This is a genomic window from Calditrichia bacterium, from assembly GCA_020634975.1.
GTDB lineage: Bacteria > Calditrichota > Calditrichia > RBG-13-44-9 > J075 > JACKAQ01.
Genome location: JACKAQ010000005.1, coordinates 115,343 through 166,422 on the forward strand (window position 1 = coordinate 115,343; position 51,080 = coordinate 166,422).

Here is a 51,080-nt window from a genome sequence, read left to right on the forward strand (position 1 = left end):
TCAACTTGCGCACCAAACTCGCCGGCGGTCCGCTGCAGGGTGATGAAGATTTTATCAAAAATGATTTCACGCTGGAATGGTATGTGCCCATGAAATACGGGCTGGTATTTTTCCTCGAAAACCGCATGGCATCAATTGCTGGTCTCACCAAAGGCTATTACATCAACCCGAACGAACTCTTTTTTATGGGTGGCTCCGGGCTTGGTTTTTCCGAATCGTTGCGCGGATATGACGACGGGCGGGTTGGACCCACTTCCGGTGGTACCGCAATGGCGCGTTTCACAGCGGAAGTGCGCTTTCCCATCGCACCAAATCCCACTATTTTTGGTCTGATGTTTATGGAAGCCGGAAATGTTTGGGATAATTTTTCAGAAGCCGATTTTTCCACCCTGAAACGGTCAATCGGTTTTGGCGCGCGTTTGTTTATGCCGTTACTTGGCATCATCGGTGTTGACTTCGGCTATGGATACGACTATTACGACAATTTAGGAAATCGAAAAGGTGACTGGAAAGTCCACTTCAAATTCGGACAATTTTAAATAATTTTTCTCAACTAAACCCCTGTAAATCATGTTATTAGGAGGATTTTATCAGTGAAAACAAATAGGCTTTTGATCGCAACATTTATGATGAGTATTGTTTTTATGTTGGGTATGGGAAGCGTAAATGCCCAAACCAAAATCCGGTATATCGATTCGCAAAAAGTGCTCGAAAATTATCCGGCATGGCAAAATGTCCAAAAACAATTGGACGATCTGAAAACCAAATATGAAACAGAATTCAGCCAGAAACAACAATCCGGACAGCAACTGCTGGAAGAAGTGCAAAGCCAGAGCCTGCTGTTGAGCCCTGAGAAAAAAGCTGAAAAAGAAGCCCAGCTTCAACAATTGCAGATTGAACTGGAACGCTTTTATTACGAAAAATTGGGTCCGCAAGGTGAACTTTACAGCAAACAAGAGCAAATGACCAAGCCGATTATCGACGATATTAATGCGGTTATCAAACGCATTGGCGAAGAAGAAGGCTACGACCTGATTCTCGATTCCGTCCAGGGCTTGCTTTATGCCAAACCTGATCTGGATATTACCCAGCGTTTGTTGGACGAACTCAGCAAAAAATAGGTAAAATTCTACGTAAAACAGTTGTTAAAAAGCTGAGATGCACCCATTGCATTTCAGCTTTTTTTTTAGCGAATGAGCATTATTTTAGAACGGGTTAAAAGGATTGGGCGTTTGGGTCAATATTAACTCTTTGCACAATTGGGCGAAAATTCGTAATTTTATCCTTTTGTATGCTTTATTTTTCCATAATTGTTATAAGTTTGTTGGCAAAATGTATTCAAAAATAATTCTGATTGTTTTTAATTTTATGTTTTTTTAAGATTTACGCTTTGTCTGTATATCTGTTGAGAGAAAAAATGCCTTCGTACACATTAAAATATATTGCCGAAAAAATCGGCGGTAAACTGGTTGGAAATCCTGCGCTGCAAATCCACAACACCGCAGAAATTGATAAAGCGGGTGACGGCGAAATCACATTTTTGGCTAATCCCAAATATCGCTCACGGCTGGAGCAATCCAATGCATCCGCTGTTATCATTGATAAACGGGTTGATGAACCGCCCAGCCTGCCGTATATTATCGCGCCGGATGCCTATTTCGGGTTTTTGCAGGCGTTGTTATTGTTTAACGAACCCAAACAAATGCTCGAAACCGGTATTCACGAAACGGCTGTGGTTCATAGCGGTGCCAACATCGGAAAAAATGTCAAAATTGGCGCGCATGTTTACATCGGTGCGGATGTTTCCATTGGAGATGAGACCGAAATTTTCCCGAATTGTGTGATTTTGGATGGCAGTAAAATCGGCTCGAGTTGCCGGTTGTATCCGCTCGCCAGTGTCCGGGAGGATTGTGTGATCGGCAACCGCGTTATTATTCACAATGGTGCGGTTATCGGTAGCGACGGATTTGGCTTTGCCCCGCACGAAGGCGTATTTCACAAAATACCGCAGGTTGGCAAAGTAGTAATCGAAGATGACGTGGAAATTGGTGCAAACTGCACAATCGATCGCGCGACGCTCGGTGAAACCCGTATTTGCAATGGTGTAAAACTGGATAATTTGGTGCATATTGCGCATAATGTGGTTGTTGGTTCGCATACGGTAATTGCCGGACAAGCCGGTATTTCCGGCAGCACAAAAATCGGCTCACACAATATGATCGGTGGGCAAGTGGGAATAATCGGGCATATTACCATCGGCAATGGCGTGCAAATCGCCGCACAATCCGGTGTTTCCAAAAAAGTTGAAGATGGCGAGGTGCTGTTCGGTTCACCGGCGCGCCCGATCATGAAAATGAAACGCATCGAGGCATCGCTGGATCACCTGCCGGAAATCCGAAAACACATTCGTGATCTGGAAAAACGGTTGGCGTTGCTGGAAAAAAAATGACAGGCAGTTGCCGGTTTTTCTAATTTGAGAAAATGATCTAAGTATATATTTATCAGGAGCTTGCAGAGATGGCTAAAAAGCAACAGACCATCAAAACGCCGGCGTCTTTTACCGGAATTGGGTTACACACCGGGGAGCGGTCAACCATAACTTTTAAACCGGCGCCGGAAAATTATGGCATTGTTTTTCACCGGACGGATCAGGAAAATTCAGTCGAAGTGCCTGCGTTGGTCGATTACGTTGTGCAGGATAATTCGATCGACAGTTTGCGTGGCACAAATCTTGAAAAAGACGGATCGAGAATATACACCGTAGAACATGTTTTGGCGGCAGTTGCCGGATTGGAAATTGATAACCTGTTGATTGAGCTTTCTGCAGGCGAGCCACCGGTTGGCGATGGCAGCGCAATGCCTTATGTGAATGTGTTGCTGGAAGCCGGAATTATTGAACAGGATGCTCCCAAAAATTATCTTGTTGTTGAAGAAACACTCCACTTTCAGAATGACAAACGCGGCATTGACATGGTTGCGCTGCCGCTGGACGATTTGCGGATGACCGTGATGGTTGATTACCAAAATCCGGCGTTGGGCAGCCAACATTCCGGTTTATTTTCGTTGGAGAATGAATTTGTGACGGAATTTGCCCCGGCACGAACCTTCTGTTTTTTGCACGAAGTGGAAATGTTGCTGGATCAGGGCTTGATCAAAGGTGGCAGCCAGAACTGCGCTGTTGTCATATGCGATAAAGAATTGGGCGACATCAACGAGCCTAAAATCAAAAAAGCGCTGAATATGGAAGGCGATGTGTTCGTTGGTGAAAACGGCTTACTCAACAACCGCAAAATGCGTTTTCCGAATGAACCGGCGCGACACAAACTGCTGGATCTGCTCGGCGATTTATTTTTGGTGGGCGCACCCATCAAAGGGCAAATTTTAGCCGCCAGACCCGGGCATCAAAGTAACATCGAGCTTGCGCGGCGATTGCGGGAAGTTTATAAAAAACAAAGGCTTACAAAAAAATATCAGGAAGTTTCCACCAAAGGCGTCATCTTTGATACCAAAGCGATACAAAAGATTTTACCGCATCGCTACCCGTTTTTGCTGGTCGATAAAATAGTTGAATTCGAGCCCGGAAAACGGATTGTCGGCGTCAAAGGTGTTACTGTCAACGAAGAATTCTTTCAGGGGCATTTCCCCGGTCACCCGATAATGCCCGGCGTTTTGCTGGTTGAAGCCATGGCACAAACCGGCGGCATCATGATGCTGGATGGCGCAGAAAATACGTCGGACAAAGTGGTCTATTTTATGGCGATGGACAAAGTGCGTTTCCGTAAACCGGTGTTTCCCGGAAACCAGGTTGTGATCGAATGTGAACTGCTTCGGCGGCGCTCAACATCCTGTAAATTGTATTGCAAAGCCTTTGTTGATGGCGAACTGGTCGCCGAAGGCGAGTTGATGGCTGCGATCATGGATCGCTGATGTGAATTAAAAATGTATGTGAAAAGAGGTTTTCAATGGCAATTATCCATCCCACTGCTATTGTGCATCCGGACGCAAAATTGGGACAGGATGTAGAAGTTGGGGCGTTTTCCATTATCGAAGCAGATGTGGAAATCGGAGAGGGATGCCGGATTAAATCACATGTTTACATCGATTCCGGAACCCGTTTGGGACAAAATGTCCAGATTTTTAGCGGCGCTGTTTTGGGCACCGCTCCGCAGGACCTGAAATATAATGGCGAAAAAACCTTCCTCGAAGTTGGCGACAACACCACCATTCGTGAATACGCTACGCTCAATCGCGCAACCGATTACAGTTGGAAAACCATCGTCGGCAAAAATTGTTTGTTGATGGCATACGTCCACATAGCGCACGACTGCATCATTGGCGATAACGTGATTATTTCCAACGCCGTAAATATGGCCGGTCACGTGCTGATTGATAAATTTGCGATAATCGGTGGCATAACAGCGATTCACCAATTCGTGCACATCGGGCAACACTGCATGATTGGCGGCGGTTTGCGTGTGCCGAAAGACGTGCCGCCCTATATTCTGGCAATGGGCGAACCGCTGCAATACGGTGGTTTAAATTCGGTGGGTTTGACCCGTCGCGGTTTTTCGGCAGAAACTTTGAGCAATCTGAAAAAAGCTTACAAATCGGTTTTTCGCAGCAGCCTCACGAAAAAAGAAGCCGTTGCGCAACTCCGTGCTGATTTTCCCGGCTGTTCCGAGGTGCAAATTGTTGCGGATTTTCTGGAAAACAGCGAACGCGGCGTCATTCGAGGATAGCACACATCGTTAGTGAACCACACCGGCGAGCAAAATTTCCCTGCTCGACCGGCTGCGCAGATGGAATTCCGCCCATCGCGGCGCTGCTTTGCCATCGCGCCACACCTGCACCAACACCCGCAAATAGCCGTTGGCTTTCTGGATTTCTGCCGGATTTACCGGTACTGTAATATGCTGATCTCCCGATTCTTCCACCCAAAAATCGCTGCCCATTGGTTTTCCGCTATCGCTGAGCCGGCGAATGCGGTAGCGTGATTCGGCAAAACCGGTGCCGAAAACTTTGCCCAAATCCACCAAATGCAACGTGTCACCATCCAGTTTGGCAAATTCAACCGGCGAAACTGTGCCGAAATGTGCGTCAATAATTTTCTGTCGGCGTTTCAGCAGCGTTTCCAAAACGTAATCTGCCGCTTCCGGTTCTGGATAATTGGCGGCGTTTACCAACGCCGAAAGCTGTTCGCGCGTCAATTCCGCCACAATTTTTGCTGCCCAGTAACAATCATCCGGGCGTGCTTTGCGGATCGGTTCGAACGGATACGCCTCTTTCCATTTCAGCGGATCGAACAAATCCGCCTCAAATGTGCCAACCGACGGCCACGGTGTGTAGCCGATGTGTTCCCATTTGTTCACCCGCAAACCCAGCGTGGCAATATTGCCGAACATCTCCCGAAAGCTGAACACATGCGCAAAGCCGTCCCACAGGCGTCCGCGTTCTGTGCCGTGTGCGCCCAGCGATTCACCGAAATCGAGCAAATAATGGCGCACAAACCCTTTTCCGTCAGTTTCTTCGTACACATCCAGCGAATTATCGATGCGAATATCGGTTTGATTGGTGAACGCGCCAAACACCTTCAACGCGCGCATCACCCGACGATCCTGATGGGGAATCCGGTCATTCGGGTCGTCATCGCGGGTGCCTTTATCATCTATCGGACCGAGATAAATCCCGTCAATTAAAAGACTTGCGGTGGCGCGATACAGCCCGTCCTGCGGCGGAGCAACCGAGCCGAGCACCAGTTGCACTTCCTCTTCGGTAATGTCTGCAGTGGAATCGATCGGCACTTCTGCGCTGTTAAAATAAAAGGTGTAATCCTCCGGAACGTTGTAGCCGAATGCCCAAAACAGCCGATTCACGATGAACGCGGTGGTCGTTTCCACACCCGGAAAATTGGGCGGATCGAATTTGACCAGATACAGCCGGTCACGGCTATCCGCGATAACAAATCCCGGATTTCTACCGCGATGTTTTGCCCGAACCACCCGAACCGGCGGTTTCGGCGGACCGATTTGCGCCGGTCCGCTGACCATTTCCTGCGGAGAAATTTCCCGGAAACCGAGGCGTGGATTAAACCAGCTCGATTTCGGCACCTGATCGACGGCGTTCACATCCTGCGCCGGTAATCCCGGCACAAAATTGAACGCGCTGACCGCCGGACGCCGCACCAGCACGCTGAAATAATAATCTGCGCGAATATATTTGGTCGTTTCCGGCAGCGGAATCGGGTGCCGGTCCTGCAAATCCCAAACCGGAGGCGCATCTGCAAAACGGAAGCTGCGGGAAGCGCAACCGCTAAACAGTGTTCCGAACATCAATAAAATCAGTAGTTTGCGATTCATGAACTTATCCCGCCTCATTTCCAGTCCGAGCGATCTTTGTTGAGTGACGACAGCCCGACATCCAGTTTGAAGAACAATCCTTCCGAACCGTAGCTAAAAAACAGCCGGGCAACTTCGCTGTAAGCGGTGTGAAAATCGATGCCGAAACCGGCTGCCCACGGCGGTTTTCCGGTGAAAAACTCGCCCGGTTTGGGCGCGACAGTCAAATAATCGTAAAAAAGATGTCCGTTGAGATAGTAGGCGAGCGGCCATTGATATTCCAGCGATGCGGTCATTTTGTATTTATCGCTGCGCAACAGCGATTTGCTGCTGGCGCCGCGAAATTCCTGATGCCGGGGATATTCCACGAATGCGATATCGTTGCGATCGTTGAGATTTTCAACCATATCGAACACGATTCTGGGAACCAGCAGCCGGTTTTGCCGGAAAACCGGCAAGAACACCATCGCATCAAGTCCCGCGCGGAACAGCCGGTCTTTGTCATTTTTCAGCCCGAAAGCCAGTCCGCCGTAGCCTTCAATTCTGGCGCCGGGTTCGATAATTTTCAGACTTTCGCGATTATCGAAACGGAAGGAAAGCTCGTTGTAAATTTTTTTGCTTTTGTAAAAGGAGCCCGGCAAACTGTCTGTATCAAATACTTTGGAAAAATTGTCTGCGGCAGTGCCGGCAGGATTGCGAACAGTGCGTTTTTGATAAAAAATCGAATAGAAATATTCCAGATTCGACGATGTGCGCACACCGATATTCGCATGCAAATGCAGCCGCCGCTGGGCGTAAATTCCCCGTTCTGCATCTGTGTCGGGTAAAAAATAGCTGCGCGGATCGTTTTGCGGATCCGGCCCGATGCCATAAAACCGGAAATTGTCATCGGTTTCCAGCCGGGTTTCAACATCAAACTGCCAGAAATAATTGTGCCGGAAAAAAATGTAGCTCAGTGCGCCTTTCAATCCCCAAATATCATTATTATTGTAAACCCCTTTTGCCTGCGATGTAAAATAATGACTGTGATACGTTAAATTGACGCCCAAACCGCGCGGCGAGCCGGACACAATATTGAGCACCGGAAACCAGGCTAACTTGTCTTCGTACAGATAAAAAAAATCTTCGAATTTTTTGAAAATGCGTTTTTCATCGATAAAAACAGCGCTGAACGCGGTGGATCGCAACATTGCGTCAATCGTAAATCGCGGCAGCCAAAAAATGGCGTGGAGCACTTTTCGGGGCGTATAAAACGCTGGTGTCGCGGCGCGTTCGATACCGCGAATCTCTTTGTAATTAAGGCTTTGGGTGAGTGAGTCGGCGGCGCTGCGAGCGGAGATGGAATCCGGCTGCGGCGATTGCGCAATCACAGAAATCGGTAAAAATCCCAATATCGCAATCAAAATAAAGCGCCGGAAATTGAAATAGCTAATCAATGTCATTCGTGGATTCTCGCAGCAAAAGCAGACATTTTTGCAGAATAGTTAACTTTTTGGACTTCGCGAATCTACCGAAAAACCCGGTTTTTATCAACAAAAATCCGAATCGTCGGAATAGAATTTGCATAATTCCAAACCGCTTAAAAAATAATTTTGAAAATATCAAAAACATCTGCAACATTTTGGTAACTCATCTGTCCATTGATATAGAACGAAGAGGAATGAATGCAGGACGAACGGTTACAGATACAGCAGATTTTGAACGGCGACAGAGCCGCGCTGAAACAATTGATCGAAGATCATCAGCGGCTGGTATTTGTACTGATCGCGCGGATGGTTCACAACCCGGAAGACCAGCGGGAGCTTGCGCAGGAAGTATTTGTAAAAGTGTATCAAAAGCTGGCGTCTTTTCGGTTTGAATGTAAACTGTCTACCTGGATTGCCAAAATTGCGGTTAATCTGGCGACCAATTATTGCCGGAAAAACAAGCTGCAACTGTTCAGCGATATGGGCAACGATGCAGCATTCGAAATGTCAGAAGTTGTTGAAAATAATGAGTTTGAGAAACCGGCAGATCAGTCCGAACAAATGGAAGTTACTGAGCGCGATGCACTGATCAAAAAAGAAGTTGAGGCATTGCCGGATGCCTACCGGATGGTTTTAGCGATGTATCATTGGCAACAATTCTCGTACACAGAAATTGCCGAATCGCTGAAAATGCCGGAAGGAACGGTCAAAAACTATCTTTTTCGCGCACGAAAATTGCTCAAAGAGCGATTGATAAAACACAATTTTATCGAGGAGTATTTGTCATGAGGGCGCATTTAACCGACGAACAACTGCAGGAAATTGTGGATAACGATTTGCAGAACGTCGAACCGGAAATCAATCAACATTTGCAAAGCTGTTGGCACTGCACTCAGCAAGTTCAGCAATACCGTATGATTTCCAAAATACTGGCGGATGATCCGGCGCCGGAAATCCCCGCAGGTTTTGCAGATGCAGTTGTTCAGCACATTGTCATTCGCGAAGAGAAGCACGAAAAATGGGTTGAATCATCTATTTTTGGCGGCATTTTCGCAATCATTTTGGCTAACATCCTGTTCGTGCTGTTTTGGCGAAAGGATTTTTCCGGCGATATGCTGGAATCGACACTCGAAGTCTTGCATAAGTTCAGCTTTTTCGGCGACTGGGTGAACACTTTGGCGAAATCCATGAGCATTTTTACTGAATTATTCAGTGGTTACGGTTTGATATTTTTAAGCGCAGCGGCGATTTTCGCCATCATCTTTTTTTTGGAAAAAGTCCTGATTCCTGAACACAAATAATTATTGAAATTAACAGCACAATTAAAGGAGAAAACAATGGTACAATTTGCAGAAGTTTTAATTCCGATGACCATTTTCACGGCATTTTATTTCATCATCAAAGTGTTTACGGATTACCGGTTGAAACGCATGTTGATCGACCGCGGACTGGTTTCCGAAGGCAAACAAATGTTCGCCGACAAACCGCTGTCGGAAAACCCGCTCACCTCGTTCAAATGGGGATTGATTTTGGTGGGTATCGGCGCTGCAATTTTATTGCGGGAACTGTTTCCGTTCACCATCACCGAGCAGGCGATGGTTGCGCTGATGTTCCTGTTTGCCGGCATCTCATTCCTGATTTATTACACCCGGATTAAAGATGTCGCTGGCGAAAGCATGTCGTAATTTGATCCGAAACGGACGTAAAAAAAGCCCCGCACACACAGAGCGGGGCTTTTTTGTTAGTGGGAGAGATGTTTACGTAAAACAATTCTATTTGATAAACGATACAATCGCCTGATTTACAGCTTCCGGCTGTTCGAATTGGGCGAAGTGCCCGCAATTTTCAATCATCACCAGTTTGCTATTGGGGATTTTTTCTTCGGCAATTTTGCCGATCGATGCTGATTTTCCGCCGTGCAAATAAGGATTGGGAATCAGGTTGTCATTCTCACCAAAAATGACCAGCGTTGGCTGGGAAATTTCGCCGAGATAATCGAAAACCGGCTCGTCAACCATTCCGGCAACAGACTGTTCGATTGCCAAACAGTATTTGTCGAAATCTGTTGCGCCGCGCAAACGGATGCGATCGACCACCATAAATTCCGCGTCTTTTGGCATATTGTTAAAATTTGCAACGATATTCGCCCGGATTTGCTGCGGCGTTGTCAGTGCCACACCGGCTTTGGTGACAACTTGTTTGAACCAATCTTTTTCGCCCGGCGTGAATGTTTCGATACCGGCAGGATCGACCAGAATCAGTTTGTTGACCGCTTCCGGCTTTTGAATTGCCAGCGTCATCACAATCTGTCCGCCCATCGAGTGCCCGGCGAAGGTGGCGCTCGGGAGATCCAGTTTCACCAGAAATTGTGCCAGCACATCCGCATAAAACGCCATCCCGATGGGATAGGGACCTTTGCTCGATTTACCGTAGCCGGGCAAATCCACCGCAATGCAGCGGTAATTGTTGCGTAGCTCAGCGATATTTTTTTGCCACGCCGGCAAATAGCTGCCCAGCCCGTGAACAAAAATAATGGTTTCGCTGCCGCTGCCTTCATCCACATACGCGACGGTCACGCTATCGTTGATCTGGGCTTTTTTGACCGGATACTGATATGCCAAATCCTCAAATTCGATCGGCGATAAGTCATCGTAGGGACAGGCAGTTAGCACTACACCTGCGAGGATGATCAGCGCGAAAATCCGAAATACTTTCATATTTTATTTCCTGTATTTGATGCCAATTTACCATTCTTTTTGAATCCGGTAGATTCCTGCATGTGCGCTAAAGGCGCTCCTCTGGAGCAGAAATGACCGGCGCGATTAAAACATCAGCCATTTGAACACCAGAAAAACCGTCCAGGGATTGTTCGGTTTTTCCGATTTGGCTGCCGGATCGGTGGTGCGGGCGCGCGAGCCGTTTACCGTGTTACTTTCGTAAAAATCGCCGAGCGAGAGGTGTGCCGCGTGCAATTCCAGATTCATGAAAACATGCGGCTGAAAGCTTATTCGTCCGTTGATTTCCCGCCCGATATTTTTCCCGCCGAACGGCGGCGCTTGCTGGCTGATGGCAGCAGCGTATCCGATTTTTGCGGCTAACTTGTTGGGAATAATAGATTTCTGCACTGCGACGGAACCGCCGTAAAATCCCAACCCGATGTTGGAAATATCATTCATCGCGCCAACAAAGCGGTTGACCACATTGCCGTGCGGCATCAGCAAATACGATCCGTGGCTGATGTAAATCGCACCCGGCGCAGCCCATGTGTTGCCTGTGAGCACGCCGCTATATTTGCCATCGCTGAGCGTATCGCCATCGCCGGAGGTGATCATCAGGTCTGCCAAAATGGCGTCATCGGCGGTTTGCCCGTATTTGTAACCCAGTCGCAAATTGGCGGCGTAACCTTCGATGTCCGCTTTTTTCATCCAGCCGTCGGTTTCTTTCAAATCGATGCTGCCGCGATTGGTGACGGCAAAACCGGAAATTGCAGCGCGCCCGAGCGTAAATTCCGGATTGCGATTCCAGAATGTGCCGAGCCAATACACATCCGCTTTATACGGTTTGGCGACCGTGTTGCCCAGTGGCAGCCTGATAGTGCCGTTGTATTCATTGAGCAGGCTGTTCAAACCCTGTCCCAAAATGGAAACGCCACCGGCGCCGTTGGCACGATCCATCACATACCACAGCGAAAGCCCCTGCTGCCAGGTTGGCGTGATGTCCCGTTCCGCCATCAGTTCCCACAGCACAACGTCGTCTTTCAACTGAATATTATTTTCGTAGAGCTGGTAATATCCCAATTTGTACCGTGAAAAATCGCCGTCGTATCGCAAGTTGATGCCAACGGCGTCGGTTCCCCAAAATGCCAGCCGGTAACCGGTGTTGGTCATCGTGTTGAACACGGTCCGATAGGGATTATATGGCGTATCGAACAGCCGTTGCAGCCCCAGATTGATGGCAAATCGCGGTGCGGGAATCAGTTCCAGTTCCACATTCTGGGTTTGGATGTTTACCTGATCCGCAGAAATTGCCGCGCCGGAGTTGCCGCCTGTGCCGTAGGATTGATCGCCCCACGTCCAGTCGATTTCGAACGATGCGCGCAAAATCGCCCTGCCGTTCAGCAACTTTGGCTGATAGATGAAAAACGGCAAAATGCGCTGCTCAAAATAAAATGTTTCCGCATCGCTGGTGGTGGTGGTGTTCGCGCCGAACAGCCGACCGATGGTTTGTCCGGTCAAAAACGGGTTGCGGGCGTACACATTATTCATCACCGCCTGACTGAAAAAATACGCGATAAACTGGAATTCGCGCGGTGTTTCTTTTTGAACGGATTTGGGTTTCAGTTTGGAAATCTGTTGGGGAAACACATTTGTCGATGCAACTAAAATCAATAAAAACAAAAAGATGAAGCGTGATATTCGCTTCGCGGATGGGCGCGAAATAATTTCGCGATAAGTTTTCATTGGCGCCTCGTGAACGGTGGTTGATCACCTGAAAAAATTACCCGGCGAACCGGCAGCTGCGATTCACCGGATAATTTTTGTCGTTGAAATGAATTATCTAACGAGCATCATTTTACGGGTCGAAATGTAGTTTCCGGCCTGAATTCTGTAAAAATAGATGCCGCTCGGCAGATTGCCGGCTTCAAATGTAATTTCGTGGCGACCGGCGTTGCGCTGTTCGTTGACCAGTTTGGCAACTTCCTGACCGGCCAAATTGAAAACAGTCAGTTTGACGGTTGCCGCCGTGGGCAATTCAAACGCAATTCGCGTGGACGGGTTGAACGGGTTCGGGTAATTTTTCCAGCGAAAATTCGACCGGCAATTGCCCGTCATCGTCGATACCTGTTGCGTAATTGGTAATTTCAAAAATACCTTCGCTGGTGAGCGTGGTGGGTGCCAACTGGTTCAGCACGATGGTGTTGATGTTGCCAACGCCGCTGGCTGCGGTTGTGTAAGTGCCGGCAAACGCGGTTTCCGTTCCGTTAACATCGATCGATAACACAGCGTAAGTACTATTATCTACGAAAGTTGCGTAAATGGAATCAATGCCAAACTGGCGGAGCAGCGGTGCAACGTCGTTGCCTGCGGAAAGCCAGAGGCCGACAATATTTTCTGATCCCAGATTGAGCGGGTCCAACCGAACATAACGCTGAACGTTGGTGCAGCCCAAAACACCACCGCTGGTGCTGCAAAAGCCATCGTTTGCGGTGGGCGGGGTGCCCAACGGCGGATTGGTTTGCACAACTTCATACACTAACGAATCGACCTGCGCAACGGTCAATCCGGTGAGCAGCAGAACTGCCAGCAAAATTCGTGAAATGGTAGCTTTGTTCATAAAATCCTCCGAATTGTTAAAATTTAAGTGTTGAATTTGATTGGGATAAAATTCCCGTTAATCGATGTTTTTCAATTGTTTACGGTCAATTTTTCCGGTATCGCCTTTGGGCAGTTCCGGCAAAAAACTGATGTATTTGGGAATCTTGAATTTCGCCAGATTCCCTTTGCAGAACGCTAAAATATCCGCTGCGGTAAGCTGCGATCCGGCTGCCCGGACGACAAACGCTTTGCCGGATTCGCCCCATTTTTCATCCGGTACACCGATGATGGCCACATCCGCGATTTCCGGGTGGGTTCGCAAAAATTTTTCCACTTCGGTGGGATACACATTTTCGCCGCCGGAGATATACATATTTTTTTTGCGATCGACCACGTAAATGTAGCCGTCCGCATCCTGCCGGACGTAATCGCCGGTGAAAAACCAGCCATCTTTTATCGCCGCTGCGGTGGCTTCCGGGTTGTTCCAATAACCCGGTGTGCAGGTTGGCCCTTTCAGACAGAACTCGCCGATTTCGTTTGCCGCAACGGGATTTTCGTTGTCGTCAACAATCTTTATGTCTATGTAAAAATTGGGTTTACCGATGGAGCCCATTTTGCGGACTGCGTCATCCTGATGCAAGCTGGTCACGTTCGGACCAAACTCCGTCAGCCCGTAACCCTGCCGGATGGGCACGCCTTTGTTGTGCCATTTTTCGATGAGCGGCAGCGGCATGGCTTCGCCGCCAACGATAAAATAGCGCAGCGCGGAAAGGTTCACCGATTCGAAACGGGCGGCATCCGCCATCATTTTGAGCATGGTTGGCACACCCATAAAAATGGTGATTTGCTCAGATTCGAGCAGATCCAGCACCAATTCCGCGTCAAATTTGGGGAGCATTGCCACGGTTGCGCCGCGATGTAAAAACGGGGTTTGCAGCACGTTCCAGCCGCCGGTGTGGAAAAACGGCATCACATTTATGGTGCGATCCCCGTCTGTGAGTCCCAACCGCAGTGCGGTATTTTCGCTGTTCCAGAACATCATTTTGTGGGTGTAAATTGCCCCTTTCGGGAAGCCGGTTGTGCCGGATGTGTAAAGAATCAGCACCGGGTCATCTTCAGTAATTTCAACAGGTTGCGGTGTTTCGTTGAATGTGTCGCGCATTTCGTACGACAGCGCGCCGGAACTCTCCAGCGGAACGTGCACCGGGATTTTCCGGAAATTCGGGCAATCCATGATCGATTCGAGATATTTTTCCTGATAGAGAACGACTGTCGGTTCGGCATCGCCCAACAGATAATCAAGCTCGCGGGACGACAGCCGGTAATTCAACGGTACGAGAATCGCGCCGGTTTTTTGAGCGGCGCTGAGCAACATCATGTATTCGAGGCAGGTTTCTGCGATAATGGCGATCCGGTCACCCTTTTTGACGTGCCATTGATTCTTAAAATAATTGGCGTATGAATTGCCTAAGTTATTGATTTGCCGATAGGTTAGCGATCTGCCGCTGCCGATTTCTTTCAGCGCAATTTTGTTTGGCAGATACATCGCCCATTTTGCTGCCCAGTCGAAATGTCCATTCATCATTGAACCTCACCATCTTCGAAACGGGAAAATTTCTCAAATTTTGATGACAGCCTCGCCCTCGATAACCGTCTCGCCATCCTGATTTTTGCAAATGGTTTTTAGCGTTACGATGGGTTTATCAGCGCGGATGCGGATGATTTCCACCGAAGCCGTAACCGCATCGCCGATAAAAACCGGAGCGCGGAAACTAAGGGATTGCCCGAGATACACCGAGCCTTCGCCGGGCAATTGCTGCCCGAGTAACCCGGAAAACAAGCTGGCGACGAGCATGCCGTGCACCACGCATTTTCCGAACATATGGTTTTTCGCATAATTTTCATCGACGTGAATCGGGTTGGTGTCGCCGGATATTTCCGCGAAACGCAGCACGTCTTCCCGAGTGAATGTTTTTGTCACGTTCGCTGTATCGCCAACGGAAAAGTTGTGTTTGAGTGCTGACTTCGTATTCATAACTATCTGTATCTTTTAGAGATACGTTTTGAAAATGCCAACATCTGAATCGATTTAATACCGGAACGCTGCGCTGGCAAACGCCAAACCGCCGCCGGAACCGACAAAAAACAGCAGATCGCCGCGTTTAATTTTGCCGGATTCTATCGCATCGCAAAACGCCATCGGGATGCAGGCGGAGCCGGTGTAGCCGTAGCGATCCATTACCGTGTGCGCCCGTTCACGGGGAATATCCAGCAAATCCAGCGTTTCGAAAATGCTGTTGATGTTGATTTGGGTGATAAAAAAATGATCCACATTTGCCGGTGAAATGTGCAGCCGCGTTGCCATATCGCGGATCATCGTGCTCCACATTTCCGGGTTCAATTCTTTGGGAAATTTTTTGACGAATTTGAGCAGGTGATCTTTGTGCGCCAACCGGTCAGCGGTGAGCGGGAATTTTGTGCCGCCACCGTAAACGCCCATCCAGTCGTGATATTGGCCTTTTGATTTCAGATCGGATGTCAAAAACCCGCGTTCGGGATTTTCAGTTGCGCCGAGCAGGAATGCACCCGCGCCATCTGCAAAAATGGTGACGGTTTTTTTATCTGTCAGATCGAGGTATTTGCTCATGGCGTAACCGCCGATGACCAGCACGTGATTGTATTTATCATCTGCAATAATGTATTTTGCGGCGATATCCAGCGCCGTGACGAATCCCGCGCATGCAGAATTGAGGTCGAATGTACCGGCATTTTTTGCGCCCAACCGGTCCTGCACAACGGCTGCTGTCGATGGCGAAATATACTCCGGTGTGTCCGTCGCGATGATCAGCAGATCCAACTGTTCTGCGGAAATTCCGGCGGCTGCCAGCGCTTTTCGTGCGGCATTTTCGCACAAATCGGCGGTCGATTCGTTTTCCGCCGACCAAAACCGCTGCCGGATGGTCAGGTTCTCTTCCAGCCAGGTACTTACGTCTTCACCGAGTAATTTATCAAAATACGCATTTGGCAGTCGCTGTTCGGGCACGTACATCCCGCATGATAGAATAGCTGCGTTTCGCATGAATCAAATCTTTCTCATTTGTCGCGTTTTATTGGTGAACAAAAATCTACCCGCTGTTTTAGGCGGGAGATTCCTGCATTCGCAGAGCCTGTGCCGAAAATCGGGATCTGAAAAAAATACTCAACGTCCGACTACTTTTCTTGGGAATGCAGGTGTCATAATGTTCAATTTTCGAGTTCAATTTTCTGATCTATAAACATAAAATAAACAATAGGTTACAATGTGATTCCGCCATCCACGCTCAGCGTTGCGCCGTTGATAAAACCGGCTTCGTCGCTGGCGAGGAACAGATAGGCATTGGCGATATCTTCCGGTTTGCCCATTCGCCGCAGCGGGGTTTTTTCCTCAATCATGCTGATCACTTTTTCCGGGATGGTTTTGACCATTTCCGTGGCGATAAATCCCGGCGCAACCGCGTTCACGGTAATCCCTTTGGGACCGAGTTCCCGCGACCAAACTTTGGTCATCCCGATGACGCCGGATTTGGTGGCAACATAATTACTTTGCCCGAAATTGCCATAAAGCCCAACCACGGATGATGCGTTGAGAATCCGTCCGCTGCCGTTTGCGATCATGTATTCCGATACCGCTTTGGTGCAATTGAACACCCCGGTGAGGTTCACATCGATCACCTGTTTCCACTCCTCGGGCGTCATTTTTACCAGTCGTGCATCGCGGGTGATGCCGGCGTTATTTACCAAAATATCGATGGTGCCGTGCGCATCATGCACCGCTTTTGCTGCGCCCGCCACATCGTCAAAATCGGTCACATTTACTTTGCGGAATTCAACAGTGTATCCAGTTTCAGCAAATGATTTCACCATTTTTTCGCCGCTGTCGCTGTTTACATCCCAAACAACTACCGTTGCGCCTTCGCGTGCGAATGTTTGCGCAGTTGTGTAACCGATGCCCTGCGCACCGCCGGTAATAACGGCAACTTTTCCCGCAAGCCTTTTCATGTTGATGTCCTCTTTGTTTTTGAAAATTTGAAAATTACCAAACGTTACAGGTCGCAAATAAAACCACTCCGTCGGAATTGAAGCGCGCAGAGCTAATCAAAGAATTGCTTTTGCCAGTATTTCCAAAAATTTGAAATTAGTGTAAAAGCCTCGCAATAAATAAACTATTGATTTTGATAGATTTCGGAGCGTTTTTCGACCCACTCATCCAGAAAATTTTGAAAATGTTTTTCCATCAATTGATAGAAATTTTCCATTTCGACCAGCCGGTTTTTCAGCACATTCAACGATTCATCGTTGGTTTGCTCGACTTTTTCACGAAGCTGCCGGGCAATTTTGGTGTTGTTCTGAATCAATGAAAAATTGTTTTTGAACGCATTTTCGAACAGCTCTGCGGTCATTTCATAATAATCTTTCCGGTCGCCGGGCACCCAGATTTTGCGAATCAGGTTTCTGTCGCTGAGGCGGCGGGTGATCTGGCTGATGGGGCCTTTGCTCATTTCAAGATTTTGTGCAATATCGTCCAGCGACAACGGTTGGTGCGAATAAATCAGCAGGGCAACCACTCTGCCCATCAATTTGCTTAACCCGAAAGAACGATAGGCTTCCGCAAAATCCTGCAACATTTCTTCTTTAACTTTTTCTGGAGTACTCATGCATTTTCCTGTGCCTGTTTGATCAATTTGAATCAATTCAAAATTAACGAACGCGGCACCGTTTTGCAATCCATTTTAATCAACAGCAACGGGTTTCGGTTGCTGGTTGCGGGATAAAACGCCGGAAATAACGATTCCCGGCAATACACAAAATATCAGCGCCAGCGAAGCGGTAACGCCGGGATTTGCGAATGCTAAATTGACGCCCGGAAACCATTGTTTGCCAAAAAAATACAGCAAAAAATGCAGTGCCAATCCGGCGATGGAAGCCAGCCACATCACCGAGCGTGCGGGGTTGCGAAAGAGCACGCCGCTAACCAGTGGCGGCACGGCTGCAACCGCCATTCCGTACACACCAACTTGTCCAAAAATGCCCAATAATTTCGGCGGATTCAAACAAATCAGGAAAGCCACGATCGCGATGACCACCAAAATGATATGGCTCAAGCGATAGGCATTTGCCATCAGGGAATCTTCCGATGCGTTGTTTTTATTGAATTTACCGATTAGCGGCAACAGCAAGTCGTTCGCGGTGATGGTGGAGAGCGATACCAAAATACCATCCAAAGTGGACATTCCCGCAGCCAGCAACACCACGCTGATAAACGTGAACAGCCAGTCGGGAAATGCAGTTTTCACATACATGGTCATCACCAAATCCTGCCGGAATGCGCCGGTCGTGGCGTCGACAATTTGTTCCGCCGGAATGGTGATGGCGGCGTAAAATCCGGCAAAAGGGAGCAGAAAAAACAGCGCTATCGCAATAATGCCGTAAATGAGGTATTGCCGGACCGCTTTATCGCTTTTCACATACAACGCTTTCGTGAGAATGTGCGGTTGACACACCAGCGCAGCGCCGATCAAAAATCCGCTGACATAAATTGAAAATACATCGTTGAACAGATTGCTCGCGGGGTTGATAAATTTGACGAGATTGGCGTCTTTCGCAGCCAGTTGGCTGAAAAATCCGGCTTCACTGAAAAACAGGTGTACGCCGGAGCCGATGATGAGCACGGTAACGATGAGCATCAGCGAGCCCTGCAGCGTGTTGGTGAAAACGTGGGCGTAAGTGCCGCCCAAAAATACATATCCGGTAACAAAAGTGAGGATGAGAATCAGCGCTGCCACGTTCGATAAACCGAGCAATTGCTGCATCACGATGGACAAACCGCCAACGATGAGCACCACAAACGCCAGCGCAAACAGATTCACCAGCGCAAAAAACATCCCGAAATTTTTGGAATTATAATGATTGGCAATCCAGTGCGGCATGGTCAGCGCTTTGCTGGCTGCGCCGAGTTGGCGAAAGCGAAAGGAAAGCACCACCAGCATCAGGCAAAAACCGAGTCCAACGGACACGCCAAGGTGCATAAATCCAGCTAAACCATGCACATAGACAAATCCGGGATTGATGATAAACGTTGCCGCGCTGGCAACGCTGGACGCCAGCGTAATGCCCACAACAAACGGGTGCAGGTCGCCGGTACCGATCGCGAAGCTGCCAAAATTTTTGGTTTTCCGGAAACCCATCCAGCCGAGCCAGGTGGTTCCGGCCATGTAAATCAGAAATAATATCCAGGCGAGCGTCATGGTTACATCCGTTTTTTTTATCAAAATAAACAGGGAATGATACGGTAATCATTCCCTGTTTGAAAGCAAAATTGCGGATTAAAAGGATACTTTCATTTCCAGCGATAACAGCCGACCGATTGCCGGGGAAGCCACAAATTCACGAACTTCGGAATTGAAAACGTTGACAACCTGACCGGATAAGGTCAAAATCGGGCTGGCGCGGAAACCGGCGGTGACATCGAAGGTCACAAATCCGCCGAGCGGTCCTTCGTTGAAATCGCGACCGACGCGTTGCCCTTCGATCACCGGGCTGCCGCCGTAAATCAGATCTTCGTTGGTTTTCGCAGCGACGTTGATGCCTGAGAAAAAGTCGTATTCGGCAACATAACGGGCGAAAACGGAGCCGAAAATTTTATCTTTGCTGTAACTGAGACCCAAATTGGCTTTGTGTTCCGGCGTGTTGATCGGCAGGTCGTTTTCGTCCACTTTGCCGTCGCGGTTGCCGTCATTTTTGGCATCGGTTTCATCGAGATCGAAATTGAAATAGGAGTAGTTGAATGTCAGCGTTGTGTGATTATCGAGGAAATAATTCAATCCGAAATCGAAACCGTAGGTGTTCACGTTCCCAAAATTCAGGTAAGTCAGCAAAAATGTGGATTCATCAACACCGGGTAAAACCTCACTCATATTCGCAGCGCCGCGTTTCACAACCGGATTAGCTGCAGTTGCAATGTTGATCAGCGGGCTGAGAAAATCTTCGGACATGTTGTAATATCCGTTCATATCGAGATATAATTTTTTGTTAAGGACACCTTTGTAACCGGCTTCGATGGTTTGGATGGTTTCCACTTTCAACTCATCGATTACCGTGCCGTCTTTGAGCGTAAAGCCTTCGCCGTTGCCCAAAACGAGTCCGCCAAAAAGGTTGCCGCTCAGGTTCAGAATCGTGGGTGCTGCAATGCCTTTTCCGTAAGTAACGCGGTAAGTGCCGCTGCCGGCGGTATACAACAGCGCGGCTTTCGGGATAAAGTTGGTGCCGTATAATTCGTGATCGTCATATCGTGCAGCCAAAACAGTTTTGAATCCGGTGCTGCCAAACGGCACCTCAACAGAGCCGTACAGCCCGACCTGATCCAGTTCGATGGCGCCGCCGCTATCCAGCAAATAGGTGTTTTTGCTGTCCGCAAAATCGCGCTGAACCTGGGTGCCGACAATCACGTTTGCGCCGCCGAAATTGTTATTGTACTGCAGCTCGCCGTTAATCCGGCGGGATTTATCCACAAACACAGCGCCGCGCGGCAAATGCAATCCGCTGGTTTCAGATAATGGAAAATATTGTGTTTTGAAAGAGCGTTCTTTCGCCTCAGCTACACTGAAACCGTTGCGAATATAGCTTTGATAATTTTGGGTGCGCTGGTTGATCGCGTATGTCGAATCGGTGCTGCTCCAGGTATGATACACCTGTGCAAATAAGCGCGGCGACACATATTTACCCTGCAAATAGTGAATTTGCCAATCTTTAATCTGGTTACGTCCGGCGTTGGTTTGGGCCAGATTGTTGCTGTTGCTGCCGCCGTAAGTCAATATAATATCGTTATTTGGCGCTGGTGTAAAATACAGCGATGCCTCACCTTTCAGGCTGTTGAAATCGCGATCGAGATCTAATTCGTCAAACGCAACAGTACCGATATAAACGGAATCAACGTAATCAAATTCTTCTCCCTGGGTGTATTCGCCGGTGACTTTGAATGCCACTTTATTGTTTAACACCTGCGCATGGCGGAAGCGTCCGGTTTTTACATCCTGATTTCCGCCGCCGAGGGCAACGGTTGTTCCGGGATACGTCCGGGGATCTTTGGTAATGGTGTTCACCAAACCGTTGTGTGCGTTCGGACCATACAGCGCTGCGGAGGGTCCGAGCACCACTTCGATGCGCTCGATATCTTCTTTAATGACCGGCGTAAAATTGCCCATCGGCAATCCGGTTGCGATGAGTGTGGATAACCGCGCGTCGTTCATCTGCAAATTTTTTGGGTTGAATGCGCTGTTAAATCCGCGCACGTTGATGCCCGTTCCCAAAACGCCGGAGCGAACAAAATCAACACCTTTTTGGTGCGCCAGCAGTTCACCGGGATTGAACGAAGGGTGATCGGCAATTTCCCGCGCCGAAATGACACTGATGGTTGATGGCGCATCGGTAATTTTTTCGACCTTCCGGGATGCGCTGACCACAACCGCTTCGCCGGCTAAACCGGTTTGCACAATCGAAAACGAAATCATCGCTGTTTGCCCGCTGGCAACGTTGATGGATTGTTTGCTTTCGCTATAGCCGATAAACAGCACGGTAACGGTGTAATTTCCCGCCGGAACGTTTTCGATGGTAAACTCGCCAGCCATATTTGTGGCTGCGCCCATGCTTGTTCCGTCTAAAACAATGTTGGCGCCGGTTAGCGGTTCGCCGGTTGCCGCATCCGTTACGGTGCCTTTAATCATCCCTTTTTCTTGCGCCGTAGCAATGCCGAAAAACATCAGCAACAGCAGAAAAACCGAACAAAATTTGTTGAGATACATGCCAGACCTCCAATGCATCTGAAAATGTTGAGTAATTTCCACACACGTTTAATTGTGCAGGGTGAACTATGGTTTTTTTAGAAAATCTATGATATCGCGATTAAACTGTGCAGCATTTTCAACAACAAACTGATGTGCAAATCCATTATAAATAATAAGTTGACTGTTCGGAATCCGTTCGGATATCAGGCGAAGATTTTCAGCCAGAATTACCCTGTCGCCGGTTGCGCCAACTGCGAGTGTCGGTGCGGTAATCTGGTGAATATCTGCAGAGCGGTCGAAATCGCCACCGGCAGTTGCCTGCGCCATAAAAGCAAATGGCGGTTGCGGCGTTTCCAGCCGCAGTCGAATGAGGTGATTCAAATGCGCATCGAGATAAGCATCGGTAAACGCCAGCCGGAATTTTTCCCGCATCATTTCCACATTGCCTTCGCTGGGTGTGATGAGCAATTGCAGCACTTCCGGTGCCATCGGCACGGCAATGGAGCGTCCGGCGGTAGTGGCAACCAGCACCAGCCGGTCAACCATTTCCGGGTGGTTCAGGGTAAATTCCTGCGCGATATATCCGCCCATGGAAACGCCCAAAATATGGGTTTTGGTGATGTTCAGGTGGGAGAGCAGCCCGGATAAATCGTCGGACATTTGCGAGATTGAATACGGTCCCTCCGGCATTTCGCTGAGTCCGGCACCTCTATTGTCAAATGCCAGCACGGTGAAATAGCGGCTAAGCGCCGCAATATTGTTTTCCCAGAGCCAGGTTGCGGTGCCTAACCCGCCAATTAACGTAAGGTGCGGGCCGCTGCCGTGTAATTCGTAAAACATACGAATGCCGTTGATGGTTGCCGTGTCGCGTTTCATATTCTCTTTGTTGAATCAGTGAAAACAATTGGATCGAAAAACAGATAGTTTTAAATCTTTAGAAAAAATCACTCGTATTAAACATTTGAATTTTTCCAAACATACGAAAACTTGAAATTCTTGTCAATAGCATTGCCGTTAAAACTTTTTTTCACAAAAATGCTGTCACATTTTTTTAACGGTTGAAAGGTAGATGTTAGATTTATAAAGGCATTACCGGAATTATTGTGAGAACATCAAAACTTCTTTTTAATGCTCATGTGTGGCAATGGTCACCCCGCATGTTTTAAGCGGGAATCCATTCTTGCGGAAGATGGAATCCCGTTTTCGAGGGGATGACAAAGTGGTGATTACAACATTTTTTTCTTCAAAAGAAATTCGGTGAGCTTAAAAAAATTGATCTGTTTTGGTGAAAACGGAGAAATTTCAACGTATCGAAAATAGCATCCTTTTGATACAACCATTTCAATTTTTTGCCCATTTTCAGGAATCCAACGCGCTTTTGAATGTCGATAAACAGCGCTCCCGGGCAAATTTGTGCTCGACCATCGGTTTGGGATAATCCGGGGAATTCACCTCCGGCACCCATTTTTTGATGTATTCCCAATCGGGATCAAATTTTTCGATTTGGGTGGTGGGATTGAAAATCCGGAAATACGGCGCTGCATCGCAACCGCAGCCGGCAGCCCACTGCCAGTTGCCGTTGTTAGCGGACAAATCGTAATCGAGCAGCTTTTTTGCAAAATATCGCTCGCCCCACAGCCAGTGAATCAACAAATGTTTGGTCAAAAAACTGGCGACGAGCATCCGCACGCGGTTGTGCATAAATCCGGTTTGGTTCAACTCACGCATGCCTGCATCTACCAATGGATAGCCGGTTTTACCGTTGCACCATTTTTCAAATTCTGCAACATCGTTTTGCCATTGGATGGCAGCGTATTTTTCCTTAAACGGTTGATCGACCACTTTTGGGAAATGCCATAAAATCTGCATAAAAAATTCGCGCCATATCAGCTCGTCCAGCCAGGTTTCGTTTGCAGCCAACGCTTTGCGTACCAATGCGCGCGGACTGACGGTGCCAAACCGCAAATGCACGCTCAGCCGGGAAGTGCCGTTTTGGGCGGGGAAATCGCGTGTTTCGTGATAATTGTTGATGATGTTGTCCCGCATTTCTTTTCCCGGAAAATCGACGCCGCTTTCATAAAAACCAATGTCAGACAACGTTGGAAAAGGGAGTGGCTCAGTTTTCAAACATCGGTTGAGCAGGTTTTCCGATTGCCGTGGGGCAATTTCTGTGCTGTCCAATTGTTTTTTCCAGGTTTTGCTGTACGGGGTGAAAACGGTGTAAGGTTTTTCCTGTGCGGTGAGCACTTCGCTTTTTTCGAAGACGACCTGATCTTTGAAGCTATGGAACGGAATGCCGTTTTCGCGGAGCAATTCGGCAACTTCGGCGTCGCGCTGGCGGGCGTATGGCTCGTAATCGTGGTTGGTAAAAACAGCTGCGATGTTCATTTCGTGGACAAGCTCACCAAATATTTCCGATGGAATACCGTGTTTTATCAACAGCGAGCTGCCATGCTCCGCCAAATTATCCCGTATTTTCGACAGTGATTTGTGGATAAATTCTACCCGGGCGTCATTTTTTTCGTCCAATTTGTCCAAAATATTTGTATCAAAAATGAACAGGGGGAGAACCGGAAAACCACTCTGCAATGCCTGATGGAATCCGGTGTTGTCGGACAAGCGTAAATCTCTGCGGAACCAGAATATGGCAACCGGTGAGCTGGGAAAGGGCATAAAAAAATCTCCTGAAATAAAATTACCGCCGAAACCGCACCATATTTTTGTGCGAAATTACGTGTAAAATTACGTCAGGAGATCAAGTTCAATCAAACCATTTCTGTTTTAAGCCATTACATAATATTTCCGGCTTTCCGGGATTCCAGCATTTCTTTTCTTTCGATATAATATTCATCGGGTTCGGCTTCCTGGCTGAAAATCAGTTTTCCGTTTTCGTCGATAATCACATTCGAACGGATGCCGCGCAAATTCCAGAAGCATCGGCTACGGATATCGCCTTTAAAAATTCCGCGCCCGAAATCATAGTCAATATCGCTCCAGTCATATAAAGCTGCTGGCAAACCCATAAATGAAACAAGTTCCAGAATTCTTTTTTCGTTAAACGGCTCGCATTTTTTGACCACCAGTTCATCTGCTTTTGTTTCTTCTTCAACTTCCTCTTCCATTTCGCCATCTTTGCTAAAACCGGGAATCCATTCGAGGATCTCCAATCCCGGCACCCAACCTCTCAACACCGCAGGGGAGCGTTTTGTGTTTTTTTTGCGTTTAAATTCTTTTTCGAGCCAAACTGCCACCGGTTGTACCGTTTCCGGTGAAAGTTCGATAATTTTCCGGGCACGCCATTCCATTGCCAAAAGCCGGGCAACTTCTTCGTTGCGTGCGCCATTTCCGAAATAGAATTTTTTGTCTTTCGGTTTGCCCGCGTCGTTCCAGGTGGCTGCCCAGTACGATACTTTCTTACCGTGATTTACAGTTTCGCACCGGTGAATACCTACCACGCCGGTTTTATTACCGCGACCCGGTTTTCGGCGATATAACGGTTGATTTTGACGCGGAATATAATCTTTATATTTTTCGTCAATTTCTTTTGTCAGGTCCTCCAAATGAGCGATGGCCAGCATGCGGCTTTTTTCCTTGCCACCATATTTCCGATCACTAAAGTATTTAGAGAATGTTTTCCCCCCGCCATAAACCCTGACTAGCCACCCATACATCTTCTTGCCGTCATGGTCAACTCGCGTTAGTCCTTTCATAATAACAGACCTTTCTGAATAAATTACAGATAAATCAAACAGCATTACATTTCGCTTAATGAATTATGAAATGCCAAAACATTGTCCAGCTTTTGCTGGGAGAATCGTGATTATTAGTAATGATACGATTGCATAAATAGATTTGAGAAGGAACGAATATCGTTGAAAAATAACACTTCGGAATACCTTAGTTGAGATTTTTCGTACAGAAACAATTTTTTTATTTTTAAACAATTATTTGTCGGGAAAAACGGAGAAAAAACAATCCTTCAATGTGACAGCGATATTTCACATTTTAGAACATCTATTTTTTTTATATCCCAATTTTGTTGAAGAAATAACCGATTCTCAGCTTATGTTTATCGGCAATTATAGCAGAAGGGTTAGGTTTTTTTTATTATTTTGTATTTTTTTAACATTTCAAACTCTTCTTCGAAGTTTGGGGTAAATATGGATTTACCCAAATTGGCTTCAATTTCGGAAATTTTCCAGAAACGTGCATCGCTGATTTCATCGGGATTGGGGATAAAGGGGCCGTCATCTTTTAGAATGAATGCATTCACCAATTCGCTCTCTTGCGAATTGCGCATGATGTAATTAAATGCAAAATCGAATTGATTACTGACGATACCCAACTCCTCAAATGCCTCGCGGTGAAGTGCGGCCTGAATTGTTTCGCCGCTGTTTACGTGGCCGCCAACGGCTGTATCCCAATAATCAGGAAACATATCTTTGTTCGATGCCCGTTTTTGCACAAACAAATCGCCGTGTTGATTGATGATATGCACATGAACCACTGCATGCAACAAATCGGGATTTCCGTGAACTTCGTCGCGGGTAGCTTTGCCAACTACTTTGCCTTCAGGTGATAAAATGTCAAACCATTCTTTTGCACTACTCATTTTTTTCCCAACTAAAAAATCAGAAATATAACAATTTGAAAATCAAATTTTTGAAGGATGATGCAACTTAGTTTAAAATTAAAATATAGTCGATGCCCGGGTTAGGATTTGGTTATTTGTCACATTTCTTTACATAAATGCGAATAATTTGCACTGTTTTTGTAGGTTTTTGGTCTGAACTCGATATTATACTGGTTCAAAAATGGTTGATCCGACCAACCAAATCCGGTTTTTGTGCCCGTTTCGACAGCCCAAATTCCGGTTTTTTGTTGTTTGTTTTCGGAAGTTTACTATATTTCAGGATGCAAAAAAATGCGATGATTTTCAGCGATTTTCCATCACAACGCAATAACTTTCAGGAGAATGCTTTTTGAAAAACAGTGCGATTCCCGGGTTGCCGGGTAAAACCAAGCCATACGTTTTGGCGCATCGCGGTAACAAAACGATGTGCCCGGAAAATACGCTGGCTGCGTTTCGCAAGGCGTTGTCCGATGGCGCGGATATCATCGAAACTGATTTGCATTTATCTGCTGACGGCGTTTTTATGTGTATTCATGACGATACGGTAGATCGCACAACCGGCGGGCAGGGCAAAGTTGAACAGATGACGGTTGATGAGCTAAAAAAATTGTGTGCTTCCAACGGAAACCCGGCGTTTGCCGGCGAGCAAATCCCGACACTTCAGGAGTTGATCGAAATTATCCCTGATGATGTTGCGTTGGCGCTGGAACTCAAATCCAATCGATTTTTAGAAGAAGCCGTTGCCCGGCAATTGATAGATGAGCTAAAAGCTGCGGGAATTATGGAGCGCACGCTGTTGCTTTCGTTTTCGCTGGAACGGATACAATCTGTAAAAGCCGTTGACCCGGAAATTCATATTGGCTGGATAACCCTGAAAAACTGGAAACCGATAAAAGGTGTGGAGATGTTGGGGCCGTTTTGGCCCATTTTGCTACTTAATCCGTTTTACGTTAAAATTGCCCATTCCCGAAATCAGGCTGTTGCGCCGTTGGATCCTAACCCGGATTCCCGGTTGTGGCTGTATAAATTGATGGGCGTGGATGCGGTGCTCACCGACAACCCTCGAACCACTTGCCAAAAACTGGGTCGCAGAAAATAAAATATCAGCCCGCATTTTATCATATCTGAAAAAGCCGAATATTTTGTCAACTCTCCGGCGAAATCAATATGGGCTAGTGCTGACAATGCCATTTGAAAACCTTTCTCCCAAAGCTTATTCAAATATAAAAGATCGTGACCCAAAGCCCGGTAGTATCCCGGACACAAAATGTAACGATACTATTTTCTGTACCCAAATGAGGCACTGTTTATCCCATAGATGCGGAATGTGATTGCGAATTCCTCGCAAATTGCGCAAGACGAGTAGTTTTTGTTCCCGCTATTTTCGATGATTGAACCGTATATAAGTTTCAAAAAGGTTTTTTAGTGAGAAACCCCTGAATACCAAGTGGTTGTATTTTATCAATTTACGCCCAGCTTAATCAATTTGGGCTTGGGATCTTCAAAATCCGGATCAACAGCCAACGATTTTTTGAAATAGCGAATCGCATTCAATGTATCGCCCTCAGCCAATAACGCATCTCCAAAACTGTCGTAAACGTTCGGTGATTCCGGAAATTCATCAATGTTGAATTGAAATACTTCTTTTGCAAGTTCAAATTTGTCCGCCTCGATCAGGCTATGCCCCAACGTGTTTAATACATACTCTCCGGTTTGATATCTATCTGCTGAATCGCTCTTTAATTTATGCCATAAAACTTTGGCAGAATCGATGCCATTTTTGGCCATTTGATCGCCAAAAGGGAATCTGCCAGATACTTTGTAATCTTTAATCCCCAAATCCAATATCACTTCGATGGTTGCATTAGCAATCCGAGCCGTTCGGGAACTGTTGCGATTTGCCATGACAACAATGCTGATTTCTTCTTCAGGATATAAGATTAACTGGGTTTCGAACCCGGTATCTTCACCGTTATGAAGGATTGTTTTTTTACCGGCATATTCCTGCAGAAACCAGCCCAACCCGATTTTTCCGCCCCAGGGCGTATCAAATTCGGGCTGAAACAGCCGGGCAAATGTCGATGGTTTTAAAATTTCAAGTTGATTTAACTTGCTGTAATTTAAATTGATAATGCCCCACTTACACATATCCACAACATTGGAATGAAGCGTTGAACTCGGTGCGTGTTTTCTATTGTAAGGGTAATGCTGCCAACGTTCTGTTGACAATCTGAGCAGATGTGCTGCCGCCCAGTTATCCGGCAGATAATCGGGTTTCGAATACGTGGTGGCACGCATTCCCGTTGGGTTTAAAACATGATGTTGCATGTAATCTTCAAACGACATTCCCGAAACTTTGGCAATCACATCACCCAGACATTCAAAACCGGGATTGCTGTATGTGAATTGGCTGCCGGATGGAAATAAAAGTTTTTCGCCAGCAATGCTCCGGACGTATTTCTCCAATGCATCCTCTCCAAAAGAAGGATTTTCCCAATCATAGCTACCCGTAGTTATGGGCAACCCGGATGTATGGGTCAACAAATGCCTGATGGTAACCGTTTCGTGGCCGTTTTCCGCCAGTTTAAAATAGGGCAGATATTTTACAACCGGATCGTCCAGACTGAGTTTACCTTTTTCAGCCAGTTGTAAAATTGCTGTTGCCACAAACGGTTTCGAAATGGATGCCATGTGGTAAACGGTATGAATGGAAGCTTCCTTTCTGGTTTCGATATCTTCAAAACCAAATGCCTTTGCGTAAATGATTTCCGTCCCTTTTGTTACGCCAATGGCAACGCTCACACATTTATGGTCAATCATAATGCGTCGGATATACGGCGTTAGCTCGTCCTCCAATTTCTGTCCAATGGGACCGGATATGATTTCGTCCGGCAATTTTTCCGGTTCCGTCTGGCATGAAACCAACAATAGCAAAATGAATAGTATTTGTGCAAAATACATTAAGTTACGCAATATGATGATCTCCGATAAATGATGTGTTTTTTGGTAGTTTACAGTTTAACCGTCAAACCCAGTGATGGAACGATCGGCCACAATTCCACTTCCTCGCGATTGGGTAATCCCTGCCGGGTGAACCGGTAGCTATACCCGTAAATATTTTTAAAGTTTAACACATTGCTGACATCCAGAAACGCCACCATTCGGGCGTTGCCCATTGCGAATTCCCGGCTGAGCCGAACATCGAGCCGTTTGTATGGCGGCAAATGTTCGGAATTGATGTCGCCTTCCTCCCAAATCCAGCGATCGGCATCGGTGTCAAATTCTGGGACCAACGGGGTGTAGGCAAATCCGCTGCCGTAAAAAGCCCGGAAGTTGAATTTCCAGCCGCTGCCGAGTTGCATATCGCCAACTGCCGACAGCGTGTGACGCTGGTCGGTGTATCGCGGGAACGCGCCGCGATTGTCGTCGATTAAATCTTCTTTTGCGCTGAGCAAGCCGTAGCTCAGCCAGCCGTAAAAACGCTTCATCGACAGCACTGCGTGCAGGTCAATGCCTTTCACAAAACCGGTGGCGTCGTTCCGGCGAGTGTAAAAAATGTTGCCGTCGCCGCCGATTTCGGAATGGATCAAATCGTCGTAATCCTTGTAATAGCTTTCGATACGTAACCTGAGGTTGTCGCTGCCGTTGCCCGTGTTCAGCAAAAATCCGCGTTCGAGGCTAAAAATGTAGTGGGTTGCGCGAATCGCCTGAGTGTTCGTATCCGATGCCACCGGCGAGGCAATTTGCCGGTAAATCGGCGATTGGTAATAATGCCCCCACGCGCCGCGAACCGTCCACTCACCCAAACCGCTGTATGACGCGCTGATCCGCGGACTGATGTTCAGATCTCTGTTGATATCGAAATAATCTGCTCGCCCGCCGATGCTGAGCAGCAGCTTGTCCGATGCCTGCCAAACGTCCTCCAGATAACCCGCCAGCTTGTATGAATCCGCCCGGATTTGCTGATCCGCCGGATCGATATAATTGTTGTCGATAACGTTCACCGTCGTGTCCGGATAATTCTCAAAATCGAAGCGTTCGACAATCGTTTCCCGGTCCACCTGATCCTGCCGGTAGCGAATATCCTGATAGCTGATGCCTGCCTTAAGTTGATGAAACGGATGAATTTGCGCGTCGATATCCGATTTCATTTCCAGCGTTTTGATGCGCAAATCGTTTTCTTCGATATCATCCACATCGATTCTGTAAAAATAATTCTGGTTGGCTTCGATGGCCACATTGCGATTGAAAATTTCGTGATAGCGCTCCTCTTCCAACTGATCGTAATACGAGACTTCCGTGCGCAGCAACAGGTTTTTGCCGATAAAATTGACGCTCTGCAAATCAAACAAATTGCTGAAATAGCGCGCTTTTTCATTCTCTTCGTCGTATCGCGTTTCGGTGAGATTTGCCGGTTCGCCCTGAACCGTGCCTGTTCCGGTGAATGGACCAATCGTTTCGATCTGCGGATCGATCCGGAAATCATCGCCGGCGTGAATAAATTCGAACAGCAGCTTGTTTTTCGGCGTGATGTAAAACGAGGTAACACCCTGAATATCGTAAAATGAGGGGCGCGCGCCGTCCTCCACATCCAACATTGCGAGCACATATTCGAGATAGCTTTTGCGCAGCCCGAGAATAAACGAGCCGCGAGAACTGAGCGGTCCTTCGATGTAGCCATCGAGATTGGTCATGCTGAGCGTGGCGGCGCCGGTGTAGCGTTCCCGGTTGCCTTCGCGATATTCGATATTCAGCACAGAGCTTGCCCGATCGCCGTAACGCGCGCTGAATCCGCCGGTCATCAGGTCCACCTTGCGCATCAAATCGACGTTAAAAATGCCAATGCTGGCGTTGTCCGCTTCCTTCACGTGAAAGGGTTCATACACCTGCGCGCCGTTCACGAGCACCAGATTTTCATCAAAATTGCCGCCGCGAACGTTAAATTTTGCGCTGAATTCGTTATTGGCGGAGATGCCCGGCAACGCCTGAATGGAGCGCATCACGTCCGGAACAATGCTGGATATCTCGCGCACCCGCTCGCTTTGCAGCGATGTGCTGCTCACCTGCGCAGCTTCGCCATCACCGGGATTGGTGTAAACGGTCACTTCCTGCAGCAAAACGCCGGTCGGGATGAGCGCGATACTCAGGGTTTTCCCGCCATCCGCAACGGTAATTGGCGCGGTTTCGGTTTTGTATCCGATAAAGCTGAATTGCAATTGATAATCGCCATTTGCCAGCGAAAGAGAGAATTGCCCGTTTTCGCCGGCGGATGTGCCGATCGATTGCCCGAGCACTTCCACATTGGCAAAACCCAGCGGTTCGTTGGTGGATTGATCGCGAATAACACCCGAAACCGGAAAGGTTTGCGCGTGCAGCGTAATCGGGAAAATACCTGTAAAAATGATAAAAAATAGTAGGACGAAGCGGTTGTTTTTCATGGATTTGTCCGGGTAATTGTTGCCGATAAATCGCTATGAAGCGTATGGAATATACGGCAAATAATACGCCGGAATACCGGGAATGTTGCGAAAAGGGAAGGACGGCCATGTCTATTGTAAAAAGTAAAAATGTCGGGGCGGGTCAGCGCCGCGCCTCGACATTTTTTTCATTCAATCATCAATTTATTCAACCGGCTTCAGGAAATTGTCAATCGCATAGTTGCCGATGGTTGTGCCGAGTCTGTTGCCTTCAACCGAGTCGTAGCGAAAATGGATGCCGAGATACACCCGCGACATCGAGCATTCCATCGCGGCGGATGAAAAACTGGTGAATGAACGGGTTGGCGGATGCATCTCGATTTTTGGGGAAAACGGACCGGATTCATCCACCATTTTCGTGGTCATCGTGAAAGCATACGCATCGCCAAAAGTATTGGCGAGTGCAGACATCGCCGCAGCGCTGGCGCAACCATGCGCGGACGGATACGATGGAAATGCATACGTATGTTTGTGTAAATTATTCCAATCGGTTTCCGGCTCCGTATCGGGATTGCCGTCGTTTTCCGCCCAGCGAATGGCAGTGTATGGTCGCCAGTGGTTGTAAAAAAATTTGTTGTCAAAAACGTTGATGTAGGCATCGTAAATGCTCATGTTGAGCAGGGCAAACATTCGCGCCGTTTTCCACAAATTGAGATGCGCTTTCATTGTGAGATCGCGGGCGAGGCGGTTGTGCGAATTTTCCACGAAATCTTTCCACCACATCGCAAAATGCGCCTGATCCGCAGTGCGGGTTTTGCTGTCATTTCTGCCGACTTCCTTCACTTCATCGAAGGCTTTTGTATATGCATCGCTGGTGATTTCCGGCGGTGGCGGCGAGCGAAACTGATCCGGTGATTTGAGCATAAACGGCTTTGCCACTGCCCAACCCGCGCCAAAAACAAATCCTTCCGGCGTACCGCTGTGTTCATTAAATTCGGCGTAAACACCCGGACCCATCGGGTGCCATTGGTATTCCGCTTCGCCGTTCCAGCCATCACTTTTCCGCAATTCGAGAATGGTTGCTGCAGTTGCCTTTCCAAGTTCAATCCCGGCAGTTTTTGCCGGGCTTTCCTCGATGTCATTCAGCCAGATGTTTAATTCCGCTGCCATATCTGCGCGTTTATCCGGGTATTGATCAACCGCGATTTCAAATGCTGCCTGGGCTGCCGCCGCCATCGGATCAGCATCCCTTGTTTCGCCGGAGAAAGCATATCGGGAATACACCGGATGGATGGTATTTAGCGCATCGTGGATGGCGATGCTCATCATCGCAGTTGATCGTAACCCTTTTAATGTCAAGAGTTTATCATCATCTACTGCCGTTGCCATAATCCGTTCATTCCACGATGCAACAATATCTCCGCTGTAATCCGAAACGACTGTTTTTTCCTGAGCGCAACCTGAAAAAAATATCAGGCTTACGAAAACAATAGCACATTTGCTCCAACTGATGTTGACATAATAATTCATCCAAAAGCCTCCTCAGTGAATGAAGTTTTTGATTTTTTCGATGACGAATCGGGATAAACGATCGGGTGCTTTCAATAGTGGCAGAGAAAAACGCGCAGGAGGTTTGAAGCTATATTTTTGCCAGAATGCAATGCGTTTTGAATGGAATGCGAACGCCGGTGGCAGTTTTGAAATTGGCTAATTGTTGATCGAGTGCAGAAACCACAGCTTGCTGTTTTTCGCCGGTTGCGGCATAAAATCCGGTTGCCATCGGCGTTGCGCTGATGTGTTTCGGCACAAAATTTTGTAATTCCGGTAAATCTAAATCCAGTTGTTGAGGTGCGATCTGTAGCCGGGAAAAACCGTTCTGGGTGAGGAGATTGCGAATGTCGTCAGCAGCAGATAATTGAAATGCGGCAGATAATCCAGTTGATATTTCACTGCCAATATAATCAGAAATCGCCCCGATGAGAACCGAAAAATAGAGATTTTCAGCAATATCGCACCACAAACTGATTGCCAAACGCCCCTCCGGTTTCAGCACGCGCCGCATTTCTCGGAGCGCCGCATCGCGATGTTTTACAAACTGCAAACACTGCGCGCACAAAATGACATCGATGCTGTGATCGGGAAAAGGCAGTTTTTCGGCGCTGCTTTCGTGCCATTGGATGTGCTCGCCAATTGCCGATGTCAACGATTTCGCAACACTCAGCATCCCGGCATTTATGTCCACACCGATGATCCGTCCGGCACTTTTCATTTTTTCTGCTGCGTAACGCGCCGCAATGCCGGTACCACAGCCGATATCGAGAACGGTTTCCCCGGGTTGCACATCTGCAAAATCAACCAGCGCTTTTGCCGCCGGACCGAGAATTACCGGAACGAGGATTTCCTCATACTTTTCCGCTGCATCCGTTGCCAATTGCCATTGGGTTGAAGCTTGCATTTTGTCCTCCAAAAATAGTTCTGAAAAGATATAATGAAAATAGCAAATAAGGAATGATTACACCACTCCACAAAGATGTGGGGAGGAGTGAAGTGTTTGGGTGTTAATGTGTGGACGTGTTATCGTAAAATGTGTTAAATTGTCTGGCATTTATATATCAAAAAAACAACATGTTAACACCTAAACAGTTAAACACACAACAGGTGATCCATTTTTCAGCGCTGTTCGTAAAATGATTTCAGCACGTCAAAAGCCAATTTCTTCTCGCCTTTTTCGGAGAGCAATCCTTTGCGATTCCAGCCGTCCTGAATGCCGGGGAGCGGGCGACGCGGTGAGCGAAAATCGACCAGAATCCACGGTGAAAATCCCTGCAGTTGATCGATGTTTTCGATCATTTTCAGCGTTTCGGTGTAAAGATAGGCTTGATATTCTTCCGTCCAGCGCGTCAATTTGTCACCGTGATGGCCATATTTGGCGCCCGCGCCAAATTCGGATATCAGCACCGGTTTGTTTTGGGTGATTTCCCAGCGAATGCTGCGGGCTTTGTCCGGCAGCCCGTCATACCAGCCGATGTATTGGTTGAAACTGAGCACATCCACCACCGCCGCAAACGGATCATCGATGGTGCGGGTGTTCGGCTTGCCCTCCACATTTCGCTGCTCCAGCGCCGCGCTGATCAGCCGCGTCGGATCGAGTTGCCGCGCCAGCTTCGCCAGATTTGTCAGAAACGCATTCCGTGCATTGCTCGCCGGCGTTTCATTCGCCATCGACCAAATGATCACCGAAGCCCGGTTTTTATCGCGGGAAATCATTGCGGTGAGTTGTGCCGATGCGTTGTGATAGGTCGCTTCGTTTTCCCACAAAATTGTCCAGTACACCGGAATTTCTTCCCACACCAACAGCCCCATTTCGTCCGCCAGTCGCGGCATGTTTTCGTTGTGGGGATAATGCGCCAGCCGCACAAAATTGCAGCCGAGTTCCTTCGCCCAGTTGAGCAACTGCCGTGCATCGGCTTCGGAATACGCCCGACCACCGCGCAGCGGATTTTCTTCGTGAATGCTGATGCCTTTCAAAAATACCGGTGCGCCGTTGAGCAAAATTTTCGTTCCGTTTGTTGTGATTGTGCGAAAGCCGATGCTGTCGCGCAGCTCATCCGCACCGCATTTGAGCCGCACATCGTACAATTTCGGATGCTCCGGCGACCAGCGTTCGAGATTGTTTTCAGCGATTGACAGTTCCGCAAATCCCGCGCGATCGGTGACGATTTCCTGCGTCAATCCCGCTTCCGGGATGCTCACGGAAATCGTTTTTCCTGCAACGTTTTTTCCGGAAAGTTGGACATATCCTGTTATTTTTTCCGGATTTTCCCGATCGAGCTGTATCTGGTAATCGCGGATAAAATTTGCGGGCGTTTCGATCAATTTCACATCGCGGGTGATGCCGCCGTAATTCCACCAATCGGTGTTCAGCGTGGGAACGCCATCGCGTTTGCGTTTGTTGTCCACTTTAACGATCAGAAAATTGCCGGTTTCGTTGAGCAAATCGGTCACCTCAAAATTGAACGGCGTGAACCCGCCGATGTGTTTGCCCAATTTTTTGCCGTTCAGATAGACATCCGCTTCGTAATTCACCGCGCCAAAATAGAGAAAAACCCGGTTCTCCGACGCCGTTTTGCGATAGTCGAACGACGTTTTATACCAGACCGTGCCTTCGTAATAAAACAGGTATTCCTTTTGGGAATTCCAGTCGCCGGGCACGCGGAGGACGTCCGATTGGTCGAAATCGTATTCCACTAAATCCGATTTGTTTTCCGGTTTTACGTTTGTAAAATATGCGCCCTTTCCGGGATTTTCGAAATTCTCAAACGCCTGATAGCGGTAATTGTAAAACCCGTTTTCATACGGATCGACGATGTAATGCCAGTCGCCATTCAGGCTGGTGACTGCGCGGTTGGCGGTGTTGGTAATCAGTTCATTTTGCGCGAACAGAATGAACGGCAGCAGTAAAATAGGAATCAGGTTTCGCATAAAACGTCCTGTTTTTTCAGGATTTATGGTATTTTGCCACAGAGCGCACTGAGATTTTTTAATAAGAAAACACTGTCCAAAAATTGAGTCTAATGATACCTGACATAAAATTTTGTAACAACATCCAAATTCTTCTCCGAATTCCTCTGTGCCTCTGTGGCAAATAAAATCAATTTCGTGGCAAACTAACGAAATTTTATTCCCCGACAGAAATCCAGTCCACCCAGATTTCACCGGAGGTAACCGCAAGTTTGAGTGCGTTTTCACCGGCAGCGAGTTTTGACAGCGAGATCGGCAATTCCTGCCAATCGTTGCCAACATTCAACGATTCGGAATTGCCATTTAGCGATACGTCAATCGTCGCGTTTTCGCCGGTGCTTTTGGCTTTCAGCACAATTTTCGCCGATGTCAAACCGGTATTCCCGAAGCTGTAGCGAACCCACTCATCTTCTTTTAAAACAACACCTTGCTGCGATAGATGATAATCTTCCCGGTGTTCGATAAGCGCGATCTGAACCGGCTCGTTCACCCGGTAAACCGCTGCACGCTGCGATGTATCCGTCACGGAATAGGAGACGCCGTAGCCAGCGTGTCCGTAATTTTCCGCCTCAATTTTCACCGGTGCGCGCCGCAAAATGCTGTTCACCACATCCGGGAAATAGACGCAATTTTCCAATTTGATATTTTCGATCAGCTCGTCAAATGCGCGTTGGGCGACATCCGCTGCGGGCTTTTCGGCAGCATCTTCGCCACCACGGGAATACGCCGCAATCTGGTCCCAATCCGCCGGACGGTTGATGGAATACGGCGTGTTGCGCGTGTCCATTTTTTTCCACGGCCAAAACGACCAGCCGATGTTGTTCGCCTCAAAATATTGGGTGGTCGCCCAGTAAATCGCGTTGCCTTTTTCACCGGTTTCGCCGACCCAAATCGGGGTGTTCAACGTGTCGCGCATGTTAATGTAATGCGAAATATCGTTTAAATTATCCGGGCGATTCCAGCAATAATAATGGAACTGGTAAAACACGTTATCGTCAAACGGTTTGCCGAAAATCGACCAGTCGTTTGACCAGTTCACACCTTCCAGCGTGATCATGTGGTTGGTGTCAACCGCGCGAATGGCGGCGGTAATGCGCCGATACAGCGGCTCCACCAGATGCGCATATTTTTCCGCCGCGCCGGTATTGTGCGGCAACGGCTCGTTGAGCAAATCATACGCCGCAACGGTCGGATTATCGCTGTAACGCTTGGCAATTTTCACCCACAAATCCACCAGTCGATCCTGGTTTCGCACATCCATGAACAGCTCCGGTTCGTCCGCCGGACTGTCGTCGATGTTCGCACCGGTTTGTCCGCCGGGCGCGCCGTGCATGTCGATGATCACGTACAGATTGTGCTTTTCGCACCAGCTCACCAGACTGTCGATGAGCACAAAACTTTCCTCGATAAACTGCGCATCATCGCCTTCGGTGAGAAACAGCCGCGCGTTCAGCGCCGGTCGCACCGAGTTGAAACCCAGCTCCGCGATGCGGGCGATATCCGCTTCGGTGATGTAATATTTGCGAAATTGCTGCCAGAATTCCGCGGCTTTTTCCGCGCCGATCAAATCGCTGACAATCTTTTCGATTTTACGCGGACGGTCGCCTTCTTTGCCGAATTTCCACATATAGCCTTCCGGCAGCAGCCAGTTGCCAAGCCCGACGCCGCGCAGCATAATTTTGTTGCCGTTGCCATCGACAATGTTTTGTCCGTTGGTGCGAAGGAATTGTTTTTCCTGCACTTGCGTATTGCAACCTACGCTAAAAAGTATTGTGGCAATAGTCGATAAAATGATGCCAATCTGTTTCATTGTATTATCCTGGTTTTTTTTGACAGGCATTGCGGAAAATGCCTTTTTCCGAAAAATATACCCAATAGAATCATGAATAAATCTCAAATATCGTACCACTCTAATTACACTTAATAGTCACTATCCCGACCGGTTTTGTGGGCATTTTCAGTTAACAGGTTATTGATTTGATAACCGGAGCTTATCATCGTAATAAGCTAAATCAGAGCAACTTGTTGCAATTCGAATCATATTTTCCGGCATTTGCATCACAACTATCGCGGTTCACCACATAATTTTTTTCTGGCAGGGTTGATTAGGTATAATTCAATGCAACACATGTGATGAAACGAAAGGCATTGCTGATGCGGCTAAAAATTGAACATCTGACCAAAAATTACTGCAATGACGTGATCGCGCTGGACAATCTGAATCTGCAAATTGGGGCGGGGATGTTCGGTTTGCTCGGTCCCAACGGTGCGGGAAAATCGACGCTGATGCGTACCATCGCGACGCTGCAGCAACCGGACAGCGGCAGCATTTTTTTCAACGGCATCGATGCGCTACAAACGCCGATGCAACTGCGGAAAATATTGGGCTATCTGCCGCAGGAATTTGGCGTGTATCCCAAAATTTCAGCCGAAAAATTGCTCGATTATTTCGCAACGTTGAAAGGGATTTCGGATAAAAATGATCGGAAGCGGATGATCGGCGCGGCGCTGGAAATTACCAACCTGACGGATGTGCGCCGCAAAAACGTCAGCGAATATTCGGGCGGGATGAAACAGCGATTTGGCATCGCGCAACTGCTGCTCAACACGCCCAAATTGATCATCGTGGACGAACCCACAGCCGGACTCGATCCGGCGGAACGGCAGCGTTTTTTGAATGTGCTGCGGGAAATCGGCACGGAAAATACGGTCATTTTTTCCACCCACATCGTGGACGACGTGACCGATTTGTGCACCGATTTGGCAATTATGAACAGCGGGAAAATTTTGCAGCACTCAACGCCGGAAAATGCAACATCGGCGCTCGCCGGGAAAATCTGGACAAAATCCATTGAGCGAAATATGCTGGAAGTGGCGGAAAAACAACACCTTGTGCTATCGTCAAATTTCAAGGCTGACCATTCGATGAGCATTCGCGTTTATGCCGAAATGCAGCCGGCAGGGGATTTTTCACCCGAAACGCCGCAACTGGCAGATGCCTATTTTCTGGCGCTGAAAAATGCGGATTTTTCAACGAACGGGCAGAAGTGATGGCGGAAGTTTCACAGTAAAATCAGGGAGATTCCGGGACAAGCCCGGAATGACAGCACGAGAGTGTCGTTCCGGCACATGCAGGAATCCCCGTTTTCAATTCAATCAAAAAGATCAATCCAATGTTCAAAACAATCCTGACATTCGAATTGAAATATTGGCTGCGGCAGCCCTCCGTTTATGCGTATGCGCTGCTGCTGTTTGGCATCGCCGCGCTGGCAATGCACGGCGTTGCCGGCGGGTGGGATGCGCCGTCAGCAACGCCGCAAACGGTGGTCGTTGAAAATTCGCCGCTGCGCATTTCACAGATGATCCAGCTTTACCTCCGCTTCGTCATTTTCCTCATTCCGGCGATTTTCGGCGTGGCAATTTACCGCGATTTCAGCAGCAATATGCACGCGCTGCTCTATGCCTTTCCGTTCACCAAACGGGATTATTTATTCGCGAAATTCTTTGCTGCAACGCTGGTTTTTTGCGGCATCGCTGCCGCAATCGGTTGCGGAATTTTTGCCGGAACGCAGTTGCCGGGCGTCGATCCGGCAAAAATTGCGGCGTTCGATTGGCAACCCTATTTGCACATTTACGGCGTTTACGTGATCCCGAGTGTGTTGTTCTTCGGGACAATCGTATTTGCGACCGTCGCGCTGACGCGGAATATTTACGCCGGGTTTATCGTGATTGTGCTGCTGTTTTTCGGGCAGGCGTTGGCGGAAAATCTGCTCACGGATATTGAACATCCGTTTTGGACAGCGCTGCTCGATCCGTTCGGGGAAACAGCCGCCGTCGCGTACACCAAATATTGGACGTTGGCGGAGCAAAACGCAAATCTGCTGTCGATAACATCGCTGATTGTCGCCAATCGCATGTTCTGGCTGGCAATTGCCGGTGCGGTTTTTACCGCAACTTATCGATATTTTTCATTCAGCCAAACCGCTGTTTCTGTTGGGTTTCGGCGAAGAAAAACAGAACGCGTTGCGAAACATAAAGCCGCAATCACACCCTTTACCCTGCCCGAAGTGCGTTACGAATTTTCCCGGCGCAACCAACTGAAAATGATCTGGCAACTCGCCATCGCCGATCTGAAATACATGCTCAATAGCTGGATGTTCATCAGCATTTTGCTCGCCGGTATCGCAGTGATTTTTTTCCAGCAGGCCCAGATGAATCCCCAATACGGGTTCAAATTGCTGCCGGTCACCTGGCTGATGTTGCGGATTCCCGCATTCCTGTTTTCCGGCGTCATCAATCTGCTCACTTTTTTGTATGCCGGAATGCTGGTGCACCGCGCCCGAATCGCCCGGATGAACCAACTTTTGGACGTTACGCCGGTGCCAAACGGCGCGTTGCTGCTCAGCAAATGGCTCGCGCTGGTTTGCATGCAAATTTTGTTGCTGGCGATTGTCATGCTCACCGGGATTGCGGTGCAGACGCTCAACGGATTTCATGATTTCGAGATCGGGCAATATTTGTTCGCGCTCTACGGGTTGAATTTGCCGGGACATATTGTCTGGGCGTTTGCCGCGATTGTTGTGCAAACCGTGTTCACCAATCCCTATTTGGGGCTGTTTTTGCTGCTGTTGGGATCGATGGGTGTGGCAGGTTTGTCGGAACTGGGCATCGAGCATTTGGTGTTCAAATTCAACATCAGCCCGGATATGATTTTTTCGGACATGAACGGCTACGGCGCAGATTTGCTGCCGTTTTTTATCTACAAAATCTATTGGGGAATGCTCGGCGTGGCGCTGATGTTGGGCGCGTATCTGTTCTGGATTCGCGGGCTGCCGGAATCGTTTCGCGAACGCGTTTCTGACGCAATTCGGCGATTTCGCGGAAAAATTGCTGTGGCGTTGCTGCTGTCGCTGATCGCATTTCTGGCAACGGGAACGGGCATTTATTATTACGACGCGATCCTGCACAAACAGGTCACATCCGACAAACAGGAGCGGCAACTGATCCGCGAATTCCGGCAAACATACGGGCGATTTGCCGGAATCGTTCAGCCGCGAATCACCGACGTAACGGTGGAAATGCAGCTCTTTCCCGAGTTGCAAAATTTTGTGGCAACCGGGGAATATATTCTGGTCAATCGCGCCGCAACAGCGATTGACACGCTGGTGATCAAATGCGGATTTGATGAGCAAACAGAATATCATTTCGATCGCCAAACACGAGCGATTGTGCGGGACATCGCCGCAAAATTTGATGTGCTCACGCTCAGTGAACCGCTGTTGCCCGGCGACAGTTTGCGCATGCAATTCGAGATTCGTAACCTGCCGAACACCATTTTTCAGCGAAATTCCAATGTGCTGGCGAACGGCACATTTATCGGCAGCGATGCGTTTCCGCGATTCGGTTACCGCGATGCCGAGGCAACACCGCATCCGGCAGATGCCGGCGCTCGCCGCAATTCTTACATGGCGATGGATTCGGATTACCTCAATTTTTCGGCGGTGGTGAGCACATCTGCGGATCAGATTGCCATTGCGCCGGGTGATCTGATTCGCCAATGGACCGCAAACGGGCGGCGATTTTTCCACTATCGAACGGATCATCCCATCAAGTTTTATTTCGGTTTTAACTCGGCGCGATACGCTGTGATGCGCGATCGCTGGAACGATGTTGAACTGGAAATTTACCATCATCCGTCGCACAATTACAATTTGCAGCGCATGATGCACGGACTGAAAGCATCGCTGGCGTTTCACAGCGAAAATTTCAGCCCGTATCAGCACAAACTGGCGCGGATCATCGAATTTCCGCTGTCGGAAGGCAGCCACGCCACCACTTTTGCGACCTCTATTCCGTTTTCCGAATATCGCTTTTTGATCGATGTGGATGATCGCGATCCGGCGTCCATTGACTTCCCGTTTTACGTTGCGGCGCACGAACTGGCGCACCAATGGTGGGGAAATCAGGTGATTCCGGCAGATGCGCTCGGCGCGAAAATGCTCACCGAAAGTCTGGCGGAATACGCATCGCTGAAAATTTTGGAACGGGCGCACGGCAAAACGCAAATCCGCAAATTTCTGCGATACAATCTCGAGCGATATTTGCAAGGCAGAACCGGCGAGCGAAAAGGGGAGTCGCCACTCATTTTGTGCCGCAACGATCAGGAATACATCGCCTACGGCAAAGGTGCGCTGGCATTTTACGCGCTCAGCGAATATATTGGTGAAGAACATCTGAGTCGTGCGTTGCGCGGGTTTCTCGAACGCAATCGATTTGCGGGCGCACCGTATCCGACCGCGCCGGATTTGCGCGATGCCGTGAGCGCCGTAACGCCGGATTCGCTGCAATATTTGATTCGAGATATGTTCGAAACGGTCACGTTTTATGATAACAATATCATCGCCGCGAACGTAACCGAACTGGCAAACGGGCAGTTTCAGATTGATCTGGAATTGATGATTCGCAAATATCGTGTTGACGGGCAGCGACAGATTTTCCGCGATGCAACCGGTGATTCGCTGACGTTCCGCAGCGCAGCGACGGCAGAACCTGTGTTTTCGCTGCCGTTGGCGGATTTTGTGGAAATCGCCGTTTACGGCGAATCGGAAAATGGGGAATCAGGGATTCTCTATCGAAAACAACACAAGTTTTCCAGAATTCACAACGTGCTGCAAATTGTCGTCGATCAACCGCCGACGGAGATTTGGATCGATCCGGATTACCGGTTGATTGATGCAAATCCGGGGGATAATTGGGAAAGGATAAAGGATAAAGGATAAAGGGTTAAGGATAAAGTAAGGGAAGTAAAAGTAAAAGATAAAAGGAAAAGAAAAAATTTTACGTGAGATTTGGGATTTATGGTTGAAAAGCATTTGACGGAAACATTTTTGCGCAAACATCTGGAAGCGATGATCCATGTGCTGGCGTTGTTGCAATACTGGTTTTTTATTGAATTTGGTTTGGGGAGTTCATGGGAATCGTTGCCGGAATATCTTGTTTATTATGTGTTTATGTGTCTGCCGATTGTGTTTTATGCGAATGCCTTTTGGCTGATTCCATCGTTTTTGCGTCGCAAAAAATGGCTGGTTTATGTGTTGTTGGCAATGCTGCTGTGCAGCATTTTGGGTGCTATTTTTCTACTGCTGATAATGCTGGCGAACATCGGGCAAACGCTGTTGGCGGCAACGTTGGCAAGTTGTATTTTTCTGGGATTTGTGACATCTTTCGGTTATCGGTTCAGCAAAGATTGGATTGTGAACATCGGCGTGGTGGAAAAACTCAACGCCGAAAAATCGGCGATGGAACTGGCGTTTCTCAAATCGCAAATTGATCCGCATTTTTTGTTCAACACGCTCAATAGTCTGGTTGCGCTGGCGTTGTCCGAAAAAGGGGAGAAAACCGCCGATGCCATCGCCAAGCTGGGCACGCTGATGCGCTATAATTTGCACGATTCGCACGCGGAACGGATTTCGCTGGAAAAGGAAATTGATTATCTGCAAAAATATATCGATCTTCAACAATTGCGAATGAGCGACAATTGCAGGATCGAATTTAACCTGCGCATCGAAAATAAAGATTTGCAGCAACGGAAAATCGCGCCAATGCTGTTGATGCCGATCGTCGAAAATGCGTTCAAATTTGGCGTGCATCCGTCCGAATCGTCTGATATTCGCATCGATTTGCAGATGACAAATCTTTCGCTCGAAATGCAGGTGGAAAATACCATCGTTCGCAAAGCGAGCAAGATGGAATCCGGCGGCATCGGGTTGCAAAATGTCCGCAACCGGTTGCAATTGTTGTATCCGGCAACCATCGATTGATTGCCGAAAACCGGGAAAATCAGTTTATTGTCCGGTTGTCGATTGAATTGACGTGAATTGAATTTTTGCCGCAAAGGCGCGAAGTTCGCGAAGTTTAATAAATATATTGATGAACATTACAATGCTTCCGTTGTGTTACGAGAAAGTCCAAAATAGTGTCATTCCCGCGGAGGCGGGAATCTATGCAATGGCTTTGCGACTTTGCGGCAAAATCGTTTGTTAAATCAAACTTGTGTAGCTGACAGATTATTATTGCTGAAAGACCGGGGATTCCTGCCTACGCAGGAATGACACCTTTCGTAATCTGTCATTGCCTCGAAGGCGGGCAACGCATTAACAACTTCGCGCCCTTTGCGTCTTCGCGGCAAAAAACATTATTTATCCTTTATCCTTAACCCTTTATCCTTTGAAATGATAACATGCATCGCCATAGATGACGAGCCGAAAGCCCTGGAAATTATCCGCAATCACGTGGCGCGGGTGCCCTTTCTATCGCTGGCGCAAACCTTTCTCGATCCGTTTGAGGCAGTGGCATTTGCCAACGATCATCCGGTTGATCTGGTGTTTCTGGACATCAACATGCCGGATATCGACGGATTGCAGCTCACCAAATCTTTTTCCGGCAAACCGCTGATTATTTTTACGACGGCCCACAGCGAATACGCCATCCAAAGTTACGAAGTGGCAGCGGTGGATTATTTGCTGAAACCATTCGATTTCGCCCGCTTTTTGATGGCGGTTACCAAAGCCAAAACGCGGCTGTCGCCGCAGCCAATTGCGGGCAGCGATTTCTTTTTTGTGAATACCGGCAGCCAGAAACGGCGGCTGGTTTACAACGAGATATGCTATATTGAAGGGGAGGGAAATTACGTCAAATATGTTACGAAACCGAGTCGGTGCTGGTTCGTGCATCGATTCGCGAAACCTGGCACAACTGCCGGAATCGCTGTTTGTGCAGATTCATCGCTCGTTTATCGTGTCGCTGCAATATATTGATAAAATTGAGATAACCACGTCACATCGCCAACAAAATGATTCCCGTCGGCGCTACCTGGCGCGATGCGTTTTGAAACGGATTGGGTATTGTATCTATGCAGGAAAAATCGGGGAAAATTCATCGGTGTTGTTGTAGGAAAATTCATCGTTGTGTTGTCGTAGGAAAATTCAGAATTTTCCTACGACAATAAAACAACCGGATTATTCCGTAACCGGATCGTTTTGGTGCGTTTCGGTTTACGGATGATGGACATATCAAAATAATCCATACCGCGATCGCTGTTGCCGATGTGTTTCATACCTAATGTATAGATGTTTTGCATCAATTGGGTTTCAGCGTTTCGCGCGTATCGCACAGGGTTTTGCTTCCTCAAATTCCCATGCAGCAATTGCCTGGCGTGCCGCGACAAAATTATCCCGTATATCCGTAAATTGATCGACAAATGCTGACCGAGATCTCAACATACGTTTGGGCCATCGCAGCAAAACGGTTCATTAATGTGCCGATATTTTCCAGGGTTGGATGGCTGTATTCCCTGAGTCCGAGCGGGAAAAAGGCTTTGTATTCTACAGAATCCGTGCCCCATTTGGCGCTGATTAACCCGTGCTGGCGACGAACCGCTTTAACAAAGGTTTTTTGGGCAGCTTGCATGCTGTAGGTAGCCGATTTTTTTAATACTTCCTGCTGATCCACCACATTTAATGCCTGCACAAAGGCGCTAACTTTGGGTTCGGTGGTAGTGATGGTATCATCCAATGCATTGGCAACGTTATACGCTTTTAGCGTTGCAGGTGATCTTCCCCGAACTTGAAAAACCGCCGGTTGGTAATAAAAGCAGTCTTGAACGGGTTTTTAATATCCGTTTAATCTCCATCCGTGAATCTCTTTTGGTAGGTTTAACATCCGTGTTTGACTGTTAGTATCAGTATTCGTTGGATATGGGATAGTTAGAAAAAATGACAAATACAATTTTTTATAAAAATATGCTAAAATTATTTACATTATCAGATTGTCCTCATTGCTTAAAAGTTTATAAATTGAAAATTGTAAAATATTAAGCATTTACATATAAGTAGGGTTCCTTTCATATTGAATTCTGGAAACAATATATATAAGCAAAAGTTGAAATTTTGAAACCATTTAAAGAAATAAATTTGTGAAGACATCAATGGGTTCAAAAAGCCTTTGCGAAAATGATCAACTGTTATGAAAACATGAAAAATAAGTAAAAACACTGTTTTAACAAAACTGTTTGTAGTTTGCATAAAAGTATCTGAACGATAAAGATAAAAAACATGGACTCAACGCAAATGTTGGACCAAATACTTGGTTCATCATTAAGTCTTCGGATGTCATCTCCATTAAAAGATAAACAAAAATTTTTAACTTCACAACAATATTCATTTAGAAATTTTAAATAAAATAGTCACAAGTCGCCAGATTTTTAATACCACCTAAAATAAGATGGCTAAAAAATACACATTTGTGTTCATTTTTAATGATGAACCGTTGATATATGTTATCACAGATATTTCAACATTCAATATGATAGTCATTTGAATGGTTACATTTATTAAAATCGTGTATTTGGAAAGATTTAAAAAGATTATTCAAAAATATAATGGTGAATTTTCGAAAAATTTGTGAATTATTTTAAATCACTAAAGTCGGAGATACGACTGAATAGGATCTATGTTAGAGGAAATATGAAATAGTGAATAATCAAACTTACAATAGATATGAACTTTTAGTAATGATTAAATTTAGAAGAAGGATTTAGGATGAATTTTTATAAGCAAGTTTTGATTGAAAGAAACATAACGAAAAAATTATTGGTCTTTAATTTATATGAAAAAGATTTCAAAGAATAAACGATAAGATTCATTTGATTATAAAAGAGATTTATTGCTGAGGACAATTTAAACCGAAAACAGGTTATTAATATTTAATAAAGGAGATGGTATAAATATAATTAAGCAGAAATCTAGAATAAAAAATTGGCAATTATATACTGATGGAAATTAGTATAAATGATATGTACTGTTTTTGAAAATCGAAAGACACGTTAAATTTAGTTCAAAAAATTCATATGGTAGAAAGAAATCAAAAATGTGACTAACCCCTAAACGATTCTCAAAGCAACTCGATTGATCATATGAACATATAGATGTTTTTGCGATATAAGATTTTCATCTGAAAACTGAATTACATTCAGATAGCGAGTATAAAATAAAAGAAAGTCTTTTTAAAAGAAGTCAATTTATTGAAAGAAAAACATTTCTCATTGTATAAATTACAGTATTCAATAATTGTTCGAAGAATTGGTTAAATTTGTTCCTCTCTTGGGAGAAAATTCTTACCAGAATGGAAACATAGCGAATTTCACATACTATTAATGATGTATCTTTGCAATTACAAAACTTATAAGATTTCGTTACTATTTCAAGCTCTTAATAAACAAATCTTTTTAATGAAATTTACGATTTATGATTTAAACAAAAACTCAGAAAAACGATAAGAAAAACAAAACAAAATATTGTTAATACTTTAAAGGTTTAACATATTCGACATATTTCAAAATTGCAGTTACGTAATTTAAGTTTACAGAAGGGGATCAGGAAACATCGTTATCAGATATATAAGAAGAAGGAAAAAATTAAATTTAAAGCTATTTAGATTGTATCACCACAAGAGATTTTAATATATTGTGAATAAACCTTGGTATTTGAAGTGAGGAAATCCATTTTTCTAAAGTTGACTTTAAAAAAAATTTTAGAGGAACGCATTAATAAGAATATTACAAGATTTCACATTAATTTTTGGATTTGAAGTAAAAAAATTTTTCAATTGTTGGGTGTTTTTAAAAAACCGTAAAAAAAGATGTTAAGACAATTGAAAAAAAGTTGGTGGACTATTTTTTATTAATTAGCCAATACTTTTGTTGGCTTCAATTTTATTAACCACAGACTTTTAACAGGTTTAGAAATTTCAGAAATAAATGTTTAAAATTAATGACTATCAATCCCGTTTGCATTATCTAAAAATTCATGGTGTTCAGACTATATTAAAGTCTATTTAAAGTTTTCATACCAATGAAATCAAAGTTACAAAAAATGGGAAATTTGGTAGCAATAATTGATACAATGAAAATTTCAAAATAATGAAGAGTTGGAGAACTGTTTGCGTTATTAAATCAAATTAAACAATTACTTATCGATAAAGAAAATCTCAATACGCCAATTGAAGATGCTGAAAAGCGTGAAGAACAAATGTCGAAACTAAGGAGTTTAAAGGAAAGACAAATGAAAGGTTGTCTGAACTATCAAGATATAAAATCACAGGACACTTATCTAATTAATGTTTATGCTATTGGAGTTTAAATACATTAAAATATTAAAGAAAAAATATTCTATTTTAAAACTAATAGTTTTAATTTTTGCACTGATAATCTAATAATGACAACCCACCATAACCTCCGCAAAGCAACCATCCACGATCTGGCAACCCTGTGCCATTGGGATGAACAGGCACACGTTATTGCATCCGATCCCAACGACGATTGGGAATGGGAATATGAATTAACCCGTGATCCCGAATGGCGGAGCAACTGATTGCGGAACTGGACGGGCAGCCGCTCGGGTTTGTGCAGATTATTGATCCGGCAGCGGAAGAACGCATTATTGGGGAAACATCGGGGAAAACAAACGGCCATCGATATCTGGATCGGGGATAAAGAAACCTGGGCAAAGTACGGAACGCAAATGATGCGTCTGGCGCTGGATCGCTGTTTTGCGGATGAACACGTTACCGAGGTTATTATCGATCCGTTGGCATCCAATATCGATGCCATCCGTTTTACCAACGGATCGGGTTTGTGTTTGTGGAACAACGCACCTTTGGCGATGATCAATGCGACGTTTACGCTATCACCCGGCAACAATGGCGGGATAAACAACCGGAACAACGGCACGGAAAATAATAATTGTAATTGTCGGGATTATTCATCATAATAATCGTAGGAAAATTCATGAATTTTCCTGTTGTTGTAGATAAAATTCATGAATTTTATCTACATATTATCAATCACCATATCAATATCAATCAACAATGACATTGTTCAACAACCGATTCCGGTCCGAACCGAACCGTTGGCAATGGTGGGATTATTCCGCACCGGGTTCCTATTTTATCACCGTATGCATATTGGACAAACATCCGTTGTTGGGGCAGATTATTGACGGCGAAATGCATCTGTCCGAATGCGGCGCCATCGTTGCCAAACAATTCCCGTTGATTGCGGAATATCACCCGCGCGTCCGGTTGGACGAATGGGTGATCATGCCCGATCATATCCATTGCATTATTACGTTGGGGATTATCAACATCACAACGGTATTGCCGTTGCCGGGGATAACACCGGTGGTGGTGATATATGCACAAGTCCAACCCCGCGACATTAAACAATACCGCAAATGCCGTCGGATGATCATCCGATGTCATCGGCAAATTAAAATGCAAACGTCAAACAGATCAATCTGTTGATGAACACCCCGGACAAAAATTGGAACGATTACCACGATCGTCATCCGCAATAGCACCGAATATTGGCAATCAAACAATAATCATCAACAATCCCGAAAATGTGGGACAACCGACAATAACGCGGCAATGATCGTAATGGTGCGTCGTAGATAAAATTCGAATTTTAGTATTCAATTGGTTATCACCGCAACAAACCCCCGATCCCCCAACCCCCGACCACAATAATATTCACCGCCGAAAATGACGCCGTAAAAAATCCACCGCGATATTCACCGCCGAAAATGCCATCGTAAAAAAACCATCGCGATATTCACCCCCCAAAACGGCATCGTCAAAACGCACATCGCGATATCCACCGCCGATAACGGTATTGTAAAATTTACAAAGGCATATCCACCGCCGAAAATAACACTGTAAAAAAAACATCGCGATTTCCCCGCTGATTCTGTCGCAAATCACCCCGCATATTGCCGTTTCTGCACCTTTCGCTTTGGCTCAATCCATATTATATTGATGGAGCATGTAAATCGGATGTGTTCAAACACGACAAAATGGATCAAACAATGAAACCATCAACAGCAAAACAGTCCCAATTAACGCCAGACCTGCCGGGAAAACTGGCAGCACCGGCGCAGCGGGCATTGACGAATGCGGGTATTACATCATTAAAGCAGCTCTCCGGGTTCCGCGAAAGCACGATCGCCGGGTTGCACGGCATCGGTAAAAACGCGCTTGAGCAACTGCGTCAGGCGTTAGCAAATGCCGGATTGTCTTTCGCTGAGGAATAAAAAAGTAGTGTGCCAAAACCAATCAGAAAGGACATTCAAATGTTAACAGAAGCCAAAGCATTTAGCGGATTTTCCGTAAATGATATCCATACAGCCAAAAAATTTTACAGCCAAACGCTCGGTCTGGCAGTTGCGGAAGTGCCGGAAATGGGCGGTTTGCTGAAATTAGAGCTTGCGGGCGGCAACAATGTGTTGCTGTATGAAAAACCCGGTCATGCGCCGGCGACATACACCGTGCTCAATTTCCCGGTTGCAGATGTGGACAAAACCGTGGACGAACTGACCCGGCGCGGCGTGCAGTTCGAACAATATGGCGGCGAAATCGCCACCGATACAAAAGGTGTGTTTCGCGGCGGCGGACCGTTGATTGCCTGGTTTACCGATCCGGCCGGCAATATTCTTTCGGTAATCGAGGATAAATAGAACC

43 protein-coding genes and 1 pseudogene (1 of these 44 cut by a window edge) are annotated in these 51,080 nt (G+C 46.8%); 18 read left to right on the forward strand and 26 right to left on the reverse strand.

The annotated features are described in order from the left end of the window. The 5 genes from bamA to lpxA form a co-directional block, all read left to right on the forward strand. Positions 1-539: the 3' end of an outer membrane protein assembly factor BamA gene (gene bamA, locus H6629_22095; protein MCB9070475.1), read on the forward strand. The gene continues 1,786 nt to the left of window position 1, outside the view; 539 of the gene's 2,325 nt are visible here — the last part of the coding sequence; the start codon falls outside the window, past its left edge; the stop codon is at positions 537-539. 54 nt (positions 540-593) lie between these two features. Further along, positions 594-1,121 (forward strand): OmpH family outer membrane protein, encoded by a 528-nt coding sequence (locus H6629_22100; protein ID MCB9070476.1) that lies wholly within the window; start codon positions 594-596, stop codon positions 1,119-1,121. A gap of 296 nt (positions 1,122-1,417) precedes the next feature. Continuing rightward, complete coding sequence (lpxD, locus tag H6629_22105; GenBank protein ID MCB9070477.1) at positions 1,418-2,449, forward strand: UDP-3-O-(3-hydroxymyristoyl)glucosamine N-acyltransferase; 1,032 nt, start codon at positions 1,418-1,420, stop codon at positions 2,447-2,449. 68 nt (positions 2,450-2,517) lie between these two features. Next, the gene (locus H6629_22110; GenBank protein MCB9070478.1) at positions 2,518-3,927 is read left to right on the forward strand and encodes a bifunctional UDP-3-O-[3-hydroxymyristoyl] N-acetylglucosamine deacetylase/3-hydroxyacyl-ACP dehydratase; all 1,410 of its coding nucleotides are present in this window, start codon (positions 2,518-2,520) and stop codon (positions 3,925-3,927) included. A 41-nt stretch (positions 3,928-3,968) separates the two neighbouring features. Beyond that, entirely contained in the window at positions 3,969-4,739 is a 771-nt protein-coding gene (gene lpxA, locus H6629_22115; protein MCB9070479.1) for an acyl-ACP--UDP-N-acetylglucosamine O-acyltransferase, read from the forward strand. Between the two features lie 9 nt (positions 4,740-4,748). On the opposite strand, the gene H6629_22120 is transcribed toward lpxA, so the two are convergent. Together H6629_22120 and H6629_22125 are read right to left on the reverse strand one after the other, a co-directional pair. Then, positions 4,749-6,356 carry a hypothetical protein gene (locus H6629_22120; GenBank protein MCB9070480.1) on the reverse strand — a complete coding sequence of 536 codons (1,608 nt, stop codon included), beginning with the start codon at positions 6,354-6,356 and terminating at the stop codon, positions 4,749-4,751. 14 nt (positions 6,357-6,370) lie between these two features. Further along, entirely contained in the window at positions 6,371-7,777 is a 1,407-nt protein-coding gene (locus H6629_22125; GenBank protein MCB9070481.1) for a hypothetical protein, read from the reverse strand. A gap of 222 nt (positions 7,778-7,999) precedes the next feature. On the opposite strand from H6629_22125, the gene H6629_22130 reads away from it, so the two are divergent. The 3 genes from H6629_22130 to H6629_22140 are packed head-to-tail and all read left to right on the forward strand — an operon-like array spanning position 8,000 to position 9,486. Next, positions 8,000-8,590, forward strand: coding sequence for a sigma-70 family RNA polymerase sigma factor (locus H6629_22130; GenBank protein ID MCB9070482.1), 591 nt, complete (start codon positions 8,000-8,002; stop codon positions 8,588-8,590). Further along, positions 8,587-9,102, forward strand: coding sequence for a hypothetical protein (locus H6629_22135; GenBank protein ID MCB9070483.1), 516 nt, complete (start codon positions 8,587-8,589; stop codon positions 9,100-9,102). Before H6629_22130 ends, H6629_22135 begins: the two co-directional genes overlap by 4 nt. Before the next feature lie 36 nt (positions 9,103-9,138). Further along, positions 9,139-9,486: a hypothetical protein gene (locus H6629_22140; GenBank protein MCB9070484.1), complete on the forward strand. Its 348-nt coding sequence runs from the start codon at positions 9,139-9,141 to the stop codon at positions 9,484-9,486. Positions 9,487-9,573: 87 nt separating this feature from the next. Here H6629_22140 and H6629_22145 read toward each other — a convergent pair whose 3' ends face one another. The 15 genes from H6629_22145 to H6629_22215 all read right to left on the reverse strand — a co-directional run bounded on the left by H6629_22145 (position 9,574) and on the right by H6629_22215 (position 26,547). Continuing rightward, positions 9,574-10,518, reverse strand: a complete 945-nt coding sequence (locus tag H6629_22145) for an alpha/beta hydrolase (GenBank protein ID MCB9070485.1) — start codon at positions 10,516-10,518, stop codon at positions 9,574-9,576. Between the two features lie 105 nt (positions 10,519-10,623). After that, positions 10,624-12,261, reverse strand: a complete 1,638-nt coding sequence (locus tag H6629_22150) for a hypothetical protein (protein MCB9070486.1) — start codon at positions 12,259-12,261, stop codon at positions 10,624-10,626. A gap of 93 nt (positions 12,262-12,354) precedes the next feature. Beyond that, on the reverse strand, positions 12,355-12,633 hold the full coding sequence (locus tag H6629_22155) for a T9SS type A sorting domain-containing protein (protein MCB9070487.1): 279 nt from the start codon (positions 12,631-12,633) through the stop codon (positions 12,355-12,357). Beyond that, a complete protein-coding gene (locus H6629_22160) occupies positions 12,554-13,135 on the reverse strand; it encodes a hypothetical protein (protein ID MCB9070488.1) in 582 nt (193 codons plus the stop codon). The genes H6629_22155 and H6629_22160 overlap by 80 nt, the downstream gene beginning before the upstream one ends. Before the next feature lie 57 nt (positions 13,136-13,192). After that, complete coding sequence (locus H6629_22165; GenBank protein ID MCB9070489.1) at positions 13,193-14,701, reverse strand: long-chain fatty acid--CoA ligase; 1,509 nt, start codon at positions 14,699-14,701, stop codon at positions 13,193-13,195. Positions 14,702-14,734: 33 nt separating this feature from the next. Next, a complete protein-coding gene (locus H6629_22170) occupies positions 14,735-15,151 on the reverse strand; it encodes a MaoC family dehydratase (protein MCB9070490.1) in 417 nt (138 codons plus the stop codon). A 54-nt stretch (positions 15,152-15,205) separates the two neighbouring features. Continuing rightward, positions 15,206-16,195: a ketoacyl-ACP synthase III gene (locus H6629_22175; GenBank protein MCB9070491.1), complete on the reverse strand. Its 990-nt coding sequence runs from the start codon at positions 16,193-16,195 to the stop codon at positions 15,206-15,208. Positions 16,196-16,410: 215 nt separating this feature from the next. After that, entirely contained in the window at positions 16,411-17,154 is a 744-nt protein-coding gene (gene fabG, locus H6629_22180) for a 3-oxoacyl-ACP reductase FabG (GenBank protein MCB9070492.1), read from the reverse strand. 164 nt (positions 17,155-17,318) lie between these two features. Continuing rightward, positions 17,319-17,810, reverse strand: a complete 492-nt coding sequence (locus H6629_22185; GenBank protein MCB9070493.1) for a MarR family transcriptional regulator — start codon at positions 17,808-17,810, stop codon at positions 17,319-17,321. 75 nt (positions 17,811-17,885) lie between these two features. After that, entirely contained in the window at positions 17,886-19,400 is a 1,515-nt protein-coding gene (locus H6629_22190; GenBank protein ID MCB9070494.1) for a sodium:solute symporter family protein, read from the reverse strand. Positions 19,401-19,478: 78 nt separating this feature from the next. Next, positions 19,479-21,953, reverse strand: a complete 2,475-nt coding sequence (locus H6629_22195; protein MCB9070495.1) for a TonB-dependent receptor — start codon at positions 21,951-21,953, stop codon at positions 19,479-19,481. Between the two features lie 66 nt (positions 21,954-22,019). Then, positions 22,020-22,811 carry an alpha/beta fold hydrolase gene (locus H6629_22200; protein ID MCB9070496.1) on the reverse strand — a complete coding sequence of 264 codons (792 nt, stop codon included), beginning with the start codon at positions 22,809-22,811 and terminating at the stop codon, positions 22,020-22,022. Between the two features lie 483 nt (positions 22,812-23,294). Beyond that, positions 23,295-24,608 carry a deoxyribodipyrimidine photo-lyase gene (locus H6629_22205; GenBank protein MCB9070497.1) on the reverse strand — a complete coding sequence of 438 codons (1,314 nt, stop codon included), beginning with the start codon at positions 24,606-24,608 and terminating at the stop codon, positions 23,295-23,297. 116 nt (positions 24,609-24,724) lie between these two features. Continuing rightward, on the reverse strand, positions 24,725-25,645 hold the full coding sequence (locus H6629_22210; GenBank protein ID MCB9070498.1) for a hypothetical protein: 921 nt from the start codon (positions 25,643-25,645) through the stop codon (positions 24,725-24,727). Positions 25,646-26,028: 383 nt separating this feature from the next. Next, complete coding sequence (locus tag H6629_22215) at positions 26,029-26,547, reverse strand: NUDIX domain-containing protein (GenBank protein MCB9070499.1); 519 nt, start codon at positions 26,545-26,547, stop codon at positions 26,029-26,031. A gap of 370 nt (positions 26,548-26,917) precedes the next feature. On the opposite strand from H6629_22215, the gene H6629_22220 reads away from it, so the two are divergent. Continuing rightward, entirely contained in the window at positions 26,918-27,667 is a 750-nt protein-coding gene (locus tag H6629_22220; protein ID MCB9070500.1) for a hypothetical protein, read from the forward strand. A gap of 362 nt (positions 27,668-28,029) precedes the next feature. On the opposite strand, the gene H6629_22225 is transcribed toward H6629_22220, so the two are convergent. The 6 genes from H6629_22225 to H6629_22250 all read right to left on the reverse strand — a co-directional run bounded on the left by H6629_22225 (position 28,030) and on the right by H6629_22250 (position 38,316). Then, the gene (locus H6629_22225; protein MCB9070501.1) at positions 28,030-29,541 is read right to left on the reverse strand and encodes a serine hydrolase; all 1,512 of its coding nucleotides are present in this window, start codon (positions 29,539-29,541) and stop codon (positions 28,030-28,032) included. Positions 29,542-29,579: 38 nt separating this feature from the next. Then, a complete protein-coding gene (locus H6629_22230; protein MCB9070502.1) occupies positions 29,580-32,006 on the reverse strand; it encodes a TonB-dependent receptor in 2,427 nt (808 codons plus the stop codon). Positions 32,007-32,189: 183 nt separating this feature from the next. Then, positions 32,190-33,515: a vanadium-dependent haloperoxidase gene (locus H6629_22235; protein MCB9070503.1), complete on the reverse strand. Its 1,326-nt coding sequence runs from the start codon at positions 33,513-33,515 to the stop codon at positions 32,190-32,192. A 109-nt stretch (positions 33,516-33,624) separates the two neighbouring features. Then, positions 33,625-34,440 (reverse strand): methyltransferase domain-containing protein, encoded by an 816-nt coding sequence (locus H6629_22240; protein ID MCB9070504.1) that lies wholly within the window; start codon positions 34,438-34,440, stop codon positions 33,625-33,627. Between the two features lie 215 nt (positions 34,441-34,655). Next, positions 34,656-36,467 (reverse strand): beta galactosidase jelly roll domain-containing protein, encoded by a 1,812-nt coding sequence (locus tag H6629_22245; GenBank protein MCB9070505.1) that lies wholly within the window; start codon positions 36,465-36,467, stop codon positions 34,656-34,658. Positions 36,468-36,663: 196 nt separating this feature from the next. Next, positions 36,664-38,316: a cellulase family glycosylhydrolase gene (locus H6629_22250; protein MCB9070506.1), complete on the reverse strand. Its 1,653-nt coding sequence runs from the start codon at positions 38,314-38,316 to the stop codon at positions 36,664-36,666. Positions 38,317-38,660: 344 nt separating this feature from the next. Here H6629_22250 and H6629_22255 point away from each other — a divergent pair, with 344 nt between their 5' ends. The 5 genes from H6629_22255 to H6629_22275 all read left to right on the forward strand — a co-directional run bounded on the left by H6629_22255 (position 38,661) and on the right by H6629_22275 (position 45,458). Further along, positions 38,661-39,557, forward strand: a complete 897-nt coding sequence (locus H6629_22255) for an ABC transporter ATP-binding protein (protein MCB9070507.1) — start codon at positions 38,661-38,663, stop codon at positions 39,555-39,557. A gap of 122 nt (positions 39,558-39,679) precedes the next feature. Continuing rightward, positions 39,680-43,285, forward strand: coding sequence for a hypothetical protein (locus H6629_22260; protein MCB9070508.1), 3,606 nt, complete (start codon positions 39,680-39,682; stop codon positions 43,283-43,285). Between the two features lie 78 nt (positions 43,286-43,363). Further along, positions 43,364-44,326 (forward strand): sensor histidine kinase, encoded by a 963-nt coding sequence (locus H6629_22265; protein MCB9070509.1) that lies wholly within the window; start codon positions 43,364-43,366, stop codon positions 44,324-44,326. Between the two features lie 411 nt (positions 44,327-44,737). After that, on the forward strand, positions 44,738-45,322 hold the full coding sequence (locus H6629_22270; protein ID MCB9070510.1) for a response regulator: 585 nt from the start codon (positions 44,738-44,740) through the stop codon (positions 45,320-45,322). Beyond that, positions 45,279-45,458, forward strand: a complete 180-nt coding sequence (locus H6629_22275) for a hypothetical protein (protein MCB9070511.1) — start codon at positions 45,279-45,281, stop codon at positions 45,456-45,458. The genes H6629_22270 and H6629_22275 overlap by 44 nt, the downstream gene beginning before the upstream one ends. 43 nt (positions 45,459-45,501) lie before the next feature. On the opposite strand, the gene H6629_22280 is transcribed toward H6629_22275, so the two are convergent. Together H6629_22280 and H6629_22285 are read right to left on the reverse strand one after the other, a co-directional pair. After that, a complete protein-coding gene (locus H6629_22280) occupies positions 45,502-45,645 on the reverse strand; it encodes a hypothetical protein (protein MCB9070512.1) in 144 nt (47 codons plus the stop codon). Positions 45,646-45,734: 89 nt separating this feature from the next. Beyond that, positions 45,735-46,079 carry a hypothetical protein gene (locus tag H6629_22285; GenBank protein MCB9070513.1) on the reverse strand — a complete coding sequence of 115 codons (345 nt, stop codon included), beginning with the start codon at positions 46,077-46,079 and terminating at the stop codon, positions 45,735-45,737. Between the two features lie 2,699 nt (positions 46,080-48,778). On the opposite strand from H6629_22285, the pseudogene H6629_22290 reads away from it, so the two are divergent. Together H6629_22290 and H6629_22295 are read left to right on the forward strand one after the other, a co-directional pair. Further along, positions 48,779-49,302 (forward strand): annotated as a pseudogene (locus H6629_22290) (GNAT family N-acetyltransferase). Positions 49,303-49,430: 128 nt separating this feature from the next. Beyond that, positions 49,431-49,865: a hypothetical protein gene (locus tag H6629_22295; protein ID MCB9070514.1), complete on the forward strand. Its 435-nt coding sequence runs from the start codon at positions 49,431-49,433 to the stop codon at positions 49,863-49,865. A 228-nt stretch (positions 49,866-50,093) separates the two neighbouring features. Here H6629_22295 and H6629_22300 read toward each other — a convergent pair whose 3' ends face one another. Next, positions 50,094-50,291: a hypothetical protein gene (locus tag H6629_22300; GenBank protein ID MCB9070515.1), complete on the reverse strand. Its 198-nt coding sequence runs from the start codon at positions 50,289-50,291 to the stop codon at positions 50,094-50,096. 137 nt (positions 50,292-50,428) lie between these two features. Between H6629_22300 and H6629_22305 the strand changes: the two genes are divergently transcribed. Next, entirely contained in the window at positions 50,429-50,653 is a 225-nt protein-coding gene (locus H6629_22305) for a DNA-binding protein (GenBank protein MCB9070516.1), read from the forward strand. Between the two features lie 39 nt (positions 50,654-50,692). After that, positions 50,693-51,076: a VOC family protein gene (locus tag H6629_22310; protein ID MCB9070517.1), complete on the forward strand. Its 384-nt coding sequence runs from the start codon at positions 50,693-50,695 to the stop codon at positions 51,074-51,076. The last annotated feature ends 4 nt before the right edge of the window (positions 51,077-51,080 follow it).

Bases quoted from the DNA above. Each gene is read 5' to 3' on its own strand.
- lpxD (MCB9070477.1), top strand. From the start codon at position 1,418: ATGCCTTCGTACACATTAAAATATATTGCCGAAAAAATCGGCGGTAAA.
- H6629_22110 (MCB9070478.1), top strand. From the start codon at position 2,518: ATGGCTAAAAAGCAACAGACCATCAAAACGCCGGCGTCTTTTACCGGA.
- H6629_22120 (MCB9070480.1), bottom strand. From the start codon at position 6,356: ATGAATCGCAAACTACTGATTTTATTGATGTTCGGAACACTGTTTAGC.
- H6629_22125 (MCB9070481.1), bottom strand. From the start codon at position 7,777: ATGACATTGATTAGCTATTTCAATTTCCGGCGCTTTATTTTGATTGCG.
- H6629_22130 (MCB9070482.1), top strand. From the start codon at position 8,000: ATGCAGGACGAACGGTTACAGATACAGCAGATTTTGAACGGCGACAGA.
- H6629_22135 (MCB9070483.1), top strand. From the start codon at position 8,587: ATGAGGGCGCATTTAACCGACGAACAACTGCAGGAAATTGTGGATAAC.
- H6629_22140 (MCB9070484.1), top strand. From the start codon at position 9,139: ATGGTACAATTTGCAGAAGTTTTAATTCCGATGACCATTTTCACGGCA.
- H6629_22145 (MCB9070485.1), bottom strand. From the start codon at position 10,518: ATGAAAGTATTTCGGATTTTCGCGCTGATCATCCTCGCAGGTGTAGTG.
- H6629_22150 (MCB9070486.1), bottom strand. From the start codon at position 12,261: ATGAAAACTTATCGCGAAATTATTTCGCGCCCATCCGCGAAGCGAATA.
- H6629_22155 (MCB9070487.1), bottom strand. From the start codon at position 12,633: ATGACGGGCAATTGCCGGTCGAATTTTCGCTGGAAAAATTACCCGAAC.
- H6629_22160 (MCB9070488.1), bottom strand. From the start codon at position 13,135: ATGAACAAAGCTACCATTTCACGAATTTTGCTGGCAGTTCTGCTGCTC.
- H6629_22165 (MCB9070489.1), bottom strand. From the start codon at position 14,701: ATGATGAATGGACATTTCGACTGGGCAGCAAAATGGGCGATGTATCTG.
- H6629_22170 (MCB9070490.1), bottom strand. From the start codon at position 15,151: ATGAATACGAAGTCAGCACTCAAACACAACTTTTCCGTTGGCGATACA.
- H6629_22175 (MCB9070491.1), bottom strand. From the start codon at position 16,195: ATGCGAAACGCAGCTATTCTATCATGCGGGATGTACGTGCCCGAACAG.
- fabG (MCB9070492.1), bottom strand. From the start codon at position 17,154: ATGAAAAGGCTTGCGGGAAAAGTTGCCGTTATTACCGGCGGTGCGCAG.
- H6629_22185 (MCB9070493.1), bottom strand. From the start codon at position 17,810: ATGAGTACTCCAGAAAAAGTTAAAGAAGAAATGTTGCAGGATTTTGCG.
- H6629_22190 (MCB9070494.1), bottom strand. From the start codon at position 19,400: ATGACGCTCGCCTGGATATTATTTCTGATTTACATGGCCGGAACCACC.
- H6629_22195 (MCB9070495.1), bottom strand. From the start codon at position 21,953: ATGTATCTCAACAAATTTTGTTCGGTTTTTCTGCTGTTGCTGATGTTT.
- H6629_22200 (MCB9070496.1), bottom strand. From the start codon at position 22,811: ATGAAACGCGACACGGCAACCATCAACGGCATTCGTATGTTTTACGAA.
- H6629_22205 (MCB9070497.1), bottom strand. From the start codon at position 24,608: ATGCCCTTTCCCAGCTCACCGGTTGCCATATTCTGGTTCCGCAGAGAT.
- H6629_22210 (MCB9070498.1), bottom strand. From the start codon at position 25,645: ATGAAAGGACTAACGCGAGTTGACCATGACGGCAAGAAGATGTATGGG.
- H6629_22215 (MCB9070499.1), bottom strand. From the start codon at position 26,547: ATGAGTAGTGCAAAAGAATGGTTTGACATTTTATCACCTGAAGGCAAA.
- H6629_22230 (MCB9070502.1), bottom strand. From the start codon at position 32,006: ATGAAAAACAACCGCTTCGTCCTACTATTTTTTATCATTTTTACAGGT.
- H6629_22235 (MCB9070503.1), bottom strand. From the start codon at position 33,515: ATGAATTATTATGTCAACATCAGTTGGAGCAAATGTGCTATTGTTTTC.
- H6629_22240 (MCB9070504.1), bottom strand. From the start codon at position 34,440: ATGCAAGCTTCAACCCAATGGCAATTGGCAACGGATGCAGCGGAAAAG.
- H6629_22245 (MCB9070505.1), bottom strand. From the start codon at position 36,467: ATGCGAAACCTGATTCCTATTTTACTGCTGCCGTTCATTCTGTTCGCG.
- H6629_22250 (MCB9070506.1), bottom strand. From the start codon at position 38,316: ATGAAACAGATTGGCATCATTTTATCGACTATTGCCACAATACTTTTT.
- H6629_22255 (MCB9070507.1), top strand. From the start codon at position 38,661: ATGCGGCTAAAAATTGAACATCTGACCAAAAATTACTGCAATGACGTG.
- H6629_22260 (MCB9070508.1), top strand. From the start codon at position 39,680: ATGTTCAAAACAATCCTGACATTCGAATTGAAATATTGGCTGCGGCAG.
- H6629_22265 (MCB9070509.1), top strand. From the start codon at position 43,364: ATGGTTGAAAAGCATTTGACGGAAACATTTTTGCGCAAACATCTGGAA.
- H6629_22270 (MCB9070510.1), top strand. From the start codon at position 44,738: ATGATAACATGCATCGCCATAGATGACGAGCCGAAAGCCCTGGAAATT.
- H6629_22280 (MCB9070512.1), bottom strand. From the start codon at position 45,645: ATGCAAAACATCTATACATTAGGTATGAAACACATCGGCAACAGCGAT.
- H6629_22295 (MCB9070514.1), top strand. From the start codon at position 49,431: ATGACATTGTTCAACAACCGATTCCGGTCCGAACCGAACCGTTGGCAA.
- H6629_22300 (MCB9070515.1), bottom strand. From the start codon at position 50,291: ATGTTTTTTTTACAGTGTTATTTTCGGCGGTGGATATGCCTTTGTAAA.
- H6629_22305 (MCB9070516.1), top strand. From the start codon at position 50,429: ATGAAACCATCAACAGCAAAACAGTCCCAATTAACGCCAGACCTGCCG.
- H6629_22310 (MCB9070517.1), top strand. From the start codon at position 50,693: ATGTTAACAGAAGCCAAAGCATTTAGCGGATTTTCCGTAAATGATATC.